The following is a 56,532-nucleotide window of genomic DNA, read 5'->3' as shown; positions in this document are numbered from 1 at the left end:
CGCGCCCTGGCCGCGCGTCGAGGCGGACGGGAGGCCCGTGGCGGCCCCGCACCGCGCCTCCAGGCCGTCGCCCGGTCACCGCAACGGCGGCGTGCCGCGTGACGAGGAGCGCTCAGGCGCGCTCAGGCGCGACCGCGGTTGCGGCGCCGGATCTCCTTCGGGGCCCGCCCGGCCATGAAGGACCGTGCAGGATCGACGAGGAAGCCCTGCCGGAGCGCTTCGCGACCGACGAGCATCCGGAACCCCATCTGGTCCCGGTTGCTCAAGGTGACCTCGGACTCGACGACCTGCCCGGCCAACGCGATCCGCGTGCGGACGACGATGCGCTCCTGGGTGTGCCCGGTCGAGCTGCGGACGATGCGGCGGTCGTGCACGTCGCACTCGATGGTGGAGGCGTCGGCATCGGTGTCTTGCCAGGGGTGCAGCGAGAACCGGACCCGCTCGCCGGGCAGTTCCTCGAGGTCGAAGGCGTGCAACGCGGAGCTCCGGGCGCCGGTGTCGAGCTTCACCTTGATCCACGGCACGCCGAGGTCCGGCAGTCCCGCCCACTCCCGCCACCCGGCGACGACGAGCCCGCTGTCGGAGGACTTCGGAGCTCGGGCCATGTGCCCATCCTGTCGCATGCTCCGTGGCCACGTCCGCATGCTTTGATGGAGCGTCGCCGTCGATCCGACCCAGCGGAGAACCCCTCGATGAAACTCGCCATCCTGTCGCGCGCGCCCCAGGCGTACTCGACCCAGCGCCTCCGCGCAGCGGCACTCGACCGCGGTCACGAGGTCAAGGTGCTCAACACCCTGCGCTTCGCGATCGACCTGTCCGGCGATGATCCGGACCTGCTCTACCGCGGCAAGCTGCTGAGCGACTACGACGCCGTGCTGCCGCGCATCGGCAACTCGATCACCTACTACGGCACCGCCGTCGTGCGCCAGTTCGAGCAGATGGACGTCTACACGCCGAACACGGCGAACGGCATCACGAACTCGCGCGACAAGCTCCGGGCGAACCAGATCCTGTCGCGGCACGACATCGGCATGCCGGCGACGACCTTCGTGGCCGGCCGCAACGACGTGCGCGGGGCGATCGAACGGGTCGGTGGCGCGCCCGTCGTCATCAAGCTCCTCGAGGGCACGCAGGGCATCGGTGTGATCCTGGCACCCGAGGCGAAGGTGGCCGAGTCGATCGTCGAGACCCTGCACTCCACCAAGCAGAACGTTCTGATCCAGCGGTTCATCGCCGAGAGCCGCGGTCGTGACATCCGGGCCCTGGTCGTCGGTGACCGGGTCGTGGCGGCGATGCGCCGGACCGCGTCAGGTGACGAGTTCCGCTCGAACGTGCACCGCGGCGGCACCGTCGAGAAGGTCACGCTCTCGCCCGAGTACGAGGCCGTTGCCGTGCGCTCGGCGCAGATCATGGGCCTCAAGGTCGCCGGCGTCGACATGCTCGAGGGCAACGACGGGCCGCTCGTGATGGAGGTCAACTCCTCGCCAGGGCTCGAGGGCGTCGAGCGCGCCACCGGCCTCGACATCGCCGGTGCGATCGTCGACTTCATCGCGAACCAGGTCGCGTTCCCCGAGATCGACGTCCGCCAGCGGCTGTCCGTCTCGACCGGCTACGGCGTCGCCGAGCTCCTCGTGCACACCAACGCCGACCTGGTCGGCAAGACGATCAAGGAGTCCGGGCTCTGGGACCGTGACATCACGGTCCTCACGCTGCACCGCGGCTCGAACGTCATCCCGAACCCGCGCAGTGGCGTCGCCCTCGAGCCGGGGGACCGTCTGCTCTGCTTCGGCAAGCTCGAGGAGATGCGGTCGATGATCCCGGAGCGCCGCAAGCGGCGCGCGAAGGTGCGGAAGCTGCCGAAGGAGCCGTTGCAGACCGAGGGCTGAGCGCTCGGGCGCTGCAGCGCCGTGACAGCCGGGAGGCCCGGATCGCGTCCCCTCGTCGGGTACGTGATCCAGGCCTCCCGTCCGCAGTCCGGGGCTCAGTCGCCGCGCACGTCGCCTTGGCGTCGGCGCGCGAGCAGGCGCAGGACGGCGCCGAGCCCGAGCGCGGTCAGCGCGGCGGCGAGCCAGCCGCCGAACTCGACGCCGGTGAAGGCGAGCTCACGGTTGGTGGTGGCGGTGCCGGTGGTGTGGGTCCCGTCGGTTTCCGGAGCGGGTGCGGAGCGGTCGTCGGTCGTGCCGACCTGCGTGCCCGTGCCCGGGGTCACGATCACCGGGAACGCGATTCCCGTTCCGGCCCCGTGGTCGTTCTCGGCATCGCCATCGTCATCGCCTTCGCTCTCGGGGACGAGCGTGACGAGCATGCTCGAGCCCGGTGAGACGTGACCGAAGCGGTCCACGGCGACGACCGACAGCAGGTGGGCTCCCGGCTCCAGGGGAACCGTCGTCCGGAAGGCGAACCGCCCGTCGGAGTCCGCTGTCCCACGGCCGATCTCGCGGCCGTCGGCGTCGCGGATGACGACCGTCGAGCCGGGCTCGGCGGAGCCCCGGACGATGCCGGTGCCGTCGACGATCTCGTCGAACGCCTCGAGGATGGGTGCCGCCGGGGCCTCGGTGTCGACGTCGACGGTGGTCTTCGTCGTGTCGGACTCGTTGCCGGCCTTGTCTTCGGCGATGAGTTCGAGGTCGTGCGCCCCGTCCGTGAGCGGCTCGTCGAGGACGATCTCGAAGTCGCCGTTCTCGTCCGCGGTGTCGCGGCCGAGTTCGTTACCGTCCTCGTCGCGGATGATCACGGTCGAGCCCGGCTCCGCCGTCCCGCTGATCGGGCCCTTGCCGTCAGCGAGGTCGGACGGGCTGGTGACGACTGGTGCCGTGGGAGCTTCGGTGTCGACGTCGACCGTGGTGTCGGTCGGGTTGGACTCGTTGCCGGCGTCGTCCTGGGCGATGAGTTCGAGCTTGTGCTCGCCGTCGTCCAGCGGCTCGTCGAGTTCGATCGAGAAGTCGCCGTCGTCGTTGGCTTCGCCGCGGCCGATCTCGTTGCCGTCCTCGTCGCGGATGATGACCGTGGAGCCGGGCTCGGCGGTGCCGGTGATGGGTCCCTTGCCGTCAACGAGATCGCTGGGGCTTGTGACGACGGGTGCTGCCGGTGCTTTGGTGTCGATGTCGACGGTGGTCGTCGTCTCTTCGGAGGTGTTGCCGGCCTTGTCTGCAGCGATGAGTTCGAGCTTGTGCTCGCCGTCGTCGAGCGGTTCGTCCAGCTCGATGGAGAAGTCGCCGTCGTCGTTGGCTTCGCCGCGGCCGAGTTCGTTGCCGTCCTCGTCGCGGATGATCACGGTCGAGCCGGGCTCGGCGGTTCCGCTGATCGGGCCCTTGCCGTTGTCGAGGTCCTTGGGGCTGGTCACGACCGGTGCTGTCGGTGCTTCGGTGTCGACGTCGACCGTGGTCTTCGTCTCTTCGGAGGTGTTACCGGCCTTGTCCTGGGCGACGAGTTCGAGCTTGTGGTCGCCGTCGTCGAGGGGCTCGTCGAGTTCGATGGAGAAGTCGCCGTCGTCGTTGGCCTCACCGCGGCCGATCTCGTTGCCGTCCTCGTCGCGGATGATGACCGTGGAGCCGGGTTCCGCTGTGCCGGTGATGGGGCCCTTGCCGTCAGCGAGGTCAGAGGGGCTGGTGACGACCGGGGCCATGGGGGCTTCGGTGTCGACATCGACCGTGGTGTCGGTCGGGCCAGATTCGTTGCCGGCCTTGTCTTCGGCGACGAGTTCGAGCTTGTGCTCGCCGTCGTCGAGCGGCTCGTCCAACTCGATGGCGAAGTCGCCGTCGTCGTTGGCTTCCCCGCGGCCGATCTCGTTGCCCTCCTCGTCGCGGATGATCACGGTCGAGCCGGGTTCGGCGGTGCCGCTGATCGGGCCCTTGCCGTTGTCGAGATCGCTGGGGCTGGTCACGACCGGTGCTGTCGGTGCTTCGGTGTCGACGTCGACCGTGGTCGTCGTTTCCTCGGAGGTGTTGCCGGCCTTGTCCTGGGCGACGAGTTCGAGCTTGTGCTCGCCGTCGTCGAGGGGCACATCGAGTTCGATGGAGAAGTCGCCGTCGTCGTTGGCCTCACCGCGGCCGAGCTCGTTGCCGTCCTCGTCGCGGATGATCACGGTCGAGCCCGGCTCGGCGGTCCCGCTGATCGGGCCCTTGCCGTTGTCGAGGTCCTTGGGGCTGGTCACCAACGGTGCGGTCGGTGCCTTCGTGTCGACGGCGACCGTGGTCTTCGTCTCTTCGGAGGTGTTGCCGGCGTCGTCCTGGGCGACGAGTTCCAGCTTGTGCTCGCCATCGGTCAGCGGTTCGTCCAGCTTGATGCTGAAGTCGCCGTCGTCGTTGGCCTCACCGCGGCCGAGCTCGTTGCCCTCCTCGTCACGGATGATCACGATCGAGCCCGGCTCCGCGGTACCCGTGATCGGTCCCTTGCCGTCGCTCAGGTCGGACGGGCTGGTGACGTCGGGTGCGTCGGGTGCTTCGGTGTCGACGTCGATGGTGACCGGGGTGGGGGTCGAGATGTTGCCGGCGTCGTCCTGTGCGATCAGTTCGAGGTTGTGCTCGCCGTCGTTGAGGGGCTCGTCCAACTCGATGGAGAAGTCGCCGTCGTCGTTGGCCTCACCGCGGCCGATCTGGTTGCCGTCCTCGTCACGGATGATGACCGTCGAGCCGGGCTCGGCGGTGCCGGTGATGGGGCCCTTGCCGTCAGCGAGGTCGGTCGGACCGGTGACGATCGGTGCGTTCGGAGCGTCGTCGTCCACGTCCACCGTGACCGGCGTCGGGGACGAGACGTTGCCGGCCTCGTCCTGCGCGACGAGCTCGAGGTCGTGCGCGCCGTCGTCGAGTGGCTCGTCGAGCACGATGGTGAACTGCCCGTCGTCGCGGGCCTCGGCACGGCCGAGTTCGTTGCCGTCGGCGTCACGCACGATCACCGTCGAACCGGGTTCGGCTGACCCGGTGAAGGGGCCGGTGCCGTCGGCGAGGAACTCGGGGGTGGTGCTGATCGGTGCGTCGGGTGCGGTGACGTCGGGTGCGGTGACGGTCACGGGCGAGGGAGCCGACTCGTTGCCGGCGTCGTCCTGTGCGACGACCTCCAGGCCGTGGTCGCCCTCCGTCAGCGGCTCGTCCAGCTCGACCGAGAAGTCGCCGTCGTCGTTCGCTTCGCCCCGGCCGATCTCGTTGCCGTCCTGGTCACGGATGATGATGATGGAGCCGGGCTCGGCGGTTCCGACCACCGGGCCGGTCGGGGTCGCGAGGTCCTGGCGCTCGACGACCGGAGCATCGGGCGCGGTGGTGTCCGGGACGACCGCGGTCGCGGTCGCCGGGCCGGACTCGTTGCCGACCGCGTCGGCGGCGACGACCACGAGGTCGGTCGGACCCTCGGGCAGCGGTGCGTCGAGACGGACGGAGAAGTCACCGTCCTCGTCCGCGCGGTCGCGGCCGAGTTCGTTGCCGGCCTCGTCGCGGACGATGACGATGGCGCCCGGCTCGGCGGTGCCGGTGATGGGTCCGGTCGGGTCGGCGAGGGTGCCGGGGTCGTCGACGATCGGGACGTCGGGGGCGGTGGCGTCGACGTCGAGGGTCGCCGTGGTGGGTTCGGCGGTGAAGCCGTTGCGGTGCTGCACGGCGGTGACGGTGACCGACCCGTCTGACAGCGCCTCGGTGACGGGGAGCGACCAGGTGCCGTCGTCGCCGACGGGGACGTTCACCGGTGCCCGGTCACCGACGGTCACGTCGACGGTGCCGCCGGGGACGCCCTGGCCGGTGATGGTCGGCTTCGGTCCGACGGCTGCGGTCGGCTCGTCGATGACGGCGGAGGTCAGCGGGATGGTGACCTTCCACGTCGATGTCGTCTGCTCGTTCGTGTTGACGTAGTCGGTGGCGGCGTTCGGGGCGAACGAGCCGTGCACCGTGACGACGTCGCCCGGCAGCGCCGAAGCGTCAACGGTGACCGGCACCCGGATGTGGTTGTAGTTCGCTCCTCCGGTGTTGAGCGGCTGGGGGTTCGCTCCGAGGCAGTCGGTCTGCGTGGGAGACGTGAACGTGCAGTTCGCGACGTTCGCCGTGCCGGAGTTCGCCACGCTGAACGGCGGTCGTCCGCGTGTGAAGGTCGCGGGGCCGGTGATGGTCCAGTGGAAGTCGAGCGAGCGGCTCGGGATCGTGAAGCCACTCGCGTTCTTGACGTTGAAGATCGACGTCTCGAACCGCTGTCCCGGCTGGCCGATCGCGTCCGTCGCGCCCTGGACGTAGACGTTGATCGGCGTCTCGTTCGGCGTGACCTCGTCGGTCGTGGGCTGTGCCTCGGGCGTGGGGGTCGGGGCGGGCGCGGTGCTCGGCGCCGGGGCCGGCTCCGGCTCCGGCTCCGTGGCGGGGTCGGCGTCGACCGGGGGCGCGGTGTCCGCGGGGGCCTCGGGTTCGACGTGCGAACCACTGTCGACAGGTGCCTCGGCCTCGCCCGGCGCCTCCGGCTCCACGGACGCGTCGGCTCGCTCCTCGGTCGGCGCGGGTGCCGTCGTGACGGTCGTCGCGGCGGCCATGTCCGGCACGGCCAACGGCGCGAAGGCCAGCAGGAGGGCTGCGGCAGAGGTGGACTTGCTGAGCGGGGGCATTCGGGGCTCCGATCGAAGTGGTCGGTAGCCATCGTATGCAATATGTATTTCACATGCAATGCGTTGCCTGGATCCAGGGCCGTCCAGCGCATCCGGATCGCGCACACAGGCCAGATGCGGAAGTATGTGTCGGTGACGATCATGACGGAACGGCCGGTCGACCAGGCATCGAGCAGTGAACCGGAGCAGCCCGGCAACGCCACGGCGAAGCACCGGAACGTCTCACTGCTCTCCGTGGCGACCACCACTGCGGAGCGTGTGACGACCTCGGCCGACATCGAGGCCAAGCTCCGCGGGGTCCTCCGTCGGCTCCGTCTGCCGATGGGACTGCTCGAGCGCGTCGCCGGTGTCATCGAGCGCCGCAACTGGGGCGAGGGCCAGACCTTCCAGGACGCCGCGATCGACGCCGGCCGTCGTGCCATGGCCGAAGCCGGTGTCCGTCCGGACGAGATCGGGCTGCTCATCAACACCTCGGTGACGCGCCCGCACCTCGAACCGTCGGTGGCCGTCCGCCTGCACCACGGCCTCGGGCTGCCGTCGTCCGCCATCAACTTCGACATCGCGAACGCCTGCCTGGGGTTCGTCAACGCCATGAGCGTCGCCGCGGGCATGATCGACTCCGGGCAGATCAAGTACGCGCTCGTCGTCGACGGCGAGGACGCCGACCAGGTGCAGCTCAACACCATCGACCGTCTGAACCAGGGCGGCCGGAACCGCAAGGACTTCATGAGCGAGTTCGCCAGCCTGACCCTCGGGTCCGGTGCCGCGGCGGCCGTGCTCGGCCCGGCGGACCTGCACCCCGAAGGCCACCGGATCGTCGGCGGCGTCACCCGCGCGGCGACCCAGTGGTACGACCTGTGCGTCGGCAGCGTCGACGGCATGTTCACGGACGCGAAGATGCTGCTCAAGGGCGGCATGGAGCTCGTCGTCGCCGCCTGGACCGAGGCCCGAGCCCACTTCGACTGGGCCGACATGGACCGCTACGTGCTGCACCAGGTCTCCGACGTGCACACCAACGCCTTCGTCGAGGCGATCGGCATCCCGCGCGACAAGGTCCCCACCACGTACCAGCGGTTCGGCAACGTCGGCCCCGCGTCGATCCCGATCACCCTGGCAGACGAGGTCGCTTCCGGCGGCATCCGTCGCGGTGACCGTGTGTTCCTGGGGGGCGTCGGTTCCGGCATCAACACGGCGATGATGGAACTCCACTGGTGAGGTCCCGGCTGCCCCGCGTCGCCGCGAGCACGGCTCCGGCGACGCAGCCGCCCTCCCTGCCCGGCCTCGACCCGGCCTGGTCGCGTCTGGTCACGGTCCCCGCGTGGGCCGGAGATCGGACGGGAGGCACAGATCGCGCCGCGCGCACCTGGCACCTCCTCGACACGGCCGGGACCCTGGCCGCGCTCGGCGTGGAACCGGTCGGCACGATCCTCTGCGTGCACGGCAACCCGACGTGGTCGTACCTGTGGCGGTCGGTGCTCCGCACCTCGCTCGAGGTCGCCCAGGCCGGCGGCCCGGCCTGGCGTGTGGTCGCGGTCGACCAGCTCGACATGGGCTTCTCGGAGCGCACCGGCGTCGAGCGCGGACTGGCGCAGCGCGTCGCGGACCTCGGTGCGCTGACCGACGAACTCGGGCTGACCGAACCGGTCGTCACCCTCGGCCACGACTGGGGCGGCGTGGTGTCGCTCGGTTGGGCGGTCGACCACCCGGACGTCCTGGCCGCCGCGATGACGTGCAACACGGCCGTGCACCAGCCCGACGACGCCCAGATCCCCGCACCGTTGCGACTCGCCCTCGGTCCGGGGATGCTCGGCCGCGCGACGGTCGTGACCCCGGCGTTCCTCGAGACCACCCTGGCCATCGCGCACCCGAAGCTCGAGCGGGCCGTCGCCGACGGCTACCGGGCGCCCTACCGCGGTGCCGCCCGACGCGGTGGCATCGGCGGGTTCGTCGCGGACATCCCCGTCGACGCCCGTCACCGGAGCGCACCCGAACTCGACCGCATCGCCGCCGGGGTCGCCGCGCTCGACGTGCCGGTGCTCCTGCTCTGGGGTCCGCGCGACCCGGTGTTCCTCGAGCGCTACCTGGACGACCTGACCGAACGCGTGCCGCACGCCGACGTCCACCGGTTCGAGGGCGCCGGGCACCTGCTGCCTGATGACGCCGACGTGGCGGGCGCGGTGTTCGACTGGCTCGGTGACCGCCTGCCGGACGGTGGCCGTCCTGCCCAGGCCCCCACGGGCCTCCAGTCCGACGCCGTGGACCCGGGCCAGCCCGCACAGGCGACCCCGCCGCTCTGGGCGCGGCTCGACGAACTGCGCGAGAGCGACGAACCCGCGCTGGTCGAGATGGCCGCCGCCGGTGGCCCCCGCACGATCACGTGGCGGCTGCTCGCCCGACGGGTCGACGAGATCGCCGCAGGACTCGACGACCTGGGCGTCCGGAGCGGCGACCGTGTCTCGCTGCTGGTGACCCCCGGCGCCGACCTGACCGCCGTCCTGTACGCCTGCGTGCGGATCGGGGCGGTCGTCGTCGTCGCGGACGCCGGACTCGGACTCGGCGGCCTGACCCGGGCCGTCCGCGGAGCCCGACCGGACTGGATCATCGGCGCGCTGCCCGGGCTCGGTGCCGCGCGTGCCCTCGGCTGGCCGGGGCGACGCATCGCGACGGTCACGTTGCCCGCGCCGGCCCGGAAGGCGCTGCGCGTGGAGCACACGCTCGTCGACGTCGCCCGCTGCGGCGCCCGCCGTCTCGCGCACGGCACGGCGCTGCCGACGGCCCCGTCGCCGGACGCGCCCGCGGCCGTGCTCTTCACCTCGGGATCGACCGGGCCGGCGAAGGGTGTCGTGTACACGCACGGGCAGCTCAGTGCCGTCCGGGACGCCCTGGCCACCCAGTACGACGTCGGTGTCGGCACCGGCCTCGTCGCCGGGTTCGCACCGTTCGCGCTGCTCGGCCCGGCCCTCGGGGCGCGGTCGGTCGCGCCCGACATGGACGTCACCGCGCCGCGCACCCTGACGGCGAAGGCGGTCGCGGCCTCGGTCGCCGCGGCTGACGCCACCGTGGTGTTCCTGTCGCCGGCGGCCCTGGCGAACGTCGTCGCGACCGCGTCGGAACTCACCGACGCCGACCGCCAGGCGCTGCGGGGCGTGCGGCTGTTCCTGTCGGCCGGGGCTCCCGTCTCGGCCGCGCTGCTCACCGCGGCGACCGAGCTGATGCCGAACGCCAGCGCCCACACCCCCTACGGCATGACCGAGGGGCTGCTCATGACGGACGTCGACCTGGACGGGGTCCGTGCCTCCGGCCGGTCCGGTGACGAGGGGATCTGCGTGGGGGTGCCGGCAGCGAACGTCCGCGTCCGCATCGTACCGCTCGACGGTTCCGGGCGCTCGACCGGAGCCCTGACGGACGAGCCCGGGATCACCGGCGAGATCGTCGTCGCGGCTCCACACGTGCGCGACCACTACGACCGGCTCTGGCGCACCGACCGGGTCTCGCGCCTCGGCGTCGACGACCCGCGTGGGCACCGCACCGGGGACGTCGGGCACCTGGACGGCGCGGGACGGATCTGGGTCGAGGGCCGGCTGCAGCACGTGCTAACCACCCCGGACGGGGTCGTCACGCCGGTGGGGCCGGAGCAGCGGATCGAGGGCGTCGACGGTGTCGGACGTGCCGGGGTCGCGGGCATCGGACCGATCGGCACCCAGCAGGTGGTGGCCGTCGTCGAGACCGACCCTGCCGTGCGCCGGCCCGGGCTGGCGTCGCCGTCGCTCGCCGCAGCGGTCCGTGCCGCCGCCGGGGTGCCACTCGCCGCGGTGCTCGTCGTGCCCGTGCTGCCGACCGACATCCGGCACAACTCCAAGGTCGACCGCACCCGGCTGTCCCGCTGGGCCGGCTCGGTGCTGTCGGGCGGAAGGATGGTGTGCCCGTGAAGGTCCTGGTCACCGGGGCCAGCGGGTTCCTCGGGCAGGCCACCGCCGCAGCCGTGCGGGACGCCGGGCACGAGGTCCGGACCTTCCAGCGCCGTCCCTCCGGGGTGTCGGGCGTGCAGGACGTCGCCGGGACGATGACGGACGACGCTGCGATCGCCCGCGCGGTCGACGGGGTCGAGGCGGTCGTGCACCTGGCCGCGAAGGTGTCGCTCGCCGGCGACCCGGCCGACTTCGCCCGGGTCAACGTCGAGGGGACCCGCTTACTGCTGGCGGCCGCCCGTGCCGCCGGCGTCGCGCGCTTCGTCTTCGTGTCGTCGCCGTCGGTCGCGCACACCGGTTCGTCGCTCGTCGGGGCCGACGCCGGTCCGGCCGAACCGTCCCGTGCGCGTGGTGACTACGCCCGCACCAAGGCCGCGGCGGAGCTGCTGGCACTCGGTGCCGACGCCCCGGACTTCGCCGTCGTGGCGATCCGGCCGCACCTGGTGTGGGGTCCGGGGGACACCCAGCTCGTCGGACGCATCGTCGAGCGTGCCCGAGCCGGACGGCTCCCGCTGCTCGACTCCGGCGCTGCGCTCATCGACACGCTCTACGTCGACAACGCCGCGACGGCCATGGTCGCGGCACTCGAACGAGTCACGGACGACGGCGTGCACGGCAACGCCTACGTGGTCACGAACGGTGAGCCCCGACCCGTCGCCGTCCTGCTCGCCGGCATCTGCACGGCGTCCGGCGTCCGGTCGCCGCAGTGGCACGTGCCGGCTGCCGTCGCCCGGGCAGCGGGGTCCGTGGTCGAGACTGTCTGGCGCGTCCGACCGGGCGAGGACGAGCCGCCGATGACCCGGTTCCTGGCCGAGCAGCTGTCGACCGCGCACTGGTTCGACCAGCGGCGGACCCGGCAGGAGCTCGGGTGGACCCCGTCGGTGTCGATCGACGAGGGGCTCGAGCGACTGGCCGCAGCGGCCGCGCTTCAGGCTTCGTCGGCGGCGACGTAGACCCAGGCCGTCCGACCCGAGGCGAGTGTGACCCGCACGCGCTGGTAGTCGGCGACCTCGTACCCGTCTACCGCGCGGAGCTGCCACTCGTACCCGAGAGCCAGGGCCACCCCGTCGACGACGTCGTCAGGAGCACCGCGGCGCAGGATCGGGTGCTGGTTCGAGCCGCTCGTCCGGATGACGTCCGGGTCGGTGATCGTCACCCGGTCGAGCCGCCAGCCGGGCAGGGAGTCCGGGGTGGTCGGGACATGCTCGCCGAACAGTGACTCCTGCACGAGGGGCTGCTGGAGCGTGCCGTAGGAGAACACCCGATGGGTCTGGCCGGGCAGGTGCGCGGGTCGCCGGACCGGCTTCGGAGCGATCGTCGGTGTCGAGGTCCAGACGAGTGCACCCGCGAGCCCGGCGAGTCCGAGGTGGAGCAGCCCGATGACGGCGAGGACGCCGCCCCACAGGATGCTGCTGGTGTCACCGGGGCACGCGTACTGCAACCCGTCGTCCTCGGCGTCGACGCAGGTGGCTGCGCCGTTGCCGATCCCGACGGCGATGGCGATGATGCCGACGACGAGGCAGACGAGCGCGAACGCGCCGAGACCGATGACCCAGCGCTGGCCGGGGGAGAGACGCTTCACGTCGCGAGGGTAGCGGACCGGAGGCGCGGACCACGCGAGCCGATCGGCTCGCGTGATCCGCGCCTCCGGTCCGGCGACGTCACCCGCAGAACTCCGTCGGCGGGGACTGATCGACCTTGCTCACCCAGACCGATTGCGCTCGGTCACCGGAGCCGACCGGCGGGAAGCGGAAGCTGACGAACACGCCGTCGATCGTCGTGGTCCAGCCGCCGTAGGGCGAGTCCGACGGCTGGGCGTCGTCGTTGCCCGGCTCCGTGTAGTGGAGGTCGGGGTACGCCGCCCGCAACTCGGCGAGCGTGCTGCCGACCCCGAGCCCCGCAGCCGTCGTCGGCCCCGCCACCTCGTCGGTGTTCATCCCGACCATGACGCTCGCGATCGTGCCGTCGTCCGCCTTCACGACGGTCAGTCCCGCCTTGTCGGGATCGTCGGAGTACCAGAACACGACGTTCGGGTTGAGGCACCCCTGGTCCGCCCTCAATACGCCGGTCAGGTCGTCCGTCTCGGCGGCGTACTCCCCGCCGAGCGCGATGGGCCCCACCTCGCTGCCGGAGATCGTCCACGTGTCCGGATCGGACAGCGAGTACGGCGCCCGGGTCGACGTCGGCGTCGGCGTCGGGGTCGGGTTCGCCGTGGGCGTCGGGCCGCCCACGACCGGGGCCCCGGACGAGGTCTCGGTCGGCGACGGCTCGGGTGTCGTCGTCGCGGTGGGGGCGGGCGCGGTGGTGATCGACGTCGGGATGAGGCCGAGCGCGACCCCGCCGCCCGCAGCACCGAGCAGCAGCACCCCGACGACACCGATCGCGATGCCTGCACGGCGGCCTCGTCGCTTCGGGCGAGGGGTGGCCCGCTCGAGGACGTTCTGCTTCATCGAGACGAGCATGCGCTGCAGGTCGTCTCCCTGGGGAGGTTCAGTGTTCATCGTGCGTCACCGCCTTCTTGAGTCGTCGGCGGGACCGGGAGACCCGCTGGGTGACCGCCCCGACGCTGAGTCCGAGCAGTTGTGCGGCTTCCGCGTAGGAGTACCCCTGCAGCAGGCAGAGTTCGCAGATCCTGCGGTCGGTCTCCGGCAGCGCGGCGATCTCGGCGCGGACCCAGCGGAGCTGCTCGGATGCCTCGGTGGTGTCAGCGGGGGCGGCGAGGTCGAGGGGGAGCTCGTCGCCGGCGTGCTTCTGGTTGCGCCGTCCCAGGTTCTTGGCGTGGTTGCGGCACACCACCAGCAGCCACGGCAGGAGTGTGCCGGTCGGGAGCTGCAGGCCCTCGGCTCGCTGCCAGAGCGTCAGGAACGTGTCCTGGACCAGCTCTTCGACGTCCTGCTTGCTCCCCGCGATCGCCCAGGCGTACCGGGTGAGCGTCGGCGCGAACCGGTCGAACGCCGTCGCGAGCGCTGCTCTGTCCCCCGAGGCGAGGCGCCGTGCGAGGCCGGCGTCGTCTTCTGCGGTGTTGTCCACGGTGCTCCCTTCACTACGACAATGTCGTGAAGAGGCCGAACATGACACGGATCACGACGCGAGTCGTCCGTGTCGTGATCCATGTGTGATGCGCCGGAGGCGTCAGCGGTGTCGGCGCGTCAGCCGGTGAAGCGGTTCCAGAGCTCGGTGACGATCGGCCAGACGTCACCGGCGCGGTCGGCGGACCCGATCGCGACGAGGACGATCGGGACGATCGTGACGGCGATGGCCACGAGGACGGCGAGCACGACGGCCGAGGCTGCGGTCGCGGTGTGCCGTCGGGTGAAGGCGAGGACGAGCAGCGCGAGGACGACCAACGACCCCGCGATCGTGATCAGTGCCACCCGCACGAACGGGAACGGCACGAGTCCCGAGGTGGTCGCCGTGACGCCGCCGAGGAACCCGACGAGGGGCAGGAACGCCCCGAGTGCGGTGCCGAGGACCAGGACCACGCCGATGCCCGAGGCGATCCACACGCCGCGTGGCCGGGGACGACGGAGCTTCGCCCGGCGGTTCCCGGACCAGGCGGTGGTCACGGCTGCGCCCGGCGGTGCCGGGCGACGTCCGCGTCGGCCGCGGCCGCATCGGCGGAGCCGGCAGCGGCGGCAGCGGCGTCCTCAGCGGCGTCGGCTGCGTCGGACGCGGCGTCGGCGGCCTGCTCCGACGCCCGTGCGAGCGACTCGGCGGCGGAGTCACGCACGTCCTCGGTGGTGTCGGTGGCGCTCTCGACGACGCGCTTCGTGGTCTCGGCGGTGGCGTCGGCAGCGCGCTTCGAGGCATCGGCGGTGGCGTCCGCTGCGCGCTTCGTCACGTCGGCGGTCGCTGCGGCAGCACGCTTGGTCGCGTCCGCCGTGGTCTGGGCCGCCTGCTTGACGGCGTCGCCGGTGGTCTCGGCGGCCTGCTCGACGGCGTCGGTCGCGACCTCGGTCGCGCGGCCCAGCGGTGACTGCTCGTCGTCGAAGGGACCGTGCACGTCGAGGACGCGGACGTCCACGCTCGTCGGGAGCTCGGACAGCTGCCGCGTCGCGGCGGTCACCTGCTTCCGCACCTCGTCGGCGACGTGCAGCACCGGCTCCGGGTAGCTGACGACGATGGAGACCTGCACGCCGAGTGCGCCGTCGTCCTCGTCGACCTGCACGCCGGCGGCGCCGGCGCTCCGGCCGAGCTGCTTGCGGAGCTGGTCGGCTGCACGGGCGGCGATCCCACCGAGGTGGTGCACGCCGGGCACGCCGAGTGCGGTCTCCGCTGCGGTCCGGGCGACGATCGTGACGGTGCTCGCGTCGTCGGGCAACGGCTCCGTGAGCTCCGCGGGCAGTGCCACCTCGGTGACCTGCTTGTGCGCGTTCGGGTCGTGCTGCATGGTTCTCTCCTCGTTCGGGTTCCGCCGGAACGCATCGGGGCACCCGACTGCGCGAGTGCCCCGACACGGTTCGTGCGACCTACTTCTTGAAGACGTCCTTGACGTCCTCGCCGGTCTGCTTCGCGCTCGCGGCGGCCTGCTCCTTCTTGCCTTCGGCGACCTTGGAGTCGTCGTTGGTCAGGTTGCCGACGGCTTCCTTCGCCTTGCCGGCGAGGTCCTGGGCGGCGTTCTTGATCTTGTCGTCGAGTCCCATGACGGGTCCTTTCGTGAGTGGGCGGTGCGCCCGGTGGTGTGGTGGTGGGCCGGGAGGCCCGGGGTGCGTCCGGCTGACGGGTGTCAGTGGACGCGGGTCGACTTCGCGAGCGCGGAGCGGGTACCGCCGGTCAGGTGCACGAGCACCGGGACCGGACGGCCGAGGGTGCGGTCGAGGACCGCGACGGCTCGGTCGACGGCGTCGAGCACGGTGACGGCGTCCCCGCCGCGGCGGACCGCGACACGGATCCGTGCGGCGCGCTGCCGGCGGACGAGGTAGGTGTCGACACGGGAGCCGACCACGTCGCGGACACCCGCGAGTTCGTGCTCGAGGACGTCCCGGACGAGTGCGACGTTGATCGTGACGGCGTCGTCGCCCGAGTGCTCCCGCACGGCGACGGACGTGCCGCCACCACCGCGGGTGAACACCCACACGAGCGACAGGACGATCACGAGGACCGCGGCCCCGGCGACGATCCACAGCGCGGACGCGGGCACGTCGAGGCTGCGGGGGAGGTCGACGTACGGCTTGACGGCGTCCTGGACGGCAGGCAGCACACCCGCGCCCATCGCGATCCCGACGACCACGGCGACGAGGCCGAGGACGAACAGGATGATCCGGTTGAGGGTCCGGTTGCTCTTGGTCATGCGAGGGTTCCCTTCTCCTCGACCCGGACGCGGACTCGTCGGCCGAATCGCTCGTCGAGGCCGCTCAGACGCTCCACGACGGCGGCACGGACGCTCGCCTCGTCGACCGGCACACCGGTGACGGGGACGATGCGGACCTCGGTGGAACGGCCACGGGCGGTGGCGGAGGCGTTCCCCTCGGGGACACCGGCCGCCATGCCTGCAGCGTTCGCCGCGGTGGAGGCGAGGATGCGGGCGTCGATGACGACCGCACCACGCTCGTGCTCGACGAACGATCGGTGCTGGCGGCCGGGCTTGAGCGCCAGGACGACCAGCACGACGCCGAGGACGACGAGCACACCCGCGATGACCTCGACGATGGTGACGAACACGGCGTCCGGACGGAGCGCCGTGTCGACCACGGTCTGGGGGTCGGCGACCAGCGGCGGGCGTCCGATGGCGCTGAGCACCGCCTCGGTGCCGATCCAGGCGGCCACCAGGGCGAGCACCACGAGTGCCACCGCCACTGCTGTGGAGCGGGAGCGGTGCACGCTCCGACGACGGATGCGTCGTTCGACGGAACCGTTGCTCATGATGGCCTCCTAGCGGGCACGGGACTCGTGCTCGCGCACGATCCCGGTGAGTTCGATGTGGGCACTGCCGACGCGGCGCCCGGTCAGGTCGCTCACGCGACCCTTGACCTGGTCCGCGATCCGGATCGACCCGGAGACGATGTCGTCGCTCGCGGCGATCGGCCCGGTGATGTCGAGCGACAGTGCTCCCGACGCGTCGCCGAGTCCGACGCGCACCCGCTTGGCGGGGGCGCCGAGCCCTTCGGCTGCGACGGCCCGCGCCAGCGAGGTGAGCGCGCGTGCGGTGATCTCGACGCGGCCCGGGACGTCCGGGCCGGCGTTCACCGGGAGCTCCGGCGTCCGGTCAGCACATCGGTCAGGGCACCGCGGTCGATGCGACCGGTGGCGAGTGCGGCCACGAGGGCCCCGATCGCACCGAACACGATCACGAGCACGAAGCCCCAGAACCCGAACTGCAGTGCCACGACGGCGAGGACTGCGCCGATGAGGGCGCCGATCAGCGTGTTGCTCATGCGACTCGGGCTTCCTTCTTCTCGTCCTCGTTGTCGTCGTCGTCACCCGGGATGTAGACGTCCTGGACGGTCACGTTGACCTCGGCGACCTCCATGCCGACGATCTGCTCGAGGGCACGGGCGACGCCGGCACGGACGCCGTCGGCGACCTGCTGGAGCGACACCGGGTACTCGGCGACGATCACGATGTCCGCGGCGACCTGCTTCTCGCCGACCTCGACCTTGACGCCCTGACCGAAGTCGCGCTGGCCGATGGCGTCGCGGATCGCGCCGATGGCACGGGCTGCGCCGTTGCCGAGGGAGTGCACGCCGTTGACCTCGCGGGCGGCGATGCCGGCGACCTTCGACACGACGGTGTCGTCGATGACGGTCTTGCCGGTGACGCCGCTGGTGCCGGCGTGCGAGGTGGCACGGGTCGCCGTGGTGGCCGGGGTGGGGGTGGTGGTGTCAGCCATGTTCGTTCCTTCCGTTGACCCGCCGGGCGTTCCCAGCGGTTGCTGTTCACGGATGAGACGGGCTGTGGAAGAGATTCGTCACACACGACTTCTCGGATTCGGCTGCTTTCCAGGGAACCCCGGAAATCCGGGGATGTGCGTGTACCCCCGGGGTGTTCCGTCCGGCCGTTCAGCCGTTTCCGGCCGCGCCGTTGCGCTCTGCAGCGGCCCGCATGGCACGGACACAGGCCATCGGGGACTCGCCGCGCTCCTCGCGGAAGAGCTGTTGCAGCCGTCGGGGGAGCACCCCTGCGGCGGCCGCGATGTCGTCGAGCGTGAGCGGGTCGTCGAGGTGCTGCTCGATGTACGACACCGCGCGACGGACACGCCACGACGCCTTGCCGGCCTCCGGCTGCGCCGCGAGTGCTGCGCGCTTCGTGGTGGCCGGGTCCTCACCGAACCGGTTGCGGTAGGTCTCGGCGAACCGGCCCGGGTTGGTGAAGCCCCAGCGGCGGGCGATCGCGGCGATGCCGGAGGACACGAGCGGACAGTCCGCCGGGGCGACCGGGCCGCTCCGGTCCGCGCGGAGCAGCTCCTCGCGCACCCGGTCCAGGCGGTGGTCGCGCAGGAAGCGGTGCGGGGTGGTGTCGAGCGTCCGGGCGAAGACGTCCTGCAGCCCGCGCTGGCTCAGTCCGCAGGCGGCGGCGATGGTGGGGACCGAGGGGCGTTCGGCGGCGTGCAGCTCGATGAAGCGGATCGCGTCGCGGAGCCGGTTCGCCACGGGGACGTCGTCGCCGCGGTTCCGGATCGGGAACGTGTCGAGGATGACGACGGCCAGCCGGCGGTTCAGCGCGGTCCGCATCGGCCCGAGCACGCGCTCGTCGACCAGGGCTGGCCCGAGTTCACGGATCAGGTGCCGCAGGGGTTCGCGCCGGGCAACGACGTCGTCCTGCTGGTCGAACAGCAGCGGGCCGTCGGGCAGGCGGTAGCCGAGGTCGCGGCCGACGCTCCGCAGGAACCGGTCGGACACGTGCACGCCGTTGTAGACGGTGCCGTCGGACTCGAACCGGTAGGCCTCGGACGCCGACGCGATGTACGGGCTGCCCGGCTCGACGACGCGGGTGCGGTCGGCGAAGTGCATCTCGAGCCGGCCCTTGGTCAGCCAGAACACCACGTGGTCGTCCCGCACGCCGATGACCCCGCCGCGTCGGCCACCCTCGGCACGCATGGTGCGCAGCGACAGGTCGTCGTCGCCCACGACCGTGTACTCGTACCGGGTGTCGTCGGTGGCGAAGGTCTCGGAGGCGAAGTCCGAGCCGCCGTACTCGGCCGTGAAGATCTCGGAGTAGTCGGAACCCTCGCCGTCGGAGAACCGCAGCCGGCGGAATCCGTTCGTCGTCGAGGGGTCCATGCGCCGATCATGCCACCGGTTGCGCTCGGGCGGGAAAGGAATACCCTAGGGGGGTACCGTATTGAGAACGGTGGAGGCGGACATGCACGAACACGTCGGGTACATCGGCGACAAGGACGACCTGCTCAAGCGACTCCGTCGCGCCGAGGGGCAGGTGCGCGGCATCGCGCGGATGGTCGAGGACGAGACGTACTGCATCGACGTCCTGACCCAGATCTCGGCGGCGAACCGGGCGCTCGAACGCGTCGCGCTGTCGCTGCTCGAGGACCACCTGGCGCACTGCGTCGCCGAGGCCGTCGCCGAGGGCGGGGACGCCGCCGACGAGAAGGTGCGCGAGGCCAGCCAGGCGATCGCCCGGCTCGTCCGCTCCTGACCCTGACGACCCACCACCGAGAAGGAGACACCATGACCACCGAAACGCTGCTCGTCGAGGGCATGACCTGCGACCACTGCGTGATGAGCGTCACCGAGGAGCTCACCGAGGTCGACGGGGTGTCGGGCGTCGACGTCCGACTCGTCCCCGGCGGATCGTCCGAGGTCACCGTCAGCTCCGCGGCACCCGTCGACGCGGACGCCCTCCGCGCCGCCGTCGCCGAGGCGGGGTACGAGGTCGTGCGCTCGTGACCGACCGCACCGTCGAACTCGACATCACCGGGATGACCTGCGCCTCGTGCGCGAACCGCATCGAGCGGAAGCTCGGCAAGCTGCCCGGGGTCACCGCCACGGTCAACTACGCCACCGAGAAGGCGCAGGTGCAGGTCGCCGCGGACGGTACCGCCGACCCCGAGGCGCTCATCGCCGCGGTGGAGTCGGCCGGGTACGGCGCCACGGTGCCGGCCCCGCCCGCCGCTGCTGACGCCGACCCCGCGGTGGACGAGGACCCGACCGGCCCGCTGCGCCGGCGCCTGGTCGTGTCCGCCGTGCTCGCGGTGCCCGTCGTGGTGCTCTCGATGGTGCCGGCCCTGCAGTTCCCGAACTGGCAGTGGCTCGCCCTGACGCTCGCCGCGCCCGTCGCGGTCTGGGGCGCGCTCCCGTTCCACCGTGCCGCGTGGGTCAACGCCCGGCACGGTGCCGCCACCATGGACACCCTGGTGAGCGTCGGCGTCCTCGCTGCCTTCGGGTGGTCGCTGTACGCCCTGTTCTTCGGCGACGCCGGCGCGACCGGCATGCACATGACGTTCTCGTGGTTCGCCACGGACCCCGAGGCCGCCGACCTGTACCTCGAGGTCGCGACGGCCGTGACGGTGTTCATCCTCGCCGGCCGGTACATGGAGGCCCGCGCGAAGACGCAGTCCGGCGCCGCGCTCCGGGCACTGCTCGAACTCGGTGCCAAGGACGCCACCGTCCTGCGCGACGGTGGCGAACACCGCGTGCAGGCCTCGTCCCTCGTCGTGGGTGATGTCGTCGTGGTGCGACCCGGCGAGCGGATCCCGAGCGACGGCCTGGTGCAGGACGGCTCCTCGGCCGTCGACCTCAGCATGCTCACCGGTGAGTCCGTGCCGGTCGAGGTCGGCCCGGGCGACCGGGTCACCGGCGCGACGATCAACGTCGGCGGCCGGCTCGTCGTCGCGATCACCCGCGTCGGCGCCGACACCGAGCTCGCCCGGATGGGTCGCCTGGTCGAGGACGCCCAGACCGGCAAGGCCGAGGTGCAGCGCCTGGCCGACCGCGTGTCGGGTGTCTTCGTGCCGATCGTCATCGCGCTCGCCGTGCTGGCCTTCGTCGGCTGGCTCGTGTTCGGCGGCTCGGTCACCGCGGCCTTCACCGCGGCCGTCGCCACCCTGATCATCGCCTGCCCGTGCGCCCTCGGGCTCGCCACGCCCACCGCCCTGCTGGTCGGGACCGGCCGAGGCTCCCAGCTCGGAATCCTGATCGGCGGTCCGCAGGTGCTCGAGCGCACCCGCGGCGTCGACACCGTCGTGCTCGACAAGACCGGCACCGTCACCACGGGGTCGATGACCCTGCGGTCGGTCACCGCCGTCGACGAGACCGAGGACACCGTGCTCCGGCTCGCCGCCGCGGTCGAGGACGGCTCGGAACACCCCGTCGCCCGTGCCGTCACCACCGCGGCCCGTGCCCGAGGCGTCGACCTGCCCGAGACCGAGCAGTTCACCGCGACCGCCGGCGCCGGTGTGCAGGCCGTCGTGGACGGCGACGTCGTCCTGGTCGGCACGACCCGCTGGCTCGCCGACTCGTGGTCGATCACCCTGCCCCCGGTGCTGTCCGACGCCGTCGACCGCGCCGAGGTCGACGGGGGAACAGCGGTCGTCGTCGCCCGGAACGGCACGGCCCTCGGTGTGGTCGTCGTCGGCGACACGGTGAAGCCCGAGGCTGCCGACGCGATCGCCCGCTTCCGGGCGCTCGGCCTGCACCCGGTGCTGCTCACCGGCGACAACGACGGTGCCGCACGTGCGGTCGCCGCCCGGGTCGGCATCGACGAGGTGCACGCTCGCGCGACCCCGGCGTCGAAGCTCGAGACCGTCCGCCGACTGCAGTCCGAGGGGCGGAGCGTCGCGATGGTCGGCGACGGCGTGAACGACGCAGCGGCGCTGGCCGCGGCCGGCCTCGGCATCGCCATGGGGGCCGGCACCGATGCGGCCATCGCGGCGAGCGACATCACGGTGGTGAGCGGCCGGCTCACCGTGGTCGCGGACGCCATCCGGTTGTCGCGCGCGACGCTCGGCGTCATCAAGGGCAACCTGTTCTGGGCGTTCGCGTACAACGTCGCGGCGATCCCGCTCGCGATGGCGGGGCTGCTCAACCCGGTGCTCGCGGGTGCGGCGATGGCGTTCTCGTCGGTCTTCGTCGTGACGAACAGCCTGCGGCTGCGTCGCTTCGCGGCGCAGCCGTGAACCCGGCGAGCCGACCGAAGCCGTGAACCCGGCGAGCCGGCCGCAGCCGTGAACGCGACCGGCCGGAGGCGTGACGCGCGCAGCGAACGCGAGCCGCGCCTCCCGGCCGACTGTGCGCACCACCTGCCGGAGCGCACTACGCTCGAAGACGGTCCGCGACGCAGCGCTGCGTGACCCGCGGGCTGTACGTCTTGAACGTGATCCCCAGGAGGACCGAAGTGACCGAATCCGCTCCCGTCGACCCCACATCGACCGAAGGCTGGAAGAAGCTCGACAGCATCGCTGCCGACTTCACCCCGGACCTGCGAGGGTGGTTCGACAGCGACCCCGGTCGTGCCGAGCAGTACACCTTCCAGGCGGCCGACCTGACCGTCGACCTGTCCAAGGGCCTGGTGACCGACGAGATCCTCGCCGCGCTGCTGCAGGTCGCGAAGGACACCGGCGTCGCCGAACGCTTCCAGGCGATGCTCGCCGGTGAGCACATCAACGTCACCGAGGACCGCGCCGTGCTGCACACCGCGCTCCGCCGCCCGAAGGCGACCGAGGGCCTCGTGCCGGCGGCACCCCTGACCGTCGACGGCCAGGACGTCGACGCCGACGTGCACGCCACGCTCGACAAGGTCTACGGCTTCGCCGAGCAGGTCCGCAGCGGCGCCTGGACCGGTGTCACCGGCAAGCGCATCGAGACCGTCGTCAACATCGGCATCGGTGGCTCCGACCTCGGCCCGGTCATGGTCTACGAGGCACTCAAGCCCTACGTTCAGCCCGGCCTCGAGGCACGCTTCGTCTCGAACATCGACCCGGCGGACATCTACGAGAAGACCGCGGACCTGGACCCCGAGACCACGCTCTTCATCGTCGCGTCGAAGACCTTCGGCACGCTCGAGACCCTGACGAACGCGCGCCTCGCCCGCCAGTGGCTGTGGGAGAAGCTCGGCCTGACCGACGCCGCCGACGACGAGAAGAAGAACGCCGTCGCCAAGCACTTCGTCGCCGTCTCCACCGCGCTCGACAAGGTCGAGGCGTTCGGCATCGACCCCGAGAACGCCTTCGGCTTCTGGGACTGGGTGGGCGGCCGCTACTCGGTCGACTCGGCCATCGGCACGAGCGTCGTCATCGCCATCGGCAAGGAGAACTGGGAGCAGTTCCTCGCCGGCTTCCACGCCATCGACGAGCACGTCCGCACCACGCCGCTCGAGCAGAACGTCCCCGTCCTGATGGGCCTGCTCAACGTCTGGTACACGAACTTCCTCGGAGCGCAGAGCCACGCGGTCCTGCCGTACACGCAGTACCTGCACCGCTTCGCCGCGTACCTGCAGCAGCTCACGATGGAGTCGAACGGCAAGCGCGTCCGCTGGGACGGCTCGCCCGTCACCACCGAGACCGGCGAGGTCTTCTGGGGTGAGCCCGGCACGAACGGCCAGCACGCGTTCTACCAGCTCATCCACCAGGGCACCCGCCTGATCCCGGCCGACTTCATCACGGTCGCCAACCCGGCCCGTCCGCTGAAGGACGAGACCGGCGACGGCAAGGGCGTCGCGCCCGGCACCGACGTGCACACACTGTTCCTGGCGAACTTCTTCGCGCAGACCAAGGCGCTCGCGTTCGGCAAGAGCGCCGACGAGGTCCGCGCCGAGGGCACCACCGACGAAGGCATCGTCGCGGCGCGCACGTTCCCCGGCAACAAGCCGACCACGTCGATCATCGCGCCGGAGCTCACCCCGAGCGTCCTCGGCCAGCTCATCGCCCTGTACGAGCACATCGTGTTCACCGAGGGCACGATCTGGGGCATCGACTCGTTCGACCAGTGGGGTGTTGAGCTCGGCAAGCAGCTGGCGCTGCAGGTCACGCCGGCCGTCGAGGGCGACCAGGCCGCGCTCGACGCGCAGGACCCGTCGACCAAGGCGCTCATCGCGAAGTACCTGGAGCTGCGGAAGTAGCGCACGCCCCCACCTGACGGACGGGAGGCCCGTGGCGGATCCGCCACGGGCCTCCCGTCCGTCGTGTGCGTGCGCTGGCCGCGGGGCGGTCGCGGGCCGGTTTCGCGGTCAGCGACACCGCACACGCGCGCTGGCCCGTGAGGTGTCGCTCAGCGCGAAACGACCCCTGCCGCCTGCCCCCGCGTCGCGCTCAGCGGGCGAGCGGGTCGAGGTTGAGGGACGTGCCCTCGTACAGGTGCTGGTCCTCGCCGAACACCTGGACGCCCTCGTTGAGCCAGACCAGGTCGCGGACGGTGATGCCGAACCGCGTGGCGACGTCCCCGATCAGGTCGTCCGGTGCGACGCCGTAGGACCTCGGCGTGCCGGCGGATGTGGTCGCGGTGACGGTACCGGTCGCGTTCGCCCGTCGTCCGGCGTCCTTCGGGTGCACGTTCGTCTGCCGCGCGGGGACTGACCACCGCACGGTGGACACCGCGAGGACCTTGCCGGCGGAGATCTCGACGGGGACGTCCTGCCCGGCGGCCGCGGCGGAGTAGGTCACGAGGGTGCCGAGGTGTGACGGGTCGACGCCGGATCCGTCCAACGGAACGTCGGTCGCTATTGCCCCGCTGGTCGGACCACCGAGCGTCCGGTCACCGACCCCGGGGTAGGTCAGGCCGTCACCCACCGCCCGGGGCAGGTCGAACAACGCGACGCCGATCGGCACCGGCAGCGTCGAGGTGATCCCGGAGTACTGCGCGGTGAACGTGTCGTCGCCGTCCGCGACCACCCGGAAGTGAAAGTGCACGCTGCCCTTCGGCGAGGCCACGTCGCCCTGGGCCAGGACGGTCCCGGCGGGGATTGGTGTCAGCGTCGGTGCGGGTGCGGCGGCCTCCGTCGGCACCGGGGTCGGTGTGCGCGGGTTCGCCGACGCCTCGATCAGGTCCGATGCGGACTCGCCGGTCGGGGTCGCCGCCGGGGTCTCGCTCGCCGTCGGGCTGGACGCCGGCGGACTGGAGGGAGCGGGCGGGACGTCGTCCGGTCCCCGCAGCAGCGAGCAGCCGGACAGCACCACGCCTGCCGCCATCACGATGGCGATCGCGCCGGTCCGTTTCATGATCCCCCCTCACCTCGAGGGTAACGCGAGGCGGGTGTGCGATCGACGGTGAGCGTCGGAGTGTGTCCCGGGATGCACCCCGGCCGTCGAGCGGCGAGGTGGTGTCGGTCGGAGCGGCTACGGTCGAGGGCATGGAGCGTTCGGAGATCCTCGCCGCGGCTGCCGCCGCGCACGCCGCCCGCATCGCAGCGGCTGGTGGTGACGACGTCGCAGCGCGTGAACGGGCCGACAGTGTCCGACGACGGGCTGACGGGCTCACCGACCGGTACGACACGGTCGAGGGCGCGGACGGCGAGTCCGACGCCCGCGACGCCGCACGCCGACGCGCAGGCGAGGCGGACCGCGCGGCCTCGCGCACCGAGGGCGTGCTGTCGGACTGGCACCGGATGGGCACCCGTCGTGGCGTCACCCCCGACGCCCAGGTCCGCACGGCCTGGACCGTGACCGGGGTCCCCGAGCGCGGCGACGCCCGCGCGCTCGCGAACGTGCTGCTCTCCACCGCGGGGCACGCCGGACGCGTCGCCGACGCCGCCCGACGCAACCCTGCCCTGTCCGGCGCAGCGAGTGCTGCCGCCCGACGGACCGTGCGCCGCTACACCGACCACGGTGCCGACATGGCCTCGTTGGGGGACGTCCTGGGCGAGGGCCCCGTCGACGACGAGCGCTGAGCCCGATCCGCAGATTGGACCGCTCCCGTCCTCATCAGGCCTTCTGTGGACCGATCCAAACGACCTGACGACAGAATGTCCAATTGACAGGACATGGAATCGGGTTACGATCGGTCCACGCGATGAAGCGCGATCACCGACGAAGGAGTCACCGAATGGTCGACATCAAACCGACAGCCCCGACTGTCGCACTGCCCCCGTTGGGGACCGGGCCGCACCGCCGACGACTCGGCGTGCTGGCCCTCGTCGCCACGTTCGGCGGGTTGCTCTTCGGGTACGACACCGGTGTCATCAACGGTGCCCTGAACCCGATGAAGGCGGAGCTCGGCCTCACGAACTTCACCGAGGGCGTGGTCACCAGCTCGCTGCTCTTCGGCGCCGCGATCGGCGCCATGCTCGGCGGCCGCATCGCCGACGGCTGGGGTCGTCGCAAGACCATCATCCTGCTCGCCGTCACGTTCTTCGTCGGCACGCTGATCTGCGTGTTCGCGCCGACGTTCGAGGTCATCGTCGTCGGTCGTGTGCTCCTCGGCCTCGCGGTGGGTGGCGCGTCGACGGTGGTGCCGGTGTTCCTCGCCGAACTCGCGCCGTACGAGATCCGCGGGTCGCTGTCCGGCCGCAACGAGCTCATGATCGTGATCGGTCAGCTCGCCGCGTTCGTGGTCAACGCGATCATCGGCAACGTGTGGGGTGAGGGCAACGGCGTGTGGCGCGTCATGCTGGCCGTCTGTGCGCTCCCCGCGATCGCGCTGTTCGTCGGGATGCTCCGGGTGCCGGAGTCGCCGCGGTGGCTCGCGTCGAAGGACCGCTACGACGAGGCGCTCTCGGTCCTCGAGCAGGTCCGGACCACCGATCGGGCCCGTGCCGAGCTCGACGACATCAAGCGGAGCAACGACCTCGAAGCGAAGGTCGAGCGCGTCAGCGGTTGGCACACGCTGCGCGGGAACAAGTGGCTCATCCGCATCGTGCTCATCGGTGCCGGGCTCGGCGTCGCGCAGCAGCTCACCGGCATCAACTCGATCATGTACTACGGCCAGACCGTGCTCATCGAGTCCGGGTTCCAGGCGTCGGCAGCCCTCATCGCGAACATCGCCCCCGGCGTGATCGCCGTGATCGGTGGCGTCATCGCGCTGTACAACATGGAGAAGATCAACCGCCGCACGACGCTGATCCTCGGGTTCACGCTGACGACGATCTGCCACTTCCTCATCGGCATCGCGTCGGTGGCGCTGCCCGAGGGCAACCCGGCCCGCCCGTGGGTCATCCTGTTCCTGGTCGTCGCGTTCGTCGGCTCGATGCAGACCTTCCTCAACATCGCGGTCTGGGTCGTGCTGTCCGAGATCTTCCCGACCCAGATCCGTGCGCTCGGCATGGGCATCTCGGTCTTCTGCCTCTGGATCGCGAACGCGTTCCTCGGGCTGTACTTCCCGACGATCGTCGCAGCGACCGGCATCACCGGGACCTTCTTCGGGTTCGGGGTCGTCGGACTGCTGGCGCTGCTCTTCATCTGGAAGTTCGTGCCGGAGAGCCGGGGTCGCACCCTCGAAGAGGTCGAAGAGGGCGTCACCACAGGCAACATCTTCACCGTCCCGGAGAAGGCGTCACGCCGCTAGACGCAACGACAGACGGACGGGAGGCCCGGTGCCAGCTGGCACCGGGCCTCCCGTCCGTCCTGTGGGCGCGCTACGGGCGCAGGAGCACCTTGCCGACGCGGCCGGCGGTGTCGCTGGCGCGCACGGCGTCACGGACCTGCTCGAAGGCGAAGGTCTCGGCGACGGGGAGCGTCAGCGAGCCGTCGAGCACGCGGGTGATGAGCTCACCGAAGAGCTGCCCCTTCGTCTCGTCCGGCATCGTCTTGCTGACGACGGAGCCCCAGAAGCCCTTCACGGTGAGCTGGCCGAAGATGACCTTGCCCGACGGGATCTCGAGCGTCGGCGACGCCATCGCGCCGAAGACGACGAGGGTGGCGTTCTCGCCCAGCACGGAGGCGATGTCGCCGGCGGCCTTGCCACCGACCGACTCGACGCCCGCGATGATCGGGGCGCCACCGGTGATCGCGGCGACCTGGTCCTGCCAGTCCTCGGCGTCGGTGGCGACGATGCGCTCGATGCCCTGCTCGCGGAGCTCGTTGACACCGGCGGCGCGACGGACGAGTCCGATCACGTTGATGCCGCGGGCGGCACCGAGCTGGGCGACCATGCGACCGACCGCACCGTTGGCGGCGTTCTGGATGATCCAGTCGCCCTCGTGCAGGTCGAGCGAGTGCAGCAGGCTGATGGCGCTGAACGGCATCGAGACGAGCTGGGCGGCGGCCTCGTCGGTCATCGCGTCCGGCACCGGGACGAGCCCGGCGGCGTTGGCGGTGTAGTACTCGGCCCAGACGCCGAAGGCACCGCCGGCGACGCGCTGGCCGACCTGCAGGTTCGTGACGCCCTCGCCGAGGGCCTCGACGACGCCGAGTGCTTCGGTGCCCGAGGCGGCGGGGAGCTCCGGCTTGAAGCCGTAGGTGCCGCGGACGGTCCACAGGTCGTGGTTGTGGATGGGGGAGAGGACCGTGCGGACGAGGACCTCGCCGGCGCCGGGCGTCGGGACGGGGCGCTCCTGCACCTCGAGGACGTCGGCGGGCTCGGCGAACGTCTCGTGGACGACGGCGCGCATGGTGGTGGGGGTGGTGGTGCTCATGGGTCAGTCCTCCGAGACGACGATGGTGACGTCGATGTTGCCGCGGGTCGCGTTCGAGTACGGGCAGACCTGGTGGGCCGCGTCGGCGAGGGCCTGGGCCTGGTCGTGCTCCAGGCCGGGGATGACGACCTCGAGCATGACGGCGAGCTGGTAGCCACCGTTGCCGTTCGGGCCGATCGACACGCGACCGCCGACGGACGAGTCGGTGATCTTCACCTTCTGGCTGCGGGCGACGCCCTGCAGTGCGGAGTGGAAGCAGGCGGCGTAGCCGGCGGCGAAGAGCTGCTCGGGGTTGGCGCCGTTGCCGGAGCCACCCATCTCCTTGGGGATGGCGAGGTCGAACTCGACCGTGCCGTCGCTCGTGGCGACGTGGCCGTTGCGGCCTTCGCCGGTGGCCAGGGCCTCGGCGGTGTAGAGGGTTTCCATGGGGTTCCTTCCTTGTGGGGCGGATCGTGAAGTTCGGGGGTGTGCGGCGTGCTCTCGCGCTCCGCGACAGTTCACGGGCGCACGGGGGCGTGCGGTGTCGCTCAGTGCGAAACGGCGCCAGCGCCAGCGGCACCGGCGGGGTCGGCCGCCGCGTGCATCGTCTCGGTCAGCCGGTGCAGCGTCGCGATGAGCTCGGCGGCGGCACGTTCGTCGGCCAGGCCCATGCCTGCGGCGATCCGCGCGGGGATGCCGCTCAGCTCGGACCGCAGCTCGCGGCCCCGGTCACCGACGGTCACCGTGACGACGCGCTCGTCGGTGCTGCGGCGCTCGCGGCGGACCAGGTCGCTCTGCTCCATGCGGCGGAGCAGTGGCGAGAGGGTGCCGGAGTCGAGCTGCAGGTGTTCGCCGAGGCCGGAGACGGTCTGGTCGCCCTCGACCCACAGGGTCACGAGCACCAGGTACTGCGGGTACGTCAGGCCCCAGGGTTCGAGCATCGTGCGGTACGCCTGCGTGGTGGCGCGGGACGCCGCGTAGAGGGAGAAGCACACCATCTCGTCGGTCACGGGCATGCGTCCACACTGTCACGCAACCCAGTTGTGCACAACTCGATGCAGCGGATGCCCAGCTGACGAACACGCCGACGGCCCGGACGGTTAGGCTGACGTGACCCACGATGACCAGCAGCGACCTCGACAACACCACGACCCCCGGCAACGGATCGGCGTCGTCCCACGGCAAGACGATCCTGATCGGTGAGCACGCCGTGGTCTACGGCGCACCCGCTCTCGTCCTGCCGGTGCTCGACGCGCGGGTCGTGGCGACGGTCACCCCGGTCGCCGACGACGCCGAGCAGCCCGGTCACAGCCTGCAGTCGACCGTGCACACCGGCCCCCTCGACCTCGCACCCGCGGCCGTGATGCCGACCGTCACCGCCGTCACCGCGACCCTGCGCCACTTCGGGGTCACCGACCGCCACTTCCACGTCCGGGTCGACAGCGAGGTCCCGACCGCCCGCGGCATGGGCTCGAGCGCCGCCGTCGCCGCCGCCGTGACCGCCGCCGTCGCCGATGCCCTGGGCGAGACCCTCGACGTCGAGACCCACCACGAGCTCATCCAGGAGTGCGAGCGCGTCGCCCACGGCCGACCGTCCGGCCTCGACGCCCGGGGCGTCGTCGCGTCCGCGCCGGTCTGGTTCGAGGGCGGCCGGATCGAACCCGTCACGCTCGGCGCCCGGTTCACCTTCGTCGTCGCGGACACCGGCGTCCCCGGGCACACCCGCGAGGCCGTCTCGGCCGTCCGCGCCCGCCACGACCAGGACCCGTCCGGCGTCGGCGCCGTGATCGACCGGATCGGCGCGCTCGCCCGGCGGGCACGGGGGACACTCGAGGACGGCGATGCCCAGGCTCTGGGTGCCACCATGGACGCCGCGCACGACCTGCTCAGCACACTCGACGTGTCGAGTGACGACCTGGACCGGCTCGTCGACGCCGCACGCGGTGCGGATGCCCTCGGCGCGAAGCTCACCGGCGGCGGGCGGGGCGGGTGCGTCCTCGCGCTCGCCGCGGACGACGACCACGCGGACCGCGTCGCGGCCGCACTCCGCGGCGCAGGGGCCGCAGCCACCTGGACCACCACGATCGGAGCCCGCGCTTGCTGACAGCCACCGCCGTCGCGCACCCCAACATCGCCCTCGTCAAGTACTGGGGGAAGGCGGACGCGCAGCTCGCGCTGCCCGCCACGGGCAGCGTCTCGATGGGGCTCGACGTGTTCCCGACGACGACCACCGTCACGGTGGACGGCGGACGGGAGGCCCGTGATGCGTTCACGCTGAACGGTCACGTCGTCGACGACGGTGCGCTGGTGCGCGTGCAGCAGTTCCTCGACCTGGTGCGCGAGCTCGCGGGGTCGTCCGAGCGGGCGTCGGTGGTGTCCGAGAACACGGTCCCGACCGGTGCCGGGCTGGCCTCGAGCGCGTCCGGCTTCGCCGCCCTGGCGACCGCGGCCGCCGCGGCCTACGGCCTCGACCTGTCGCCGCGCGACCTGTCGCGTCTGGCACGTCGCGGTTCCGGCTCGGCCACGCGGTCGATCCCCGGCGGTGTCGCCGTCTGGCACGCGGGCGACGACCAGGGCTCCTTCGCCGAGCCGATCCCGGCCCCGCCGATGGCGATGGTCGTGGTCACGATCGACGCCGGACCGAAGCCGATCGGGTCGCGCGAGGCCATGCGCCGCACCATCGCGACGTCGCCGTTCTACCCGGCCTGGGTCACCTCGACGACCGAGACCGTCGGCGACATGCTCACGGCCTGCGCGGCCGGCGACTTCACCCGCATCGGCGAGATCACCGAGAGCAACGCGCTCCGCATGCACGCGACGATCGAGGGCGCGTTCCCGCCGATCCGCTACCTGAACGCCCGCAGCGTCGCCGTGTTCGACGCCGTCGCCGAGCTGCGTGCCGGCGGCACCGAGGCCTACGCCACGGCCGACGCGGGCCCGAACGTCGTCGTGCTCACGAAGCCGCAGGACCGGTCGGCGGTCGCCGGCGCGCTCGCGTCGCTGGGGGACGTCATCGAGTCCGGCACCGGACCTGCCGCGCGGGTGCTCCGCTCCGAAGAGACCGGGAGCAATCCCGACCAGAAGGAGTCCGCGCAGTGATCGAGTTCCGTGCACACGGCAAGCTGTTCGTCGCCGGCGAGTACGCCGTCGTCGAGCCGGGCCAGCCGTCCGTCCTGATCGCCCTCGACCGCGCCATCACGGCGAAGGTGCGCGAGGGCCACGGCGCGGGCAGCGTGCACTCCGAGGAGTACGGGCACCTGCCGCTCACGTGGACGCGTGCCGAGGACGGCCTGGCGCTCGACCGTGAGCACCACCCGTACGACTACGTGATGGCCACGATCGACCTGGTCGAGAAGCTCCGCGCCGAGCACGGCATCGCCCCGCGGTTCCACGACCTGCGCATCGAGAGCCAACTGGACGACGCCAGCGGCCGGAAGTTCGGGCTCGGGTCCTCGGCCGCGGTCACCGTCGCCACGGTCGGCGCCCTCGACCGCTTCTACGGCATCGGCCTGACGCAGCGTCAGCGCTTCCAGGTCGCGCTGCTCGCCACCATCCGGGTGAACCCCCGGGCCTCCGGTGGCGACCTCGCCGCGAGCACGTTCGGCGGCTGGCTGCGCTACAGCGCCCCCGACCGCGAGCGCCTCGCCGCGATGCTCGGCGACCACGCCGTGTCCGCGATCCTGACGGACGCCGACGCCTGGGACGGCTTCGACGTCCAGCGGCTGCCCGCTCCCGAGAACCTGCAGCTGCTCGTCGGCTGGACCGGCTCGCCCGCGTCCACCACGAAGCTCGTCGACGTGGTGCGTCGGCACCGCAACGGCGGGTACCAGGCGTTCCTCGACGAGAGCCGCAGCGCCGTCGACGACCTGACCACGGGCCTCCAGACCGGCGACGCCGAGCGCACGCTCGGTGCCCTCCGACGCGCCCGCGGGCTGCTGCAGCGCCTCGGTGCGTCCGTCGGGTCGCAGATCGAGACCGAGCGTCTCGCGACCCTGTGCGACGTCGTCGAGGCCGCGGGCGGGGCGGCGAAGCCGTCCGGGGCCGGCGGCGGCGACTGCGGCATCGCGCTCGTCCCGGCGGACACCGACCCCGCCGGCATCCACCGCGCCTGGGAGGCGCACGACATCAGACACCTCAGCGTCGCGGTGCGAGCACCAGAAGGAGCCCTCGATGAGTGACCTGCTCACACCGATCCCCACCAAGTGGGTCGGCCCGATCCGCATCAGCGGCAACGCCGTGCAGGGGGAGCACGAGGTCCCCCTCGCCACCTACGAGTCGCCGCTCTGGCCGTCCGTCGGCCGCGGCGCCCGCATCTCGCGCATGGTCGAGGACGGCATCGTCGCGACCGTCGTCGACGAGCGCATGACCCGCTCCGTCGTGGTCCGTGCCGACAGTGCCGCAGCAGCCCACGTCGCCGCGGGGCAGATCCTCGCGCGCCAGGACGAGCTCGCCGCGATCGTGTCCGGACAGAGCCGGTTCGCCAAGCTCATCGAGGTGCACCCGGAGATCGTCGGGGACCTGCTGTTCCTGCGCTTCGCGTTCACCACCGGCGACGCCTCCGGCCACAACATGGTCACGCAGGCGGCGGACAAGCTGCTGCCGGCGATCCTGGACTGGCAGCCGGGCCTGCGGTACGTCTCGGTGTCGGGCAACTTCTGCACCGACAAGAAGGCCACCGCGGTGAACGGCATCCGTGGCCGCGGCCGCAACACCATTGCCGAGATCGTGATCCCGGGCGAGGTCGTCGAGAAGCGCCTGCGGTCGAGCACCGCGCGCATCGTCGAGCTCAACATCGCGAAGAACCTGATCGGGTCGACGATCGCCGGGGCCATCCGCTCGGCGAACGCGCACTACGCGAACATGCTGCTCGGCTTCTACCTGGCCACCGGGCAGGACGCCGCCAACATCGTCGAGGGTTCGCAGGGCATCACGAGCGCCGAGGACCGCGACGGCGACCTGTACTTCGCGACCTCGCTGCCGCACCTGATCGTCGGCACGGTCGGCAACGGCAAGGGCGGGGACCTGCCCGTCGTCGAGGACGCCCTGGTGCGCCTCGGCTGCCGCGAGGACCGCGAGCCGGGCGGGAACGCCCGCCGCCTCGCCGCCCTGTGCGCCGCGACCGTCCTGTGCGGGGAGCTCTCGCTCCTGGCCGCACAGACCAACCCGGGTGAGCTGATGGCCGCCCACGTCGCCATGGAACGCCGCGGCGCGAAGCCCGCAGGGGGTGCGGCATGACCGGCGTCGGCATCCACGACATCGCGATCGCGACCGGGCACCACGTGCTCGAACTCGACGACCTCGCCGAGCGGCTCGGCGTCGACCCGGCGAAGTACCACGTCGGCATCGGGCAGGACGCCTTCAGCGTGCCCGCGCCCGACGAGGACATCGTCACGATGGGCGCCGCGGCGGCGAAGGAGCTCATCGACCGGCACGGCGTCGACGGCATCCGCACGGTGCTGTTCGCCACCGAGTCCGGCGTCGACCAGTCGAAGGCCGCCGGCGTGTACGTGCACGGCCTGCTCGGGCTGCCGAAGGCCGTCCGCGTGGTCGAGCTGAAGCAGGCCTGCTACGGCGGGATGGCCGCGGTGCAGCTCGCACTCGGCATCGTCGCCCGCGCCCCGCACGAGCGGGTGCTCGTCATCGCCGCCGACGTCGCCCGGTACGACGTCGACACACCGGCCGAGCCGACCCAGGGTGCCGGTGCCGCCGCGATCCTGGTGTCCGCCGACCCCGACCTGATCGAGATCGAGCCGGCGGCGGGCGTCTACACGGCGGACGTCGACGACTTCTGGCGGCCGAACGACCGCTCCACCGCACTGGTCGACGGTCGGCTCTCGGTGAGCGCGTACGTCAACGCCTTCGTCGGCGCCTGGGACGACCTGGCGGAACAGGGCGGCCCGGCGTACGACGACATCGCCCGGTTCGTGCACCACCAGCCCTTCACCAAGATGGCGATCAAGGCGCACCGCAAGCTCACGCAGCACGTCGGCGCACCGTTCGACGAGGCCGACCTGGCGATCGGGTTCACCTACAACCGGCAGACCGGCAACACCTACACGGCGTCGCTCTGGATCGGGCTCGCAGCGCTGCTCGACCTGGACGACGACCTGGCGGGGGAGCGACTCGGCCTGTTCAGCTACGGCTCGGGCAGCGTCGGTGAGCTCATCACCGGCATCGTTCGGCCCGACTACCGCGAGCACCGTCGTGCGGGTCGTGTGCGGTCGCTGCTCGAGGCGCGGGTCCCGCTGACGGTCGACGCGTACCGCGCGCTGCACGCCGCGGGTGCCGCCACCAGCGAGGACGTCGAGCGTCCGCGCGTCACGACCGCGCCGTTCCGCTTCGCGGGCGTGCGCGGTGGCGCGCGGCACTACGAGGCGTCCTAGACCGGACACCGGACGGACGGGAGGCCCGTGGCGGCGCCGCCACGGGCCTCCCGTCCGTCTGCTGGTCACGCTGCGGACAGGACCTCGCGCTCCAGCCGCCGGTAGCTGGCCTCCATGCCCTCCGTCATGCCGGTCGCGAGGATCATGTCCCGCTGTTCCCGGTGCGGGTAGGTGACGAGCAGCGTCATGAGCGTGACGCCGTCGTCCTCGTCGAACTGCAGGTCGTTCGTGTTCGGCGGGAAGGGCGCCCCGGTCATGCGCTCGGTCGACACCATCCGACGTTCGGGTTCGACGACGAGGTTCTCGCCCTCGAACCCGAAGGGCTCACCCTCGGTGTCACCCGTCGGCGCCCAGGCCTGCCGGAACGCGCCGCCCGGGGTCAGGTCGTTCTCGTACACCGTCATCTCCCACCCGTCGGGGCCGAGCAGCCACCGGCGCAACAGGTCGGGCTCGATGTGCGCCCGCCAGAGCAGGTGCCGCGGCGCCGCGAACGCCCGGGTGATCCGGACGTGGGTGTCGTCGAGGACCTCGGTCTCGGTGCCCGCACCGAGGGCCCACTCGCGCAGGTCGGCGAGCACCCGGTCGAGCTGGCCGAACGCCTGCTGGTAGCCCTCGAGCATGCCCATCTGGAGCATCGCGTCGAGGTCGGCGGCCGAGGCGAACGAGGACACCACGGTGACCCGCGAGCCGTCGTCGACGGGGCCGAACGACAACACGGTCTCGCCCGCGGGCAGTGACTCGTCGACGGTGCCCTGGGGGTCGGTGAACAGGTCGCGGAAGACGATGCGACGGGGCTCCTCGACCTCGGTGACCTGCCAGACGGCGTGGAACCGCTCGCCCTGCGGGGACGTCATCCGGTAGTCGGCACGGCCGCCGGGGCGCAGGTCGAACGTCGTGAACGTCGCGGGGAACCCGGGCGGTCCCCAGAACCGCTCGAGCTGGCGTGGGTCGGCGAAAGCGGCCCAGAGGCGTTCGACGGGGACGGGGAAGTCGGCGACGAGGGTCATCGAGAGGGTGTCGGGATCGGTGTGGACGGACGTGGTGGGCATCATCGCTCCTGGTGTCGTCGGGTGTCGTCTGGTGCTGGGTGTCCGGACGCGTCGCCGTCGAGCAGGTCGCCCAGGCGGTCCATCCGGCTGTGCCAGAGGCGGCCGTAGGCGTCGAGGAGATCACGGACCCGGTCGAGCTGCTCCGGCTCGGCGCGCACGATGCGGGTGCGGCCGCGGGCCTCCTTGCTCACGAGTCCGGCTCCTTCGAGGACGGCGACGTGCTTCTGGACGGCGGCGAACGACATCGAGTAGGCGTCCGCGAGCTCGCTCACGGACGACGACCCGACGAGCGTGCGCCGGACGATGTCACGACGGGTCGCGTCGGCCAGCGCGTGGAACACCCGGTCGACCTCGGCGTCGGACAGTTCGATTCGTACAACCATTTGGTTGTAGGTTACGTCCGGGCGGTCTCGTCCACAAGGGGGACCTGCCGGTAGTCTTGCCGCGGAGATCGGAGGGGCGATGGCGGAGCAGCTGGGTGCGTCCGGTGCCGTCCGTGCCCTCGTCGCCACCCTGCCCCGTGCGCCGCAGCTGTCCGACGTGGTGACCGGCGTCGGTCGGATGGTCGGCAAGCCCACGCGCGTCGTCGACGTCGACGGCCCGAGCTGGGGTCCGCTCACCGCGCTCGTGTCGCAGTTCGAGCACGAGAACCTGGTGCTCGTGCCGGCCGACGCACCGCCGCTCTACCGCATGCACTGCGTGCTGCACGAGCTCGGGCACCTGGTGCACGGCGACGTCGGCACCCCCACCCCGTCGTCCGTGGCCGAGTTCGCCGCCGGAGGCCACGTCTGCCGTCGAGCGCTCGACGCCGACTCCGGGCTCGTGAGCATCTCCGACGACGACGAGCACTTCGCCGAACGGTTCGCCTACGAGCTCGCGACGGTCCTGCTCGCCGGGGCCACGGGCGCGGACGAGCGGGCCTACGGCTGATGGCCGTCCTGCACGCCGCGGCCTTCTGGTTCGCGGCGCTGATCTTCCTCGCCCGCACGCCGTACGTGCTGCGGAACCCCCGTGGTCGGGCGGCCTGGGGTGCCACCGGCGTCGGGGCGCTCGGGCTCCTGACCCTCGGCAGCGTCGTGCCGCAGCCGGTGCTCGACGGTGCCCTGGGCGGCTCGAACCTCATCAACCTGGTGCAGAACGTCTGCGCGACCGTCGCGTTCTGGCTGATGCTGCGCGCGAGCACGGACGACCTGCCGGAGCGCCCGGTACTCGCCAGGCCGGTCGCGCTGCTCGTCGTGGTCGTGGCCTTCACGGTGCCGTTCCTGCTGGTCGAGGAGCGCGGCGGGACCGACTTCCACTTCATCGTGCGCGAGATCGAGCAGACCCCGATGTGGCTCTACGCGACCGTCTACATGGTGGGCGTGGGACTGATCGCCGCGACGACACTGCGCCGCGGCGTGCTGCAGAACCCGGTGGCGCTCGTGGTGTTCCGCGTCGGGCTCGCGCTGGTCGTCGTGGCGAGCGTCGACGAGGTCGCCTCGCTCACCGCCGACCACTTCGGGCTCTTCCCGGCCGGGGTGCGGGACGGCCTGCGCCTGGCCTTCGACCCGCCGTTCTACCTCGGCATCGTGCTCATCGTCGTGGCGATGGCCTCGCTGACGTTCCGGCGGTGGGGCCGTGACCTGCGCCACCGCGGGCACCACCGACGCCTGCGCCGCATCGCCCGGCGGCACGCGGTGCGGGCGGTCGAGCGGCCGGGGGACCCGCAGGCCCGGACCTACGACCTGGTCATCGCGATCCGCGACGCCGAGGTGCAGGGACGGACCCTCGACGACGCCGAACTCGCGCAGGTGCGGTCGGCGGAACGGACCCTGACCCGGAGCCTCGGAGGATGACGGCGTGACGATCGTGTGGTGGGTGCTCGGAGCGCTCGTGGTGCTGGCGGCGGTGTCCCTGGCGGTCCTGGTCGTCCTGCGGAAGGTCGTCGGCAGGATCGTGCTGCCCGGTGGCGATCGGTGGACGCCCGTGCTCGAGTCCGATGCGGACTCCGTCCGGCTGCCGATCACCGACGACACCGTGCGGCCGGGGGAGTACGGGTTGTGGCACGACGGCCCGGGGCACACCACCGTCGGGCCGGTGCTCGAGGTCGACGAAGCCGCCGGGTTCGTGCGCCGGGCCGTGGTGCGGACGACCGGCGCGGTGTCGTCACGGGTGCGGTGGAGCGGACACGTGCACCCGGACCCGGCGGCGATGGACGTCGACTGGTCCGAGGTGTCGCTGCCGACGCCGGTGGGGCCGGCACCCGCGTGGGTGGTGCGGCCCGGGCCGGACGGTGCTGTAGGCCCCGACCCCGCGGCCGCCCTGACCTGGGCCGTCCACGTGCACGGGATCCGGACGACCCGGGTCACCGCGCTCCGGACCGTCCCCGCGGCGCTCGAGCTCGGCTGGACCTCGATCGTCCCGTCGTTCCGCGGCGACGGCGAAGCACCGTGGGAAGGCCGGGCCTCGCACCTCGGCGCGCGCGAGTGGGCTGACGTCGAAGTGGCGCTCGACCACGCCGTCGCGAACGGCGCCGAACGGCTCGTCCTCGTGGGGTGGTCGATGGGCGCGACGATCACGCACGAACTCCTCGCCCGTTCGGCGCACCGTGACCGCCTGGCCGGGATCGTGCTCGTCGCCCCGGCACTGGACTGGGCCGTCACCGTCCGGTCCCAGGCCCGTCGCGCGGGGCTGCCCGGCCCTGTGGTGGGCGCTGCCCTCGGGGCGATGGCGACACCGGTCCTCTGCCGGCTGGTGGGGTTGCGCTCGCCGGTCGACGTGCACGCGCTGTCCTGGTTGCACGCACCCCGACAGCTGCCACCGACCCTGCTCATCCACTCCACCGGCGACACCACGGTGCCGTTCTCGGCCAGTCAGGAGTTCGCCGACGCCCACCCCGGCACGGTGACACTGGCGGTCAGCGAGCCGGCCGAGCACGCCTGGGAGCGCAACGTCGACGCCGTCTGGTTCGACCGCGCCATCACCACCTGGGCGTCCGGCCTCGCGCACACCGGAGCGCAGGAGTAGAAGGAGCCATGGGGCAGCTCATCTACGACGGAAGACCGCTCGACCTGCGGATCGACGACCGCGCGCTCACGCACCTGCAGATCGTCATCGTCAACATGCTCCGGCGTGACCACCGCTTCGCGTTCTCGTGGAAGGACGACGTCGTCCACGGCAACGGTCGCAGCACGATCTGGCTGCACCCCAACGTGAGCCTGCACTTCAAGTTCACCGGCAGCCGGGTGCCGTCGATCAACCGCAGCTGGCTCGAGGACCTCTACGCCTCGGCCACCTCGGGGTCGGGGCTCGTGCTGACGCCGGAACCGGCGGACACCAGCACGGCGGCCGACTCCGCGTGGTCGCGGGCGGTGGCACCCGGCGACGCGGACGACGCCTCGGGGACGCCGAGCGGGAGCACCGCGCGCTGATCCCGGGGGGCGATAGCACAGTGCGCTGATCCCGGTCAACGGGTTTCGTTCAGACTGTCCACCATCGTACCGTTTGCGTACCGCGGCTCACTGTCGTCCCCCCGTACCGGCCTGCTCGGGCAGCCGGTGCTGGCAGTGTCCGCGGCAGGAGGGGAACCCGAACAGCTCGTGACGCACAGCGAGTCCGGTGCCGACCAACCACCGGTCGCCGAGAATCGCGAGGGACGCGAGTCCCGGATCAGGGGACTCGCTGCACGTGCGTCGAGGACGCGTGCGTCACGCTGCAGGGCCCGCCGGTCCGCCCCCATCGACCGGCGCTCCTCCGGGACCGCCCCGGCCATCGGATTCGGGTTCCGTGGCCGGGGCGGACTCATCACGTCTGGATGCGGACCCGGGGTCCGTGTGCGGCTCAGTAGACGTCGCGCACGTACCGCTTCGCGCGACGCATGTCGGCCAGGTACGCCTGCGCGTCGTCCTCGCCGCGCCCGCGTCCGGTCCGGATGACCTGGAGCAGCGCGGCCTCGACGTCCTTCGCCATGCGTGAGGCGTCGCCGCAGACGTACACGTGGCCGCCGTCCTCGAGCCAGTCGAAGAGCTCCGACGAGCGCTCGAGCATCCGCGTCTGCACGTAGACCTTCTCGGCCTGGTCGCGCGAGAACGCCAGGTCGAGGCGGTCGAGCACGCCCTGTTCCTGCAGCTCGGTGAGCTCGTCCTGGTACACGAAGTCGGTGTCCCGGTGCTGGTCGCCGAAGAACAGCCAGTTGCGCCCGGTCGCCCCGGACACCGCGCGCTCGTGCAGGAACCCGCGGAACGGCGCGACACCGGTGCCCGGGCCGATCATGATCATCGGGGCCGACTCGTCCGCCGGGACCCCGAACGACGCGTTCGGCTGCAGGTAGACGTCGACGGTGCCGTCCGGGTCGACCCGGTCGGCCAGGAACGTCGACGCCACACCGGCGTACATCCGGTGCGGGTCGCCGTAGCGCACCGACGCGATGGTCAGGTGGATGCGGTCCGGGTGGGCCAGCGGGCTCGAGGAGATCGAGTACTGCCGCGCCTGCAGCGGCCGCAGGTTCGGCAGCAGCTCGTCGAGTCCCGGGGCGGCCGGGCCGGCGTCGCGGAGCAGGTCGAGGACGTCGCGTCCCCAGAGCCAGCGGTCCAGCTCGTGCTTGTCGCCGTGCGCCACGACGGCCGCGAGCTCGCTCGACGGCGCGCGCTGCACCAGGTCGGCGATGAGGTCCTTCGAGGGCGTCCGGATCTCACGGTCGGTCCGCAGGACCTCGGTGATCGGCCGGCCGTCGAACGCCTCGCCGCCGTTCGCGCCGACCTGCTCGAGCAGGTCCGCCACGAAGACCTCGTCGTTGACCGGCACGACCGCCAGGGCGTCGCCGGCCGCGTACTCGATGCCCGAGTCGCCGAGGTCGAACTCGTAGTGCCGGATCTCCTTCGCGCTGCGCGGCGAGGAGAGCAGCCGGTTCTCGACCAGGCGCGACGGGTACGGGTTGCGCTTGTTCCACTGCGACCCCGGCCGGGAGGCACGGCTCGCGCCCGCCCCGCCGGTCGCGCCGGCACCGTCGCCGGCACCACCGCCCGTGGTCGCGCCGGGTGCGGCAGTCGCGCCGGCCTCGGCGGCGAGGCGGTCGAGGACCGCCGCGGTCCACAGCGCGGCCGGGTCCTCGAAGTCGACGTCGCAGTCGACGCGGTCGTGGATCCTGGTCGCGCCGAGCTGCTCGAAGCGGGTGTCGAGGAGCTTGCCGGCCTGGCAGAACTCGTCGTAGCTCGTGTCGCCGAGGCCCAGGACGGCGTACTGCAGCCCCTCGAGCCGCGGCACGGTGCTCGCCTGGATCGCGTCCCAGAACAGCCCGGCGTTGTCGGGCATCTCGCCCTCGCCGTAGGTCGAGGTGACGACGAGCACGTGCGACATCTCGGCGAGCTGCTCGGGGGTGACGGCGTCGAGCGCACTGGCACGACCGCCGAGTCCGCGGGCCTTCGCGCCGGCGACGAGCTCGTCGGCCAGGAACTCGGCGTTGCCGGTCTGGGTGCCGAAGAGCACGTCGATCGTCGTCGTGGGCGCGCTGGCTGCGACCTTCTTGCCGGCGGCGGCGATGCCCGCGATGAACCCGGCGAGCCAGGACTCCTGGGCGGCCGAGAACGGTGCGTCGACGGGGATCAGCGACCCGGTCGGGGGGAGCAGGCTCACGCGGTCACCGCCTCGGTCGGCGCCTGCGGTGCACGGCGGGCGATGTCCTCGAGCGCTGCGGTGGCGAGCAGCTCGTCGAAGCGGGCCTCGCGGACGCGGCCGTCGTTCTTGGCGTTCTGGTGCATGATCCACCCCGTGGTGCCCGGCGCGTCCATGCTGCGGTTGTTCCGCTGCGTGAGCGCGCGCTTGTAGTCGTCGAGCCGCTTGATCGCGATGAGCGTGGCGAGCTGGTCGTCGGCGAACCGGTCGAGCGTGCCGCGCAGGTACTTCACGACGCGCTGCTTGACGGAGAAGTCCTCGGTGAGCACGAGGTTCTTGACGGCCTCGGCGACCCGCGGGTCGGCGGCGCCGAGCGCACCCGGGACGCGCTCGAGGGCGACGTCCTGGGCGACCCCGAGCACCGTGTACGACGACAGCAGCGAGAACATGTCCTCGCCCTGGTCGCCGAGCGCCGGGGCGCGGCCGTCGAGCACCGTGCGCTGGTCGCGGTAGTCGAGCTTGAACGCGCGGAGCTTGTCGGTGGCGATCGAGGTCGCGAGCTCGTCGAGGAGCTCGGGCCGGGTCGCCGCCGCGAGGATCTCGCCGGCGTCCTGCGTGAGCAGCAGGGCACGCGGCATGCCGACGTACACGTGCGCGCGGGCGGTGTCCCACTCGGCGAGCAGCCGCTCGGCCAGGGCCGAACCCGTCGCCTCGAGGTGCCACGCGAGCAGCAGGCGGGCGGCGGCCTCGTGGAACGCACCGCGCTCGGTGTCGGTGACCGGGAACACCAGGAGCGAGTCCGTGCTGGCACGCTCGGCGACCTGGCCGGAGGGGTCGTACTGGTACAGGAACCCGCCGGACATGCCGTTGCCGAGGCCCTTGCCGAACGCGCCGAGGTTGAACACGGCGCCGCCGGTCATGTACTCGCAGCCGAAGTCGCCGAGGCCCTCGACGACGGCGGTCGCGCCGGAGTTGCGGACGGCGAACCGGTCGCCGGCCTCGCCCTCGACGAAGGTGCGGCCGCCGGTGGCCCCGAACAGCGCGAAGTTGCCGACCAGCACGTTGCCGCCCTGTGCGGCGCTGCCGCCACCGGGGGCGCGGACGATGATCCGTCCGCCGCTCTGGCTCTTGCCGACACCGTCGTTCGCGGTGCCGGTGTGCTCGAGCACGACGCCGTCGTTGTTGAAGACGCCGTAGGACTGCCCGGCCGATCCCTGCGTGCGGATCGTGACCGCGCCGTCCACCAGCCGGCGGCGTCCGCGGTCGTCCGTCGTCACGGCGGGCAGGCCCTGCACGTCCTCTGCGCCGAGCTCGTGGTTGAGCAGACGCTCGAGGTCGATGCCGAGCTGGCCACCGACCGACTTGTCGGCGTTGCCGAGCAGCACGCCGTGCACGAGCACGTGCTCCTGCGCGTGGTCGACGAGGGCGGTGCGGACGCGCTCGAGCAGGGCGTCGTCGGTGTGGAAGTCCTTCTCCAGGTACTCCGGGTCCGCGACGATCTTCTCGGGCACCTGGGCGAGCAGGGCACGGGCGTCGAGCCGGCCGACGCTCGCCGGGTGGTCCAGAAGCTGCAGCAGGTCGGTCCGGCCGCGGGCCTCGCGCAGGGAGCGCAGGCCGAGACGGGCCAGGATCTGCCGCACGTCGTGGGCGATGTTGAGCAGGTACTGCGCGAGCGCGCGGGGGTCGCCCTCGAACGCCTCGGCGTTCGTGGTCAGGCCCGCCGGGCACTTCACGTTGCAGTTCTTCGCCATCACGCAGCCGAGCATCATGAGCGCGGTCGTGCCGAACTCGAAGCTGTCGCCGCCGAGCAGGGCGCTCGTGACGACGTCGCTGCCGGTCTGGTGCGCACCCGAGCAGCGGAGCGTGACCTTCTGGCGCAGGCCGTTCGCGACCAGGGCCTGGTGCACCTCGGCGACGCCGATCTCCGCGGAGCGGCCGGCGTACTTCAGGCTGGTGACGGCCGCGGCGCCGGTGCCGCCGGTGTTGCCCGCGACGTTGATCACGTCGGCGCCGGCCTTCGCGACGCCGACCGCGATGGTGCCGATGCCCTCGGACGAGACGAGCTTCACGATCACCCGGACGCGGGCGGCCTTGCAGTCGTGGATGAGCTGCGCGAGGTCCTCGATCGAGTACGTGTCGTGGTGCGGCGGCGGCGAGATCAGCTCGACGCCGGGCGTGCCACCACGGGCCGCGGCGATGTCCACCGTGACCTTGGGCGCGGGCAGCTGGCCACCCTCGCCGGGCTTCGCGCCCTGGCCGATCTTGATCTCGAGCTCCTCGAGCATGGGGTCGGCGAGGTAGCCGGCCCAGATGCCGAACCGGCCCGAGGCGAACTGCTTGATGCGCGAGCCGCGGATGGTGCCGTAGCGGGAGTGGTGCTCGCCGCCCTCACCGCTGTTCGACATGCCACCGACCATGTTCGTACCGTGCGCGACGGCCTCGTGGGCGGTGGCGACGAGCGCGCCGTGGCTCATCGCGCCGGACGCCAGGGTCCGGGTGATCTCGTGGGCCGGCTGCACCTCGTCGAGGCCGACGCTCGCCGGGGCGCTCTGCAGCAGCGCGAGCAGGGCGACGGCCGCACCGGTGGCGCGGAGCGTCACCCCGGTGTCGTCGACGGCGTCGACGTCGATCTGTCCGGGGTGGAGCAGCGCGAGGCCGTCCGCCAGGGCCGCGTGGCGCAGTGCACCCGTGGTCCCCGTCGACGTGAGCTCCAGGCGGAACCGCTCCGTGCCTCCCGGCAGGTCCTGGTCGTCCGACGGACGCGAGCCGGAGAGCCCGCGCACGGTGACGCTGGCGTTGCCGCTCGTCGAGAAGCGGCCGAGCTCGCGGGCGAAGTCCTCGGCCGTGTCGATGCCGGTGACGTCCGCGGGCAGCGCGAGCACGTCGCGGAGCGCTGCGGGGCGGCGGGACCGCTCGTCGTGGGTCGTCTGCAGGAAGGTGACGTAGCCCGGCGTGATGCGGTGCGCGTCGATCTCGGCGTCGCTCAGCCGGTCGTACCCGGTGTTCCGGTACGCGGCGTCGGTGATGCCGAACGAGTCGTCGAGCTGGCCGAGCGTGAGCAGGCGCAGCGCGTCCGAGTCGCCGGAGCGTTCGAAGGCCGGGCGCTCCTCGGTCATGCCACCGAACCCGCGGACGCTCGCGACGCCGAACGAGTGACCGGCGCCGTCGGAGCGTTCCTTGAACAGGCCGAGCAGCGGGACCTGGCCCTCGGACGCCACCGAGCGGGCACGCTCGTGCCAGTCCGTCGCCGCCTGGGCGATGCGCGCGAAGCCGACGCCGCCGACCGGTGCCTGCATGTGCGGGAAGATCCGCGCGAGCACGTCGTCGCCGGTGTCGAGGTAGTTCGGCTCGAAGAACTCGCCACCGATGTAGCTCTCGGCGGTGCACAGGCCGACGCGGCCCATGGTCTTCGCCAGGGCCTTCTCGGCGGCCTTGCGGAACTGCTTGAGCGCCAGGTCGGTCGCGGTCAGCTCGCCGGCGGGTGCGGGTGCGGCGGGGTACTTCTCCTCCGCGCGCAGCCGAGCGCTCAAGCTGTACACAGCGGCGGCACCGAAGCCCAGCGCGGTCGCGACGTGGTGTGACGATGGCAGCTGACCGCTCTCCGCGACGACGGACACCCGCAGGCGCAGACCGGTCTCGATGAGCCGCTGGTTGACGGCGGCCACGGCCAGGATCACGGGGAGGGGCGCATGGGTCGACGACACCTCGCGGTCGGTCACGACCGCGATCCCGCCACCGCGCGCCGCGAACGCCTCGATCGCGTCGCACAGCGCGTCCAGCGCGCCGCGCATCGCGTCGGCGTTGGCCTGCTCGTCGGCGGGCACCGGCACGTAGAGCATGTCGAAGCGCTCGAGCGGCACGATGTCCTGCTCGCGCAGCCGCACCATGTCGAGGTGCCCGAGGATCGGCGACTGCACGACCAGCTGACGCCCCGTGGTGCCCGTGCCGTCCGGCTTCGCGCCGAGTGCCACGCGCATCGACATCCCGTCGGCCTCGCGGATCGAGTCGAGCGGCGGGTTCGTCACCTGGGCGAAGCGCTGCGAGAAGTACTTCGCCATGCCGCCCTCGGTGTCGCTCAGGGCGTTGATCGCGTTGCCGTAGCCCATCGCCGAGATGCGCTCCGACCCGTTCTGCAGCATCGGGTCGAGCATGAACCGGAAGCTCTCCTGGTTCAGCGAGTACGCCACGTACCGGCCCGCGAGCGACAGGTCGCCGTCGTAGCCCAGGGTGGACGTCGTGCGCTCGTAGTCCGGAGCGGGCACGTCGTCCAGGTTCACGCGGGCGGCGTCGAGCAGGGTGCCGTAGTCACGGCGGGCCGCGAGCATGTGCAGCACCTCGCCCGTGCGCATGCGGGTGCCGGTGCGGTGGTCGACGACGAGCATGCCGCCGGCCTCGATGCGGCCGCGGTGCACGACCTCGTCGGCGTCGAACTCGACCTGGCCGGCCTCGGACGACACCATCAGGTACTCGGCCGTCTCGACGGTGCGCAGCGGGCGCAGGCCCAGGCGGTCCAGGCGGGCGCCGACGACGTCGCCGTCGCTGAAGATCACGGCGGCGGGACCGTCGTTCTTCTCCTCGTACAGCGAGAAGTACTCGAGCATGTCCCGGACGTCCGGGGTCAGGGTGCGGTCGTTCTCCCACGCCGGCGGCATGAGCGAGACCACGGCCTCGATGATCTCGAGCCCGTCGTCGAACACGCGGCTCTGCAGGGTCTGGTCGAGTCGGCTCGAGTCCGACTGCCCGGGCGGACGCACGATGCTCCGGGTGCGGGCCCGCGCGAGCGCCTCGTCCGACAGCCGGTTCTTACGGTCGGTGTTCAGCTCGCCGTTGTGCGCCATCAGGCGGAACGGCTGCGCCATCGTCGGGTGCGGCTCGGTGTTCGTCGAGAACCGGGTGTGGAAGTACAGCGTCCGCACCGAGTGCCGGGGGTCGCGCAGGTCGGTGAAGTACCCGATCACCTCGCCGGAGTTCAGCCGGCCCTTCAGGATCTGGGTCCGGGCGCTGAGCGACAGCGGGTACAGGGCGGCGTGCTCGGCGCGCTCGGCGGCTGCCTGGGCGTAGGAGACCGCCTCGATGGCGAGCAGGGCGCGGTTCGCGGCGGCGTCGACCTCGGTGCGGTCCCAGTCGGACGGAGCACGGAAGACCCACTGCACGATCGGCAGCTGGTACTGCTCGGCCTCGGGGCGCGCGACGGAGTGGTCCACCGGGACGTCACGGACCAGCAGCAGTTCGAAGCCCTCGGCCGTGATGGCGTCCGTGACGGTCTGCTCGGCGCGGGCGCGCTCGTCGGTGCCGTCGGCTCCGTCGCTGCTCGGCACGAAGCAGTTCGCGACGCCGAAGTGCCCGGCGCGCAGCTGCTCGCCGGTGATGGCGCTGAAGAACTCCACCGACAGGTCGATGCTGACGCCGGCGCCGTCACCGACACCCTCGGCGGACTTGCCGCCGCGGTGCGGGATGGAGCACAGCGCTTCGTCGCCCTTGCGGATGACGTCGTGGCTCGGCGTCCCGTCGAGACGGGTGATGAAACCGACGCCGCAATCGCTCGATTCGCGGGCAGGGTCGTAGAGACCGAAAGAGGTGGGGTTCACGTGCGGGTCCAGTGGGGCGTTGCCGGCAGCGGACGGCGCGGGCTGCATCGATGGAGCGCTCGCCGCGGGCAGACCGATGGTGGCAGTCGGGCCCTGTGGGGTGGTGGTGCGGTAGGGCGATGCTACGGCTTGGTATACCGACCGTGCAACACGGGTGGTGCGGGGCGCGGCGCGGGGGTCTCCGGCTGGTGCGGGGTCGATCACTCGGTGCGAGGTCGCAGCGCCGCACGGAGCGGACGACCTCGCACCGGATGGGCGACGCGGCGGGCAGGTGCCGTGCTGCTCGCACCCGGTAGGCCCGCCGAGGTGGTGGTACCGGGGCGGATGGCTCCGGTCGTCTGCGCCCGCGGAACACCCACGCCTCAGACGACACGAACCGCACGCCCGTCGCCACCGGGTTGGCTGCCGCCAGCACCGAGATCTCCACACCGAGGCGGAGCGCTGTGGCCCGGGTGAGAACGAACACCACGTGAACGCAGCGGACACGACACCTGTTGTCCGGATACGGTCGACGCACGATGACGACCGAGCGCGACGACGCACGACGGACGGCCGTGCTGCTCCCCGGGGAGCGGCTGGGGCTGGCGCTCGACGAGCGGTGCCCGGAGTTCACGGAGCTGCTGCTCGCGCCACCGTTGCACGGGATCCGACCCGACGGGCACGACTGGCTCCGGCGTCGGTACGAGCAGATCGTCCCGCTCGTGCTCCCCGCGGCACTGCGCGCGGTCGAGCGTGGGGAACCACTCGATCCGGAGTGCCTGGTCCGGCTCCGCGAGGTCGCAGCCGCCAGCGCCGACGATCCGCAGGTCGACGTCTCGGTCGTGCTCCGCGGCGCCCTGCCCGCGATCCGTGTCTTCGCCCTCGTCATGCACACGGCCACCCGCGAGCACGCGACGACGATCGACCATGCCGGCCGGACGATGCTCGCGATGAGCCGGGCATCACTCGTGGCGCACGAACTCGGCTCGTGCTGGGCGGAGGCCTGGGCGCAGCACCGCGGAGGGGCGTCGGCGGACGCGACGACAGCACTCGGCACCGACGACATCGACCTGGTGGCGTCGGCGCCCGGCCTGGACGAGACCGAGGAGCGGATGCTGGCGCTCGCCGCCCGCGGGCTCTCGAACGACGCCATCGCCAAGGAGACCGCCTACAGCCGACAGGCCGTCGCCTGGCACCTCGGCCGGCTGATGAAGTCCTGGAACGCACCGAACCGGACGGCGCTGGTGTCGGTCGCCTTCGTCCGGGGTTGGATCCGGTCTCGGAGGGACTTCAGGCTGGCTGCACGCAACCGGCCGTCGGCGATCGAAGCGGCGCGGGCGGACGACGACGCTCCCGGACGCTGACAGCACCGGCGACGCCCCCTGGGACCGAGGTCCCAGGGGGCGTCGCCGACGAACGGAGGAGTCAGCCGCCGTTGACGTGGATGACGTTGTCGATGCGCTCGATGTTGCCGAACACACCCCAGTTCAGCCAGCCGCCGTCACCGTTGTTGGTGACCTTGCCGGGGCCCTTGAACCAGTAGATGACGTAGTTGCCACCCTTGATGTCGATCGACTGGGCGTCCGCGACGTCGCCCTCGACGGTGATGTCCTGGTTCTTGTTGACCACCGCGACGGTGAGGCGGTCGGGGTTGCCGGCGTTCCAGTAGCCGACGTCGAGCGCCGCCTGCACGGCACCGCCACGATCGCTCTGGTCGTTGACGGCGTCCTTGATCGCATTGACGATCGCGACCGGGTCGAGGTTGACGTTGACGTTGCCGCCGACGGACGACGAGGTGCTGGGCGGCGCGGGCTCGGCGGCCTGCGCGGGGGCTGCGACGAACGCCCCGGCGATGACGGCGCCACCGAGGGCGGTGCCGGCGAGGAGCTTCACGGACTTGCGCTTGAACGAGTTCATGATCGTGTTTCCCATCTCTGCAGTGGTGACCCGTTCGGGTCGTCTTGCTCGGACAGGACCCAGCCTGCGTGCGCTCCGACGCGGATGCACGGGATGGGGCTCGACGTTGGTCGATCGTCTGACGATCCGGACCACGCCCGGATTTCGTGCTCAGCGACACCTCACGCCGTCGGCTGTGCGTGAGGTGTCGCTGAGCACGTGAGAAGGCGTCCGAGCGCCCCGCTCCGCTCGGTCGCGCTCTCGGTCAGCGGGGCAGCAGGATCTGCACGATCGCGACGACCACGAGCGCCGCGATCGGGACGCCCGCGATCCACGCGCCCGCCCGCATCTGCGTCCGACGGATCGTGGGCGGTGCGTGCGAGGACCGCGCGAACTCGGTCGCGGCCACGAGCTCCGGCGCCGCTGCAGGCGGAGCGGGTTCCGGCTGGGGGCGGTCGTCCTCGAACGCCGGGACCTCGACCACCAGGTCGGCGGGGTCCGGGCGGCCCGGGAGCTTGTCGTACGCGTTCGTCACGGGGCCTCCTCGTCCGGCGTTCTCCGACCAGTATGCGGCCCGGGCGGCACTCGGTGAGCAGGAGATGTCGAGTGCGGTCGCGGCACCCGACGTCTTCTGCTCACGAAGCTTCCGCAGCACCGCGTGCTGCCCCCTCGCACGGTGCGAGGGTGCGGTCTGCCGTGGTGCGAGGTTCCGCACTCGGTGCGAGGCACGCGGGGTCGCACGGAGTGTGGAACCTCGCACCGTTCATGCGGCGCCCCTCGCACGGTGCGAGGGGTCAGGCGTACCGCTGCGCTGCTCGGAGTGCGGCCCCGGTGTACGAGCCGCCGAACAGGAACACGTGCAGCAGCAGCGGCGCGAGCTGGTGGAGCTCGACGCGCTCCTGCCAGCCGTCGGCCAGCCGTGACTCCCGGTCGTAGGCGGCGAGCACCGTCTCGAGCCGGGGGAGCCCGAACAGCCCGAGCAGTGCCAGGTCGGTCTCCGCATGCCCGCCGTGGGCGATCGGGTCGATGAGCACGGCGCTGGTCGGTTCGGACGAGTCCGTCGGCCAGAGGACGTTGCCGGCCCACAGGTCGCCGTGCAGGCGCGCGGGTCCGTCCCCGACGAGCGCGGGCTGCGGCGACCCGAGCGTGCCGTCCTGCACGCGCGAGGCGACCCGTTCGAACACGGCGGCCTCGGCGTGGTCGAACCCGCCGGCGTCGACGATGCGGCGGACGAAGTCACGGATGCGGTACTCGGCGAAGAACTCGCCCCAGGTCGTCGGTGCCCGATCGGCCGCGACGAACGGCGTGCGCGAGCGGCCCATCCGCAGCGCCGCACCGCGGGTCCACCCGGTGGGCGGTGCACCCCAGTGATCGGCGCCGGCGGCGTGCGTGTGCGCGAGGGAGCGGCCGAACCGCTCCGCCTGGGCGGCGGTGGGGGAACCGTCGGAGATCAGCTCGAGGTCGAGCACGGTCGGGGTCGGGCGCCCCAGCACACGGGCGATGCGGGTGCCTCCGGTGTCCTCCGCCTCGGCGAGCCAGGCGAGCCCGGCGGCTTCGGCTGCCGCTTCGTCCGCGGTGGTGAACGTCTTCACGTGCGTCTCGGCCATCGGCCCATCCTGCCGAGGGGGCACCGTCGACCGTTCAGCCGACGGTCACCCGGTCACCCGGCGACCCGGTCACCGGTCACCCGGCGACCGGTCACGCGCTCGGCTCTCCCCGCCGGGCCGCGTGCACGACGAGTGCCAGCTGCACCCGGTTCTCGACGCCGAACTTCTCGTACACGTGCCCGACGTGCGTCTTCACGGTGGCCAGGCCCACGTACAGGTCGGCGGCGATCTGCGCGTTGGACGCCCCGTTCGCCACGGCGAGCGCGACCTCCCGCTCCCGCTCGGTCAGCAGGGCGAGGAGCCGGCGCTCCTCGGCTCCGTCCGGAGCGGCGCCGGCCCGAGGCCCGGCCGGTCCGCCGCCAGGACGACCGGCTGTCTGGTCCGAGCGGGGCCCGGCCGCGAACGCGATGACCCGGTCGAGCACGGACGGGGACAGGATCGAGCGCCCGGCCGCGACGGTCCGCACGGCCTGCACGAGTTCGTGCGGCGGGGTGTCCTTGAGCAGGAACCCACGGGCGCCGGCCTGCAGCGCTCCGAGCACGAGGTCGTCCCCCTCGAAGGTCGTCAGCACCAGGACGGCCAGGTCGGGTCGTCGGCGCAGTTCGCGTTCGGTGGCGACGAGTCCGTCGCACCGGGGCATCCGGATGTCCATGAGCACGACGTCGGGCGCGGTCGACGCGATGACGCCCTCGGCCTCGAGCCCGTCGCCCGCTTCGCCCACCACCACCAGGCCGTCGTCGCCGCTGAGCAGCATGCGGAGCCCGACGCGCACGAGCTGGTCGTCGTCGACCAGGACGACGCGGACGGGAGCGGTCACGGGGTCCACGGCAGCACCGCCTCGACCACGTGCACGCGTCCGTCGTCGCTGCCGGCGCGGAAGCTCCCGCCGACGAGACGGGCGCGTTCGGCGAGCCCGCGCAGGCCGTGCCCGGCCGTGTGCCGGGAGTCGCCCGCGGGCGCAGGTCCGGCGGCCAGCGTGTTCGAGACCACCACCCGGATCGCCGGGCCGGGGACGGTCTCGACGACGACGTCGACGAGCTCTCCGGGGGCGTGCCTGCGGGCGTTCGTCAGCGACTCCTGCACGATCCGGTAGGCGTGTCGCCCCACGGCCGTCGGCACCGCCGTGCCGTCGGTGTCGATGCGCGCCCGGACGGTCGCACCGCCGGAACGCGCCTGGTCGAGCAGGCCGGGCAGGTCGACGAGCGTCGGCTGCGGAGGCGCGGTGCCGGTCACCTCGTCGGCGCCGTTCGCCGCGGGGTCGCGCAACACCCCGAGGACGTCGCGCAGGTCGGTGAGCGCGGAGTGCGCCTCGGCCCGCACGACCCCGGCCGCCGCGGCGGTCTCGTCGGGGGTGAGCCCCGGACCGCGGTACTCGAGCGCACCGGCGTGCAGCGCGACCAGGGACAGCCGGTGGCCGAGGACGTCGTGCATCTCGCGGGCGATGTGGGCGCGCTCCTGCTCGCGGGCACGGTCCTCGCGCAGCTGCTGGTCGCGTTCGAGCAGGGCCGCGCGCTCGCGCAGGGACAGCAGCAGGGCCCGGCGCTGTCCGATCCCGATGCCGATCGCGACGAGCAGGGCGATGCCGACGAGGCCCACGAGCATGATCTGCCAGAGCGGCATGTCATCCACGGGGGGTGCCAGGACGACGTCGTAGAGCAGTGTGGCGCCGAGCAGCACCGCGCCGGCGACGGCGAGTTCCACGGCTCGACGCCGGGTGGCGAGTGACACGAGGGAGAGTCCGGCTGCGCCGACGGCCAGCGTCGACACCGAGCTGAGGGCGCCGATGACGACCGTGATCACCAGCGGTGCCCGGTGCCGGAACGGCAGGAGGACGAGGGCGACCAGACCGGCCCCCACGTCGCCGAGGATCAGTGCGCCGACGTGCAGGTCGCTCCAGCCGCGGGTGTCCATCGACGGCCACACGAGCCCCGCGGTGAGGAGCCCGGTCAGGGCCGCGACGGCGACACGCCAGGTCTGGGACCACACACGCTGCCCGAGCGGCACGGCGGGGAGCGCGGTCGAGGTCATGCCCCGAGCCTAGGGAGCCGTCGGGACGAGCGGATCCGCCGAAGGTCGGAGCTGCCGGAGCTGCCGGAGCTGCCGGAGCTGCCTGACCAGGGGACCGTCCGTCTCAGACCGCGTCCACCAGTGCCCGCGCCAACGGGTGCCACGCACGGGACGACGGGCCGCTCAGCACCAGGGTCCGTTCGAGCCGCCGGGCCATCGGGATCATCACGAGGTCGGGCGGCAGCATCCCGCGGCCCAGGGTCGGCACGATCGACACACCCTCGCCCCGCTGGATCATCCCGAACATCGTGCTCATCTCCCGTACCCGGTGGGCGTAGCGGAACGGGCGGCCGTCGAGCTCGTGCAGCTTCTGGACCTGGTACTCGCAGCCGCCGCCGCCCGCCACCAGGCCGTCCTCGTGCAGGTCGTCGAGGGTGAGCGCGGGCAGCTCGGCGAGGGGGTGGTCACGGCGGATCACGGCGGCCATCTCGTCCCGCGCCACGACCACGCCACCCGCTGGTGCCGGCGACGGGTCGACGAGCACGGCGGCGTCGACGGTGCCGGCCTCGAGCCACTCCGGCATCTCGTCGTCGTCGCCCTCGTAGACCTGCACGTCGACGTCCGGAAGGGTCACCGCCCACAGCTCGCGGAGCCGCGGCAGCAGGCCCTGGCAGACGGTGGGGACGGCGGCGAGGCGCACGGTGCCGCGCGCCGTGGCGGGCCGGACCACCGCCTCCAGGGCTTCGACCGAGGCGAGCACGCTGCGGGCGTGGGCCAGCAGGCGGTCGCCCAGCGGTGTGGCGGCGGCGACCGTGCCGCGGCGCACCACGGGTCCACCGACCTCGCGTTCGAGCCCGGCGACGGCGTGGGACACCGCGGACTGCCCGACGCCCAGCGCGGCGGCCGCCGCGGTGAAGGACCCGGCGTCGAGCGTGGCGACGAACGCGCGCAGTTGCTGGACCGAGACGGTCATGCGTCCTCCTCATGTCGGCATGAGCCCCATGCGTTTGCCGCATGTCACTCGCTGGTCCGACACTAGGCCACGTGAACGCCCTCCTCTACGCCCTCGTCGCACTGACCTGGGGCTCGAGCTTCCTCTTCGCGAAGATCGGCCTCGACGGACTCGCCCCGCAGCAGGTCGCCACCGTGCGGACCGTGCTCGGTGGGGTGACGCTCGTCGTGGTGCTCCTGGCGACCCGTCGCCGGTGGCCCCGGGAGCCACGCACCTGGGCGCACCTGGCGGTCGTCGCGGTGTTCCTCAACGCGGTGCCGTCGTCACTGATGGCGTGGGCCGAGCAGACGGTGCCCTCCGGGCTCGCGAGCATCTACAACGCGACGACGCCGATCATGACGCTGGCCGCGCTCGCGGTGCTCGTGCCGTCCGAACGGCTGCGCGGACGGCAGGTGCTCGGGATCGTGCTCGGCATCGTCGGGGTGCTCGTGCTGGTCGGCCCGTGGGACGTCCTGACCGACCCGGAGGTCCTGGCGAGCGTGCCGGGGCAGGTCGCACTGCTCGGCATGACGGCGTCCTACGGCATCGGGCTCGCCTACCTGCGCCGGGTTGCCGTGGCGAGCGCGTACGACCCGGTCACGCTCGCGACGGTCCAGCTGACGCTGGCCTCCGGGATGCTCCTGCTGGTCGCGCCCGTCATCGCGACCGGTCCGGTGCAGCTGGACGGGAGGATCGTGGCCGCGATGATCGCGCTCGGTTGCGTCGGCACGGGGCTGGCCTACGCCTGGAACACCCGGCTCGTGCAGGCGTGGGGCGCCGGCCGCGCCTCCACCGTCACGTACCTGACGCCTGTGGTCGGGGTGGCGCTCGGAGTTCTCGTGCTGGGGGAGCGGGTGCGGTGGAACGAGCCCGTCGGCGGACTCGTCGTCCTGCTCGGCATCGCCCTGGCGTCCGGGGTGCTCCTCCGTCGGCGGGAACCTGCGGCGTCCGCTGCCTGACCGGTCCGCCGGGTCGAGCCTGCCTGACCGGTCCGCCGGGTCGAGCCTGCCTGACCGGTCCGTCGGGTCGAGCCGTAGGATCGGCGGTGACGACGACGAGGTCGTCGCGAAGACGGAGACCGGCATGCACGACACCCACACCACCCGCGCGACCGCCTCGGTCGCAGCCATCCTCGCCGAGTCGGCGGCACGCTACCCGGACGACGTCGCCGTCATCGTGGGCGACGTCCGCACGACCTACGCCGAGCTCTGGACGCAGACCCTGGCCTACGCCGGGGCGCTCCGCGCGCGGGGCGTGACCGAGGGGTCGAAGGTGGCGATGCTCGTGCCGAACGTCGCGGACTTCCCCCGCGTCTACTACGCCACCCTCGCCCTCGGCGCGGTGGCCGTGCCCGTGCACGCGCTGCTGAAGCGTCGCGAGATCGAGTACGTCCTGCGCGACAGCGGCGCGACCCTGCTCGTCTGCGCTGCCCCGCTGCTCGGTGAGGGCGCCGCCGGAGCCGAGCTCGCCGGGGTCGACGTCGTGACCGTGCTCGCGCCGGCGACGACCGACGACGGGTCCGCGGCCGGCCCCGACCGGCTCGAGGCCCTGGCAGCGCAGAGCGAACCGCTCGACACCTACGTGCCGCGGCACCCGTTCGACACCGCCACGATCCTGTACACGAGCGGCACCACCGGCCAGCCCAAGGGAGCCGAAGGGTCGCACTTCGCGCTGCTCGAACAGGTCAACACCAACCTGATGACCACGTTCGACATGCACCGCGGGGACGTCCTGCTCGGCGCCCTGCCGCTGTTCCACACGTTCGGGCAGACCTGCACGATGAACACCGGGTTCCGGACCGGCGCGACGCTCGTCATGCTGCCGAAGTTCGACGGTGACACGGCGCTCGCCGCGATGGTCGAGCACGGCTGCGGCATCTTCATGGGCGTCCCGACGATGTACATGGCGCTGCTCGACGCCGCGACCCGGTCCGAGGCCCGTCCGACGCTCCGGTACGCGATCTCCGGCGGAGCCTCGCTGCCGCTCGCGGTGCTCGAGCGGTTCCAGCAGGTCTTCGACGCGCCGATCCACGAGGGGTACGGGCTGACCGAGACCTCGCCGGTCGCCACCTTCAACCACGTCGGGCAACCGCCGCGCCCCGGCACCATCGGCACAGCGGTGTGGGGCATCGACGTCGAGATCGCCGACCCCGAGGTCCGCGACGCGATCGTCATGCTGCCGCACGGCGAGATCGGGGAGCTCGTGATCCGCGGCCACAACCTGATGAACGGGTACCTCGACCGGCCCGAGGACACCGCCGAGGCCATCGTCGACGGGTGGTTCCGCACCGGCGACCTGGGCACGAAGGACGACGACGGGTACCTGACGATCGTCGACCGAACCAAGGACATGATCATCCGCAACGGCTACAACGTGTACCCGCGGCAGGTCGAGGAAGTGCTCGCCACCCACCCCGACGTCGCGATGGCCGCGGTGTTCGGCGTGCCGCACGCGGTGCACGGACAGGAGGTCGAGGCCGCGGTGGTCCTGCACGCCGGCGCGTCCGTCGAGCCGCAGGTCCTGGTCGACTTCGTCGCCGCCGAGATCGCCGCGTACAAGTACCCGCGGGTGGTGCACGTCCTCGACGCGTTGCCGCTGGGCCCGAGCGGCAAGGTGCTCAAGCGCGAGCTCGTCGACCGGTTCGGCGTCGAGGTGACGGCCGTTCCGTGAGCCCTGCCACGACCGCGCAGGCGCGATCCGTACGCTGACCGGGTGACCGCCAGCCGTACCCCGTCGACCGCGCGTCTGCTGTTCGCGTCGTCGCACCCCGGCCCCACGGTCACCGTGACCGTCCTCGCCGCGGTGATCGCCGCAGCCGTCGGACACCCCGTGTGGCTCGTGGTGCTGGTGGCGCTGACGGTCGTCGCCGGGCAGCTGTCCATCGGGCTCGCGAACGACTGGATCGACGCGGACCGCGACCGAGCCGTCGGGCGGAGCGACAAGCCCGTGGCCCGCGGACTCATCGCGGTCGGCACCGTCCGTGCCGCCGCGTACGCCACCGCCGGGATCGCCGTGGTGCTCTCGCTGTTCCTGGGGCCGGTCGCCGCCCTCGCGCACCTCGTGCTGGTCGCCGCGGGGTGGGCCTACGACGCCGGCCTCAAGCGTTCGGTGTGGTCGGTGGCGCCGTTCGTCGTCGCCTTCGGGCTGCTGCCCGTCGTGTCCGTCGCGGCCGGGCCCGAGGGGCAGTGGCCGGTGTGGTGGGCGATCGCCACGGGGGCCGTCTTCGGCATCGCGATCCACTGCACCAACGTGCTGCCCGACCTGGTCGACGACGCCGCGACCGGGGTCCGGGGCTTCCCGCACCGGCTCGGGCTCCGCGGCGCGGGGATCGTCGCGTTCGCCTCGCTCGTCGTCGCGGCCGCGCTGGTGCTCGGCGGACAGGTGCTCGGCGACGACCCCGTCCGGGGTCTCGGCGTCGTGCTCGCGGTCCTCGGTGCCGTCGTGGTGGCCGTGCTCGCCGTCGTCGGC

At 72.1% G+C, this 56,532-nt stretch carries 51 protein-coding genes (1 of these 51 running past the window's edge); 23 read left to right on the top strand and 28 right to left on the bottom strand.

Annotated elements, in window-relative coordinates:
* Window positions 1-122 precede the first annotated feature (122 nt).
* Entirely contained in the window at window positions 123-605 is a 483-nt protein-coding gene (locus HQQ79_RS14585; protein ID WP_027465989.1) for a RimK/LysX family protein, read from the bottom strand.
* An 87-nt stretch (window positions 606-692) separates the two neighbouring features.
* Between HQQ79_RS14585 and HQQ79_RS14580 the strand changes: the two genes are divergently transcribed.
* A complete protein-coding gene (locus tag HQQ79_RS14580; RefSeq protein WP_027465990.1) occupies window positions 693-1,886 on the top strand; it encodes a RimK family alpha-L-glutamate ligase in 1,194 nt (397 codons plus the stop codon).
* A 95-nt stretch (window positions 1,887-1,981) separates the two neighbouring features.
* On the opposite strand, the gene HQQ79_RS14575 is transcribed toward HQQ79_RS14580, so the two are convergent.
* The gene (locus HQQ79_RS14575) at window positions 1,982-6,571 is read right to left on the bottom strand and encodes an Ig-like domain-containing protein (protein WP_173035155.1); all 4,590 of its coding nucleotides are present in this window, start codon (window positions 6,569-6,571) and stop codon (window positions 1,982-1,984) included.
* Between the two features lie 141 nt (window positions 6,572-6,712).
* On the opposite strand from HQQ79_RS14575, the gene HQQ79_RS14570 reads away from it, so the two are divergent.
* The 3 genes from HQQ79_RS14570 to HQQ79_RS14560 are packed head-to-tail and all read left to right on the top strand — an operon-like array spanning window position 6,713 to window position 11,492.
* Window positions 6,713-7,786, top strand: a complete 1,074-nt coding sequence (locus tag HQQ79_RS14570) for a 3-oxoacyl-ACP synthase III (RefSeq protein WP_042537701.1) — start codon at window positions 6,713-6,715, stop codon at window positions 7,784-7,786.
* On the top strand, window positions 7,783-10,500 hold the full coding sequence (locus HQQ79_RS14565) for an alpha/beta fold hydrolase (protein ID WP_367948107.1): 2,718 nt from the start codon (window positions 7,783-7,785) through the stop codon (window positions 10,498-10,500). The genes HQQ79_RS14570 and HQQ79_RS14565 overlap by 4 nt, the downstream gene beginning before the upstream one ends.
* On the top strand, window positions 10,497-11,492 hold the full coding sequence (locus HQQ79_RS14560; protein ID WP_173035153.1) for an NAD-dependent epimerase/dehydratase family protein: 996 nt from the start codon (window positions 10,497-10,499) through the stop codon (window positions 11,490-11,492). The genes HQQ79_RS14565 and HQQ79_RS14560 overlap by 4 nt, the downstream gene beginning before the upstream one ends.
* On the opposite strand, the gene HQQ79_RS14555 is transcribed toward HQQ79_RS14560, so the two are convergent.
* From HQQ79_RS14555 to HQQ79_RS14500, 12 genes are all read right to left on the bottom strand, one after another.
* Complete coding sequence (locus HQQ79_RS14555) at window positions 11,468-12,121, bottom strand: gamma-glutamylcyclotransferase family protein (protein ID WP_367948106.1); 654 nt, start codon at window positions 12,119-12,121, stop codon at window positions 11,468-11,470. The genes HQQ79_RS14560 and HQQ79_RS14555 overlap by 25 nt on opposite strands.
* Window positions 12,122-12,200: 79 nt before the next feature.
* Window positions 12,201-13,040, bottom strand: a complete 840-nt coding sequence (locus tag HQQ79_RS14550) for a hypothetical protein (protein ID WP_173034371.1) — start codon at window positions 13,038-13,040, stop codon at window positions 12,201-12,203.
* Window positions 13,030-13,569 (bottom strand): sigma-70 family RNA polymerase sigma factor, encoded by a 540-nt coding sequence (locus tag HQQ79_RS14545; RefSeq protein ID WP_173035151.1) that lies wholly within the window; start codon window positions 13,567-13,569, stop codon window positions 13,030-13,032. The genes HQQ79_RS14550 and HQQ79_RS14545 overlap by 11 nt, the downstream gene beginning before the upstream one ends.
* A 119-nt stretch (window positions 13,570-13,688) precedes the next feature.
* On the bottom strand, window positions 13,689-14,105 hold the full coding sequence (locus HQQ79_RS14540; RefSeq protein WP_173035148.1) for an MFS transporter permease: 417 nt from the start codon (window positions 14,103-14,105) through the stop codon (window positions 13,689-13,691).
* Window positions 14,102-14,929 (bottom strand): Asp23/Gls24 family envelope stress response protein, encoded by an 828-nt coding sequence (locus tag HQQ79_RS14535; RefSeq protein WP_173035146.1) that lies wholly within the window; start codon window positions 14,927-14,929, stop codon window positions 14,102-14,104. The genes HQQ79_RS14540 and HQQ79_RS14535 overlap by 4 nt, the downstream gene beginning before the upstream one ends.
* A 79-nt stretch (window positions 14,930-15,008) precedes the next feature.
* Entirely contained in the window at window positions 15,009-15,182 is a 174-nt protein-coding gene (locus HQQ79_RS14530; protein ID WP_173035144.1) for a CsbD family protein, read from the bottom strand.
* A gap of 83 nt (window positions 15,183-15,265) precedes the next feature.
* Window positions 15,266-15,829, bottom strand: coding sequence for a hypothetical protein (locus HQQ79_RS14525; RefSeq protein WP_027465997.1), 564 nt, complete (start codon window positions 15,827-15,829; stop codon window positions 15,266-15,268).
* Complete coding sequence (locus tag HQQ79_RS14520) at window positions 15,826-16,401, bottom strand: DUF6286 domain-containing protein (protein ID WP_173035142.1); 576 nt, start codon at window positions 16,399-16,401, stop codon at window positions 15,826-15,828. Before HQQ79_RS14520 ends, HQQ79_RS14525 begins: the two co-directional genes overlap by 4 nt.
* Window positions 16,402-16,410: 9 nt before the next feature.
* Entirely contained in the window at window positions 16,411-16,725 is a 315-nt protein-coding gene (locus HQQ79_RS14515) for a hypothetical protein (RefSeq protein WP_017885411.1), read from the bottom strand.
* Window positions 16,722-16,913 (bottom strand): DUF2273 domain-containing protein, encoded by a 192-nt coding sequence (locus tag HQQ79_RS14510; RefSeq protein ID WP_017885412.1) that lies wholly within the window; start codon window positions 16,911-16,913, stop codon window positions 16,722-16,724. The genes HQQ79_RS14515 and HQQ79_RS14510 overlap by 4 nt, the downstream gene beginning before the upstream one ends.
* A complete protein-coding gene (locus HQQ79_RS14505; protein WP_071405961.1) occupies window positions 16,910-17,368 on the bottom strand; it encodes an Asp23/Gls24 family envelope stress response protein in 459 nt (152 codons plus the stop codon). Before HQQ79_RS14505 ends, HQQ79_RS14510 begins: the two co-directional genes overlap by 4 nt.
* Before the next feature lie 169 nt (window positions 17,369-17,537).
* The gene (locus HQQ79_RS14500) at window positions 17,538-18,758 is read right to left on the bottom strand and encodes an AraC family transcriptional regulator (RefSeq protein WP_173035140.1); all 1,221 of its coding nucleotides are present in this window, start codon (window positions 18,756-18,758) and stop codon (window positions 17,538-17,540) included.
* 82 nt (window positions 18,759-18,840) lie between these two features.
* On the opposite strand from HQQ79_RS14500, the gene HQQ79_RS14495 reads away from it, so the two are divergent.
* The 4 genes from HQQ79_RS14495 (at window position 18,841) to pgi (ending at window position 23,550) form a co-directional block, all read left to right on the top strand.
* Window positions 18,841-19,131, top strand: coding sequence for a metal-sensitive transcriptional regulator (locus HQQ79_RS14495; protein ID WP_027466001.1), 291 nt, complete (start codon window positions 18,841-18,843; stop codon window positions 19,129-19,131).
* A gap of 32 nt (window positions 19,132-19,163) precedes the next feature.
* On the top strand, window positions 19,164-19,382 hold the full coding sequence (locus HQQ79_RS14490; RefSeq protein WP_027466002.1) for a heavy-metal-associated domain-containing protein: 219 nt from the start codon (window positions 19,164-19,166) through the stop codon (window positions 19,380-19,382).
* Window positions 19,379-21,610 (top strand): heavy metal translocating P-type ATPase, encoded by a 2,232-nt coding sequence (locus HQQ79_RS14485; protein ID WP_173035138.1) that lies wholly within the window; start codon window positions 19,379-19,381, stop codon window positions 21,608-21,610. Before HQQ79_RS14490 ends, HQQ79_RS14485 begins: the two co-directional genes overlap by 4 nt.
* Window positions 21,611-21,828: 218 nt before the next feature.
* The gene (gene pgi, locus HQQ79_RS14480; protein ID WP_111087899.1) at window positions 21,829-23,550 is read left to right on the top strand and encodes a glucose-6-phosphate isomerase; all 1,722 of its coding nucleotides are present in this window, start codon (window positions 21,829-21,831) and stop codon (window positions 23,548-23,550) included.
* A 190-nt stretch (window positions 23,551-23,740) separates the two neighbouring features.
* Here pgi and HQQ79_RS14475 read toward each other — a convergent pair whose 3' ends face one another.
* On the bottom strand, window positions 23,741-24,646 hold the full coding sequence (locus HQQ79_RS14475) for a LysM domain-containing protein (RefSeq protein ID WP_216852522.1): 906 nt from the start codon (window positions 24,644-24,646) through the stop codon (window positions 23,741-23,743).
* A 131-nt stretch (window positions 24,647-24,777) separates the two neighbouring features.
* On the opposite strand from HQQ79_RS14475, the gene HQQ79_RS14470 reads away from it, so the two are divergent.
* Both HQQ79_RS14470 and HQQ79_RS14465 read left to right on the top strand, forming a co-directional pair.
* Window positions 24,778-25,314: a hypothetical protein gene (locus tag HQQ79_RS14470; RefSeq protein ID WP_138801828.1), complete on the top strand. Its 537-nt coding sequence runs from the start codon at window positions 24,778-24,780 to the stop codon at window positions 25,312-25,314.
* 155 nt (window positions 25,315-25,469) lie between these two features.
* Complete coding sequence (locus HQQ79_RS14465) at window positions 25,470-26,927, top strand: sugar porter family MFS transporter (RefSeq protein WP_173035136.1); 1,458 nt, start codon at window positions 25,470-25,472, stop codon at window positions 26,925-26,927.
* Window positions 26,928-26,997: 70 nt separating this feature from the next.
* Here the strand turns inward: HQQ79_RS14465 and HQQ79_RS14460 are convergent, their stop codons facing one another.
* The 3 genes from HQQ79_RS14460 to HQQ79_RS14450 all read right to left on the bottom strand — a co-directional run bounded on the left by HQQ79_RS14460 (window position 26,998) and on the right by HQQ79_RS14450 (window position 28,991).
* Window positions 26,998-27,972: a zinc-binding dehydrogenase gene (locus tag HQQ79_RS14460; protein WP_173035351.1), complete on the bottom strand. Its 975-nt coding sequence runs from the start codon at window positions 27,970-27,972 to the stop codon at window positions 26,998-27,000.
* 27 nt (window positions 27,973-27,999) lie between these two features.
* A complete protein-coding gene (locus tag HQQ79_RS14455; RefSeq protein WP_071406102.1) occupies window positions 28,000-28,422 on the bottom strand; it encodes an organic hydroperoxide resistance protein in 423 nt (140 codons plus the stop codon).
* A gap of 101 nt (window positions 28,423-28,523) precedes the next feature.
* Window positions 28,524-28,991 carry a MarR family winged helix-turn-helix transcriptional regulator gene (locus HQQ79_RS14450; RefSeq protein WP_173035134.1) on the bottom strand — a complete coding sequence of 156 codons (468 nt, stop codon included), beginning with the start codon at window positions 28,989-28,991 and terminating at the stop codon, window positions 28,524-28,526.
* A 104-nt stretch (window positions 28,992-29,095) separates the two neighbouring features.
* Between HQQ79_RS14450 and mvk the strand changes: the two genes are divergently transcribed.
* The 5 genes from mvk to HQQ79_RS14425 are packed head-to-tail and all read left to right on the top strand — an operon-like array spanning window position 29,096 to window position 34,358.
* Window positions 29,096-30,079 (top strand): mevalonate kinase, encoded by a 984-nt coding sequence (gene mvk, locus HQQ79_RS14445; RefSeq protein ID WP_173035132.1) that lies wholly within the window; start codon window positions 29,096-29,098, stop codon window positions 30,077-30,079.
* On the top strand, window positions 30,073-31,074 hold the full coding sequence (mvaD, locus tag HQQ79_RS14440; RefSeq protein ID WP_111104006.1) for a diphosphomevalonate decarboxylase: 1,002 nt from the start codon (window positions 30,073-30,075) through the stop codon (window positions 31,072-31,074). Before mvk ends, mvaD begins: the two co-directional genes overlap by 7 nt.
* Complete coding sequence (locus HQQ79_RS14435) at window positions 31,071-32,153, top strand: phosphomevalonate kinase (protein WP_071247060.1); 1,083 nt, start codon at window positions 31,071-31,073, stop codon at window positions 32,151-32,153. The genes mvaD and HQQ79_RS14435 overlap by 4 nt, the downstream gene beginning before the upstream one ends.
* Window positions 32,146-33,210 carry a hydroxymethylglutaryl-CoA reductase gene (locus HQQ79_RS14430; RefSeq protein WP_173035130.1) on the top strand — a complete coding sequence of 355 codons (1,065 nt, stop codon included), beginning with the start codon at window positions 32,146-32,148 and terminating at the stop codon, window positions 33,208-33,210. The genes HQQ79_RS14435 and HQQ79_RS14430 overlap by 8 nt, the downstream gene beginning before the upstream one ends.
* A complete protein-coding gene (locus tag HQQ79_RS14425) occupies window positions 33,207-34,358 on the top strand; it encodes a hydroxymethylglutaryl-CoA synthase (RefSeq protein WP_110892244.1) in 1,152 nt (383 codons plus the stop codon). The genes HQQ79_RS14430 and HQQ79_RS14425 overlap by 4 nt, the downstream gene beginning before the upstream one ends.
* A 65-nt stretch (window positions 34,359-34,423) precedes the next feature.
* On the opposite strand, the gene HQQ79_RS14420 is transcribed toward HQQ79_RS14425, so the two are convergent.
* Window positions 34,424-35,407 carry an SRPBCC family protein gene (locus HQQ79_RS14420; RefSeq protein WP_173035128.1) on the bottom strand — a complete coding sequence of 328 codons (984 nt, stop codon included), beginning with the start codon at window positions 35,405-35,407 and terminating at the stop codon, window positions 34,424-34,426.
* Window positions 35,407-35,790: a helix-turn-helix transcriptional regulator gene (locus HQQ79_RS14415; RefSeq protein WP_071247053.1), complete on the bottom strand. Its 384-nt coding sequence runs from the start codon at window positions 35,788-35,790 to the stop codon at window positions 35,407-35,409. Before HQQ79_RS14415 ends, HQQ79_RS14420 begins: the two co-directional genes overlap by 1 nt.
* Before the next feature lie 79 nt (window positions 35,791-35,869).
* On the opposite strand from HQQ79_RS14415, the gene HQQ79_RS14410 reads away from it, so the two are divergent.
* From HQQ79_RS14410 to HQQ79_RS14395, 4 genes are read left to right on the top strand one after another with little or no spacing between them, the layout of a single operon-like run.
* Window positions 35,870-36,337 (top strand): hypothetical protein, encoded by a 468-nt coding sequence (locus HQQ79_RS14410; protein ID WP_027466017.1) that lies wholly within the window; start codon window positions 35,870-35,872, stop codon window positions 36,335-36,337.
* Window positions 36,337-37,242, top strand: coding sequence for a hypothetical protein (locus HQQ79_RS14405; protein ID WP_111058047.1), 906 nt, complete (start codon window positions 36,337-36,339; stop codon window positions 37,240-37,242). The genes HQQ79_RS14410 and HQQ79_RS14405 overlap by 1 nt, the downstream gene beginning before the upstream one ends.
* A gap of 4 nt (window positions 37,243-37,246) precedes the next feature.
* Window positions 37,247-38,413, top strand: a complete 1,167-nt coding sequence (locus tag HQQ79_RS14400) for an alpha/beta fold hydrolase (RefSeq protein ID WP_173035126.1) — start codon at window positions 37,247-37,249, stop codon at window positions 38,411-38,413.
* 8 nt (window positions 38,414-38,421) lie between these two features.
* A complete protein-coding gene (locus tag HQQ79_RS14395; protein WP_071247046.1) occupies window positions 38,422-38,817 on the top strand; it encodes an ATP-dependent DNA ligase in 396 nt (131 codons plus the stop codon).
* Window positions 38,818-39,226: 409 nt separating this feature from the next.
* On the opposite strand, the gene HQQ79_RS14390 is transcribed toward HQQ79_RS14395, so the two are convergent.
* Together HQQ79_RS14390 and HQQ79_RS14385 are read right to left on the bottom strand one after the other, a co-directional pair.
* The gene (locus tag HQQ79_RS14390; RefSeq protein WP_173035124.1) at window positions 39,227-41,017 is read right to left on the bottom strand and encodes a sulfite reductase subunit alpha; all 1,791 of its coding nucleotides are present in this window, start codon (window positions 41,015-41,017) and stop codon (window positions 39,227-39,229) included.
* The gene (locus tag HQQ79_RS14385) at window positions 41,014-46,584 is read right to left on the bottom strand and encodes a glutamate synthase-related protein (RefSeq protein WP_173035122.1); all 5,571 of its coding nucleotides are present in this window, start codon (window positions 46,582-46,584) and stop codon (window positions 41,014-41,016) included. Before HQQ79_RS14385 ends, HQQ79_RS14390 begins: the two co-directional genes overlap by 4 nt.
* A gap of 518 nt (window positions 46,585-47,102) precedes the next feature.
* Between HQQ79_RS14385 and HQQ79_RS14380 the strand changes: the two genes are divergently transcribed.
* Window positions 47,103-47,927 (top strand): helix-turn-helix transcriptional regulator, encoded by an 825-nt coding sequence (locus HQQ79_RS14380; protein WP_071247038.1) that lies wholly within the window; start codon window positions 47,103-47,105, stop codon window positions 47,925-47,927.
* 61 nt (window positions 47,928-47,988) lie between these two features.
* Here the strand turns inward: HQQ79_RS14380 and HQQ79_RS14375 are convergent, their stop codons facing one another.
* From HQQ79_RS14375 to HQQ79_RS14350, 6 genes are all read right to left on the bottom strand, one after another.
* Window positions 47,989-48,495, bottom strand: a complete 507-nt coding sequence (locus HQQ79_RS14375; RefSeq protein ID WP_231495687.1) for a hypothetical protein — start codon at window positions 48,493-48,495, stop codon at window positions 47,989-47,991.
* Window positions 48,496-48,724: 229 nt separating this feature from the next.
* The gene (locus HQQ79_RS14370) at window positions 48,725-49,114 is read right to left on the bottom strand and encodes a hypothetical protein (protein ID WP_173035120.1); all 390 of its coding nucleotides are present in this window, start codon (window positions 49,112-49,114) and stop codon (window positions 48,725-48,727) included.
* A gap of 139 nt (window positions 49,115-49,253) precedes the next feature.
* Window positions 49,254-50,066: a fructosamine kinase family protein gene (locus tag HQQ79_RS14365; RefSeq protein ID WP_173035118.1), complete on the bottom strand. Its 813-nt coding sequence runs from the start codon at window positions 50,064-50,066 to the stop codon at window positions 49,254-49,256.
* Window positions 50,067-50,157: 91 nt separating this feature from the next.
* Window positions 50,158-50,892 carry a response regulator transcription factor gene (locus HQQ79_RS14360; RefSeq protein WP_173035116.1) on the bottom strand — a complete coding sequence of 245 codons (735 nt, stop codon included), beginning with the start codon at window positions 50,890-50,892 and terminating at the stop codon, window positions 50,158-50,160.
* Complete coding sequence (locus HQQ79_RS14355) at window positions 50,880-52,094, bottom strand: sensor histidine kinase (protein ID WP_173035114.1); 1,215 nt, start codon at window positions 52,092-52,094, stop codon at window positions 50,880-50,882. The genes HQQ79_RS14360 and HQQ79_RS14355 overlap by 13 nt, the downstream gene beginning before the upstream one ends.
* Window positions 52,095-52,197: 103 nt before the next feature.
* A complete protein-coding gene (locus HQQ79_RS14350) occupies window positions 52,198-53,046 on the bottom strand; it encodes a LysR family transcriptional regulator (RefSeq protein WP_071247027.1) in 849 nt (282 codons plus the stop codon).
* A 71-nt stretch (window positions 53,047-53,117) separates the two neighbouring features.
* Between HQQ79_RS14350 and HQQ79_RS14345 the strand changes: the two genes are divergently transcribed.
* The 3 genes from HQQ79_RS14345 to HQQ79_RS14335 form a co-directional block, all read left to right on the top strand.
* On the top strand, window positions 53,118-54,023 hold the full coding sequence (locus HQQ79_RS14345; protein ID WP_083404362.1) for a DMT family transporter: 906 nt from the start codon (window positions 53,118-53,120) through the stop codon (window positions 54,021-54,023).
* 124 nt (window positions 54,024-54,147) lie between these two features.
* Window positions 54,148-55,734: a long-chain fatty acid--CoA ligase gene (locus HQQ79_RS14340; protein WP_173035112.1), complete on the top strand. Its 1,587-nt coding sequence runs from the start codon at window positions 54,148-54,150 to the stop codon at window positions 55,732-55,734.
* 42 nt (window positions 55,735-55,776) lie between these two features.
* Window positions 55,777-56,532 carry the 5' portion of a UbiA family prenyltransferase gene (locus HQQ79_RS14335; RefSeq protein ID WP_173035110.1) on the top strand. It continues 114 nt past the right edge of the window, so 756 of the gene's 870 nt are visible here — the first part of the coding sequence; its start codon is at window positions 55,777-55,779; its stop codon lies beyond the right edge, outside the window.

Source organism: Curtobacterium sp. VKM Ac-2852 (genome assembly GCF_013205045.1).
In the GTDB taxonomy this organism is placed as follows: domain Bacteria; phylum Actinomycetota; class Actinomycetes; order Actinomycetales; family Microbacteriaceae; genus Curtobacterium; species Curtobacterium flaccumfaciens.
Note: the sequence above shows the minus strand (reverse complement) of the source record. Positions and strands in the feature narration are given on the sequence as shown.

Excerpts from the sequence above, each read along its gene's own strand:
- HQQ79_RS14585 (WP_027465989.1), bottom strand. The coding sequence starts at position 605 with ATGGCCCGAGCTCCGAAGTCCTCCGACAGCGGGCTCGTCGTCGCCGGG.
- HQQ79_RS14580 (WP_027465990.1), top strand. The coding sequence starts at position 693 with ATGAAACTCGCCATCCTGTCGCGCGCGCCCCAGGCGTACTCGACCCAG.
- HQQ79_RS14575 (WP_173035155.1), bottom strand. The coding sequence starts at position 6,571 with ATGCCCCCGCTCAGCAAGTCCACCTCTGCCGCAGCCCTCCTGCTGGCC.
- HQQ79_RS14570 (WP_042537701.1), top strand. The coding sequence starts at position 6,713 with ATGACGGAACGGCCGGTCGACCAGGCATCGAGCAGTGAACCGGAGCAG.
- HQQ79_RS14550 (WP_173034371.1), bottom strand. The coding sequence starts at position 13,040 with ATGAACACTGAACCTCCCCAGGGAGACGACCTGCAGCGCATGCTCGTC.
- HQQ79_RS14535 (WP_173035146.1), bottom strand. The coding sequence starts at position 14,929 with ATGCAGCACGACCCGAACGCGCACAAGCAGGTCACCGAGGTGGCACTG.
- HQQ79_RS14530 (WP_173035144.1), bottom strand. The coding sequence starts at position 15,182 with ATGGGACTCGACGACAAGATCAAGAACGCCGCCCAGGACCTCGCCGGC.
- HQQ79_RS14525 (WP_027465997.1), bottom strand. The coding sequence starts at position 15,829 with ATGACCAAGAGCAACCGGACCCTCAACCGGATCATCCTGTTCGTCCTC.
- HQQ79_RS14520 (WP_173035142.1), bottom strand. The coding sequence starts at position 16,401 with ATGAGCAACGGTTCCGTCGAACGACGCATCCGTCGTCGGAGCGTGCAC.
- HQQ79_RS14510 (WP_017885412.1), bottom strand. The coding sequence starts at position 16,913 with ATGAGCAACACGCTGATCGGCGCCCTCATCGGCGCAGTCCTCGCCGTC.
- HQQ79_RS14505 (WP_071405961.1), bottom strand. The coding sequence starts at position 17,368 with ATGGCTGACACCACCACCCCCACCCCGGCCACCACGGCGACCCGTGCC.
- HQQ79_RS14500 (WP_173035140.1), bottom strand. The coding sequence starts at position 18,758 with ATGGACCCCTCGACGACGAACGGATTCCGCCGGCTGCGGTTCTCCGAC.
- HQQ79_RS14495 (WP_027466001.1), top strand. The coding sequence starts at position 18,841 with ATGCACGAACACGTCGGGTACATCGGCGACAAGGACGACCTGCTCAAG.
- HQQ79_RS14490 (WP_027466002.1), top strand. The coding sequence starts at position 19,164 with ATGACCACCGAAACGCTGCTCGTCGAGGGCATGACCTGCGACCACTGC.
- HQQ79_RS14475 (WP_216852522.1), bottom strand. The coding sequence starts at position 24,646 with ATGAAACGGACCGGCGCGATCGCCATCGTGATGGCGGCAGGCGTGGTG.
- HQQ79_RS14470 (WP_138801828.1), top strand. The coding sequence starts at position 24,778 with ATGGAGCGTTCGGAGATCCTCGCCGCGGCTGCCGCCGCGCACGCCGCC.
- HQQ79_RS14465 (WP_173035136.1), top strand. The coding sequence starts at position 25,470 with ATGGTCGACATCAAACCGACAGCCCCGACTGTCGCACTGCCCCCGTTG.
- HQQ79_RS14460 (WP_173035351.1), bottom strand. The coding sequence starts at position 27,972 with ATGCGCGCCGTCGTCCACGAGACGTTCGCCGAGCCCGCCGACGTCCTC.
- HQQ79_RS14455 (WP_071406102.1), bottom strand. The coding sequence starts at position 28,422 with ATGGAAACCCTCTACACCGCCGAGGCCCTGGCCACCGGCGAAGGCCGC.
- HQQ79_RS14450 (WP_173035134.1), bottom strand. The coding sequence starts at position 28,991 with ATGCCCGTGACCGACGAGATGGTGTGCTTCTCCCTCTACGCGGCGTCC.
- mvk (WP_173035132.1), top strand. The coding sequence starts at position 29,096 with ATGACCAGCAGCGACCTCGACAACACCACGACCCCCGGCAACGGATCG.
- HQQ79_RS14430 (WP_173035130.1), top strand. The coding sequence starts at position 32,146 with ATGAGTGACCTGCTCACACCGATCCCCACCAAGTGGGTCGGCCCGATC.
- HQQ79_RS14425 (WP_110892244.1), top strand. The coding sequence starts at position 33,207 with ATGACCGGCGTCGGCATCCACGACATCGCGATCGCGACCGGGCACCAC.
- HQQ79_RS14420 (WP_173035128.1), bottom strand. The coding sequence starts at position 35,407 with ATGCCCACCACGTCCGTCCACACCGATCCCGACACCCTCTCGATGACC.
- HQQ79_RS14415 (WP_071247053.1), bottom strand. The coding sequence starts at position 35,790 with ATGGTTGTACGAATCGAACTGTCCGACGCCGAGGTCGACCGGGTGTTC.
- HQQ79_RS14410 (WP_027466017.1), top strand. The coding sequence starts at position 35,870 with ATGGCGGAGCAGCTGGGTGCGTCCGGTGCCGTCCGTGCCCTCGTCGCC.
- HQQ79_RS14405 (WP_111058047.1), top strand. The coding sequence starts at position 36,337 with ATGGCCGTCCTGCACGCCGCGGCCTTCTGGTTCGCGGCGCTGATCTTC.
- HQQ79_RS14395 (WP_071247046.1), top strand. The coding sequence starts at position 38,422 with ATGGGGCAGCTCATCTACGACGGAAGACCGCTCGACCTGCGGATCGAC.
- HQQ79_RS14380 (WP_071247038.1), top strand. The coding sequence starts at position 47,103 with ATGACGACCGAGCGCGACGACGCACGACGGACGGCCGTGCTGCTCCCC.
- HQQ79_RS14375 (WP_231495687.1), bottom strand. The coding sequence starts at position 48,495 with ATGGGAAACACGATCATGAACTCGTTCAAGCGCAAGTCCGTGAAGCTC.
- HQQ79_RS14365 (WP_173035118.1), bottom strand. The coding sequence starts at position 50,066 with ATGGCCGAGACGCACGTGAAGACGTTCACCACCGCGGACGAAGCGGCA.
- HQQ79_RS14355 (WP_173035114.1), bottom strand. The coding sequence starts at position 52,094 with ATGACCTCGACCGCGCTCCCCGCCGTGCCGCTCGGGCAGCGTGTGTGG.
- HQQ79_RS14350 (WP_071247027.1), bottom strand. The coding sequence starts at position 53,046 with ATGACCGTCTCGGTCCAGCAACTGCGCGCGTTCGTCGCCACGCTCGAC.
- HQQ79_RS14340 (WP_173035112.1), top strand. The coding sequence starts at position 54,148 with ATGCACGACACCCACACCACCCGCGCGACCGCCTCGGTCGCAGCCATC.